Source organism: Catenibacterium mitsuokai (assembly GCF_025148785.1).
Lineage (GTDB): Bacteria > Bacillota_I > Bacilli_A > Erysipelotrichales > Coprobacillaceae > Catenibacterium > Catenibacterium mitsuoka.
Genome location: NZ_CP102271.1, coordinates 576712 through 634382, shown reverse-complemented (window position 1 = coordinate 634382; position 57671 = coordinate 576712). Strand labels below are relative to the sequence as shown.

Sequence of the window (57671 nt, the reverse complement as noted above, 5' to 3'; positions counted from 1 at the left end):
GTCCCTTGCAGTTACGTCCGCGCTTAAATAAACGCACTTCTTCTTCTGTGAAGAAATTTTGAGAAAGGGCATATTTCATAAAGCCTGCATGGGCATAAGCACTGACATACTTGATAGAAGCTCTCTGTAATTCATGAGGCTTCATAATTCCCTTCTCTGTGAGTAAATATTCACGGACATATACTTCAAAGACTGCATCACCTAAATAAGCAACAGCAAGTGCATTCATTAGTTCCGGGCGCATTAGAGAATGCCTCTTTCAGTTAATTCTTTTCTAACACGGTCTGCTTCATCAAAGTTCTTTTCCTTCTTATAAGCATTCCATTCTTCATATAAAGCGATATCTTCTTCACTTAACTTTGTACCTTCAAATAAGAAGCCTAAGACATCACCCATCTTAACAAGAGTTGCATATTCAGTCGCAATGACATCATTGTCTTTTTCTCTTACACGCATCACCTGATTCAATACTTTTACCTGATCAAGAATCTGTGTTAAAGCAAGTGAAGTATTTAAATCATCTTCTAATGCATTCACCATAGCATCCACAGTTTCCTTCTTATAATCATGAGCAGGAACATGGTTCACCTGTAAATATAAAGACGCATTCTTAGTCGCATTTTCTACTTTAGAGACTTCCTTACGTACACCTGCAATGACATCAACAGTCAAATTCAATGGATTACGATAATGAGTAGATAACATCAACCATTTAAATACATTGCATCCAAATTCTACAATTAAATCTTTAGCCCATAAGACATTACCTAAAGACTTAGACATCTTTTCACCATCAATATTGATCATCTGGTTATGCATCCAATAGTTTGCGATTGGATGACCATTATAAGCCATAGACTGAGCAATTTCATTTTCATGATGAGGGAACTTTAAATCCTGTCCTCCACCATGGATATCAATCTTACCATCCTTGAATAACTTATTGATCATGACAACACACTCAGTATGCCATCCTGGTCTACCTTTTGACCAAGGTGTATCAAACTGAATACCTTCATCTGTCTTCTTCCATAATGCGAAGTCAGTTGTACTTTCTTTCTTCTTGTCATCAACAGAAAGAGTACGATCACTTGCACCTGCAATAAGATCTTCTACTTTAATACCTGATAACATGCCGTATTCTTTCACCTTAGTGACACGGAAATAAACATCTCCATCTACTTCATAGGCATAACCCTTGTCAATAAGAGCCTGGATGAAATCAATGATTTCAGGCATAGTTTCAGTCACTCTTGGTTTATATGTAGGATCTTCAATATTTAATCCTGCTCTTACATCTTCATATGCCTTGATATATTTATCAGTGAGTTCCTTTTCTGTAATACCTTCTGCTTTAGCGGCTTTGATGATCTTATCGTCTACATCTGTATAGTTAGATACAAAAGTCACATCATTCCCTAAATATTCAAAAGTACGTCTCAATACATCAAATACGATCATTGGGCGTGTATTCCCAATATGAGCATGGTTATAAACTGTAGGACCACAAATATAGATAGAAACTTTACCTTCTTCAATTGGCTTAAATTCTTCTTTTTTGTTTGTTAATGTGTTAAATAATCTCATAACATCCTCCTCAAATAAAAAAAGCTCATGATAAAGACGATCCACCTTACCATAGCTTTTCACTCTTAACGCAAGTCAAACGTTCTTTCTTTCAAAAAGACTCAGATGGGTGCATCCTAGAACCTCCCACTAGATGCTTTCACCATCTCATCCTCGCTGTAAGCTTCTTGTTCTATTCATTCTCATCTATAATTTATTTCACTATATCAAATTATCGCCTATTCTTCAAGACAAACGCCGTTCTTATTTCTTTGTATCAGCTAATTTTTTTGAAAGCTTATCAAGTCCCTTGGATGTGAGAGAAAGACTTTTGGCCCCGAAGTCTTTTAAATCATTCATACCATCCTTGAATTCTTCTGTCTCTGTGACCTTTTTTATACCCTCTTTCGCTTTCTTATAAGTGTCTGATTCAGAAATAGTGGTTGCTGCCTCTTTCGCACGATTAACACATTTATTAAGATTCTCTTCACTTAATATTTCTTCTGTATTCTCTTTTACCTTCTGAATACCCTTTTGTACTTCTTCACTTTCAGCAAACTCTTTAACTTTATCTAATAAACTCATAATCATCATCTCCTAAAAACAAAAAGATGGAGGAAATCCTCCACCTTTGTATTAACCAAGTAATGAACCGAATACTCTTAAGTATTCATCTGCTGAACGGTCCCAGTCTAATTTTTCAGTCATAGCACGATAAATCAAACCATTCCATTGATCTTTTTCATCGTAGTAGATATGTAATGCATAATCAATAATGTCCATCATTTCATGCGCATTATAGTTAGCAAAACTGAATCCAGTACCAGTACCATCAAATTCATTGAATGGCTGTACACTGTCTTTTAATCCACCCGTTTCTCTTACAATAGGAATTGTACCATAACGTAATGACATCATCTGAGATAATCCGCATGGTTCAAATAATGAAGGCATTAAGAACATATCACATCCCGCATAAATACGACATGATAAACCAAAATCATACTTTAACTGTAATGAAATCTTTGGATTACCAAATCCAGCAATTTCTTCTAATGGTTCTTCATATTTCTTATCACCTGCACCAAGAATAACAAGCTGAACCTTTCTCTGTAAAAGTTCTTCCATACGGTTAAGGATCAAGTCTAGACCCTTCTGCCATGTTAATCTTGTAACGATACCAATAAGTGCTACATCAGGATCCTGTGGCAATCCCACTTCAGCCTGTAATGCAAGTTTATCTTTTACCTTTTCTGTATAAACGCTATTTGCGTTGAAATGGCAAGGGATATTTGGATCTGTTTCTGGATTGTTTGTATCATAGTCGATACCATTTAAAATACCATAAAGATCATCACGACGCATAGCAAGGATACTCTGTAATCCTTCACCATAAGCATCTGTTAAAATCTCCTGAGCATATGTTGGAGAAACAGTTGTAATTGCATCTGAATAAAGAATTGCTGCTTTCATCATATTCATGCAATCATCATTGCGTACATTACCATTGTAATATAAGTAATTATCTAAACCGAATAAGTCATTCAATAAGAATGGATCACATTTACCCTGATAAGCGATATTGTGGATTGTGAAAGTAACTTTCACATTTCCATAATAGTCATAATAGCAATATCTTTCTTTATAAAGAGGCGCAATCATTGCAGCCTGCCAGTCATGTAATGATAAGATATCTGGCATGATATCTAAACGAGATAAACATTCAAGAACTGCAAAGTCATAGAATGCAAATCTTTCATAATCATCATCATAGCCATATAAACCAGGTCTTCTAAAATACTGTTCATTATCTACAAAGAAATAAGTCACACCTTCATATACTGCTTTAAAGACACCACAATAGCATCTTCTCCATCCTACCCATAAATAGAAGTTAGTCACATATTCAAGTGATTCAGGGAATTTAATATCCTGATACTTTGGAAGAATGACATAACATTCATGTCCTTTTTTCACAAGTTCTTTAGGTAAAGAACCGATAACGTCAGCGAGTCCTCCAGATTTAATATAAGGAAGTGCTTCACCAGCAGCAAAGACGATTCTCATTAGACAATGTCACCTTCTTTAACATACAATGGATCAGTTGGATCACCAAGAAGTTCTTTGACATGTTTAACCTTAGAATCCTTATCCATAATGACATTTTCAAGATGAGCACCTGCTTCTACTGAAGAACCACTGAATAAGATTGAGTTCTTTACAACAGCACCTTTACCAATCTTAACATTACGTCCTAAAATACTGTTTTCTACAGCACCATCGATAAATACACCGTTTGCGATATATGAACTCTTAACTTCAGCATCTTTTAGATACTTTGAAGGTGGTGTATCGTTAGTATTTGTGAAAATTGGCCAGTTAGACTTGAATGCCTGAGTTGAGACATCAATATCAAGGAATTCAAGAGATGTCTTGAAGTAAGCTGCATATGAATCAATGCACATCGCAAATCCTTTATATTCATAAGCGTTGATCTTCATTTCATCTTTTAGATAGTTTAAAGTATCTCTTAAATCATAGAATACAGATACTTTCTGTGCTTTATTAAGCATCTTAATTAATGCTTTTCTATTAATAACATAAGTTTCAAGTGAGATTGAGCGATCCTTGCGATTACCTTTATTTAATTCAAAATCAACAACCTGCTTGTCCTTAATCTTTAAGAAATCAGAACCAATAAATGTTTCATTTGCATTCTTAATTTTCTTATAAACAACAGTCACATCACAACCAGATTTTTCATGTGCTTCTACCACATCAGAGAAATCCATTGTAGTAATAATATGTGCTGGAGAAATCACTACATAATCAGCAGTAGATTTTTCTAAGAATGCAATATTTTCTAACATATTGTTGATATCATGGTTGTACATAGTGCTGTTTGCATACTTTTCATCATATAATAATGAAATACCACCCTTTTTAGAGTTGAAGTTCCATGCATTACCAGAACCAATATGTTTTAATAATGATCTTGGTTTTTCCTTTACTAAAATACCTACTTTATCAATATTAGAATTTGAAAAGTTAGATAATACAAAGTCAATAATACCATAACGACCCAAGAAGCTTACTGAAGCAACTGGACGTCTTTCTGTTAATCCTTTCAAAGATATATCAGTATGTAAATTGATTAATCCTACTACATTTGCCATTTGCTCTTCACTCCTTATCTGCTATTGCCACTTACTAAAGCGACTTCTTCTGCTTCTTCATTCACAACTGTTCCAGCTTTGACCACAACGCCTTCATCAATAATTGCTTTCTTGACAACAGCGCCTTCTTCAATAAGAACACCAGGCATTAATACTGAATCAATAACCTTAGCTCCTTCACCAACGTTAACATTGCTGAATAGAACTGATCCTTCAACTTCACCATTTACAACACATCCCTGTGTTACAAGTGAGTTCTTAACACTTGCCTTTGCACCAATTAACTGAGGCTTACCAAGTGTATCTTCTGAATAGATCTTCCAGTCTTTCTTGATGTTATAAAGGTCAAGTTCCTTATCATCAAGAAGGTCCATATTTGCCTGCCATAAGCTTTCAACAGTTCCTACATCTTTCCAATAGCCATCAAAAGTCCAAGCATATAATTTCTTCTTATCTGCAAGCATGCTAGGGATGATATTCATACCAAAGTCGTGCTTACTATTTTCATCTGCAGCATCTGCAATAAGGTATTTACGTAATTCTTTATAATTAAAGATATAAATACCCATTGAAGCCAATGTTGATTTTGGCTTTTCTGGTTTTTCTTCGAATTCATAAATATAGCCTTTATCATCTGTATTCATGATACCGAAACGGCTTGCTTCTTTTAATGAAACATTTAATACCGCAACTGTTAAATCTGCACCTTTTTCCTTATGCACATTTAACATTTCTTCATAATCCATCTTATAGATATGGTCACCAGATAAGATTAATACATATTCTGGATCATACTGATCCAAGAAGCTAATATTCTGATAAATAGCATCAGCTGTACCTGCATACCAAGTTGCACCAACTTCGCCTCTTTCACGTGCTGGTAAAATTGCAGCAAGTGAGTTATTACCATCAAGCCCCCACTTAGAACCTGCACCAACATAAGTTCCTAATAGTACTGATTCATACTGTGTTAAAACACCTACAACATCAATACCTGAATTGGCACAGTTACTTAGTGGGAAATCGATAATACGATATTTACCACCAAAGTAGACAGCAGGTTTAGCAACTTTCGCAGTTAATTCTTTTAATCTTGTTCCACGGCCACCGGCTAGGATCATAGCAACGATTTCTTTACCCATTTCTCTATCTCCTCCTAAAAAATGTAATCGCTTTCTTTTATATAATCCATTCTATCACAATTAAAACAATTATGATAGTTATTAGATTCATTTTCTCAAATTCCTTCTTTTATTATACTACACATGTGTTACATTTTAAATAGAAAAAAGTCAGACTTACGTGTAAGTCTGACTTAATAGTTCTGTTTGAGGTACTTTCTTACTGATGAAATAAAGTGTAGTGAGCCTGTTATAACAAGCTGATCATGTTTAAGTAAGGCTACTTTGATTGCCTCCGCAAAGTGAGGCACTACTGTTACGGTACTGAAACTGCGATAATCCTCTAAATCAGACGCACGCTCATCATTAAATGAAGTGAGATATATTGGATAACCTGCTTCATCAATAAGTTCAATCATTTCATCCACATCTTTATCCTTTAAACCAGAGAAAATAAAGACAGTATCTTTAGTACGCATATACTGCATTGTTGTTAAAAGAGCTTTAACACCATCTGTATTATGTGCACCATCAAGAATTACCTGATGTCCTGCTACATTCATCATTTCGAAACGACCATACCACACTGCTTCTTCAATAGCTTTTTCAGTTGTTTTTTCATCAAGATTAATCAACTTATTCGCAATTGTGAGTGCTAAACGTGCATTTGCAACCTGGTAGACTCCTTGTTTTTCTAAGGTAAAGGCCATATCACGATAACGGAAATGGAACGGATAACGTGATACCTGATATTCCGGCACAACAACCATTGTCGCACCCATAGCATCACATTGCTCCTGTAATCTTGCAAGAACCATTCCTTCCACTTCACTTGTAATAAAATACTGTCCTTCTTTGATGATTCCCATCTTTTCATTAATGACATCATAAAGACTTGGACCAATCTGATCTAAGTGATCATTACCAATATTTGTAATTGCACTGATAATTGGCTGAATTACATTTGTCTTATCATTAGCGCCGCCAATACCGCACTCAATAATACGATAATCTAAATCATGTGAAGAGAAGTAATCAAGCATGATTAAAACATCAATTTCAAACATGGATAAGTTCTTTTCTTCAATCACTGTTTCATATTTATTAATAAGCGCAAGAAGATCTTCATCACTAATAGGCTGATCATCAATACGAATACGATCATTATGCTTAATCATATAAGGAGAAGTAAATGTTCCTACATGATATCCATGGGCATTCAAAATGCTTCTTAGATAGTTGACTGTAGATCCTTTTCCATTCGTACCGGCAACATGAATCATATTCTTCTGTTTTGTATTAATATCTAGCTCTTCTAAAATTCTCCTAAAAGATTCAATTGTATTCTTATGTCTTTTAGATTCAATATATGCGATTGCTTTATCTATATTTCTAAACATCAGTCAATCCTCCAATCTATAGGTTCAATTCCTTGACTCACAAGAAATTCATTTGTACGAGAAAATGGCCTTGAGCCAAAGAACCCACGATGGGCACTTAAAGGAGATGGATGTGCGCTTGTAATGACGCAATGCTTTGTTGTATCAATCATACTTGCTTTATTGGCAGCCTGACGTCCCCATAAAATGAAAACAAGAGGCTTTTCACGTTTATTCATTTCTTCAATAATATGATCAGTAAAGATTTCCCATCCTTTACCTTTATGAGAATTCGCACATCCTTCCTGTACTGTTAATACAGTATTCAATAAAAGAACACCCTGCTTTGCCCATGATGTTAAATCTCCATGATTGGGAATATCAATACCTACATCACTGTGAGCTTCTTTATAAATATTTACAAGTGAAGGTGGTATGCGTACACCTTTATTCACACTAAAAGCTAAACCATTGGCTTGATGAAGTTCATGGTAAGGGTCCTGTCCAATAATAACCACTTTAATATCTTCATAATCACAAAAATTAAATGCATGCAGTATATGGTTATGAGGTGGAAATATTGTTTTTGAAGCATATTCTTCTTCTACAAATTCATGTAACGCTTTGTAGTAAGGCTGCTGTGCTTCATTTTCTATAATTGATTTAAATGTCTTCATGGAAAATAAACTTCTTAATCAATTCTGCAACTACACCTTCATTATTATCTGCATGCGTTGTGTAGTCACATGCCTTCTTTACATCTTCAACTGCATTACCTGCCGCAACAGATAGACCTGCTTTTTCAAGCATAGCCATATCATTATAGTTATCTCCTACTGCAATTGTTTCTTCAATCTTAATACCTAGCTTATCTGCAAGATCCTGTAATCCCTGTCCTTTATCTACGCCTTCTCGATTGAATTCCATATAACGATTAGAAGAATAGCTTACTGCACATCCCTCGGTAATTTCTGTCATCTGAGGCTCTAAACTCATTAAATAAGGCACATCCACATTCTGATATAGAATCTTCGCAATAGTCGCATCCTTTAAGAAATCAACCGTGTTTTCTTCAGGATAAACAACTTCAAGTTTCTGATGCTTCAATCTTTCTGCTTCAGATTCACTTAAGTTATAAATATAAAGTGTATCATTTGTATAAACATGAATACAGACATCCTGCTTCAGACCAAATTCAAAGATTTCCTTCATCTTATCAAACCCTAAACCATTGAATTCAATAATACGATTTCCTTTATTTTCAGTTAATGCACCACCATTGAAGCTTAAAACATATTCTCCTTCCATATCTTTTAAACCTAACTGTGTAAGTTCAGGTAAGATTTGCATATAACCTCTTCCTGTTGCAGGTACAAACTTCACACCACGTTCCTTCACTGCCTTTTGAATCCAGTAAATGTTACTTTCTGGTACAACGTGATCATCATTTAATAAAGTTTCATCTAAATCACTTGCAATTAATTTATATTCCATCTCTTATACTCCCTTTAATACAAATTTTTCAATTACTTCCTTCACTGCACCTTCATCAAAATTCTTTTCACAGACATAATCACTGATTTCTTTAATATCATCATGAGCGCAGCTCACACAGGCTCCAAGTCCTGCTTCCTTGATCATTGATACATCATTGTAATTATCACCAATCGCAATCGTATCCTTGATATCAATATTCAAATAATCTGCAAGCCACTTTAAACCTACACCCTTATTAATGCCAATCGCATTGCATTCTAGATAACGATTCGAAGAGAAAGTGAGTTCTACCTGGTCTCCAATATCCTGATACATCTCATCACGTAATTTCTTCAAATAGTTCATATCTCTCTTTACCAAAAGAATCTTTGCGATAGATTCATTTTTTAAGAATTCCGTCTCATGATCATAGATCACCTTCATTGGTGTTTTCTGTTCAATCTTTCTATTTACTTCAAATTCATCTGGGTTATAAATATAACAACAATCTAAAGTAAATACGAGCATACAGAGATTCTTTCTACATCCATAGTCAAAGCATTTCTTTAATAAATCATATTCTAATCCTTGGAAATGGAGAATCTTGAAATTCTTATTCTCTACAACAAGGCCACCATTAAAGCAGATAGAATATTCACCTGGCATATCATATGTACCAATTTCTTTAAGAATATCCCCAATCATTCTATGAGAACGTCCAGTGGCTACTACAAAACGTAAGCCATGCTTTTTAGCTTCACGTATTGCCTCCTGATTAAATACAGGAACATGCTGACCTATAAGAAGTGTTTCATCTAAATCCGATAACATCATTTGATACATAATTATTTCCCTCCATATAAATAAGACATAAAGACTGGTACTCTATTTCTCCAGCAGGCTTCACTATGTACATCCTCTTCAAAGACACGATACATATAATGAATGCCTTTCTCTCTTATTAAATACTCAATTTCATTATTAGACCATAAATAGTCCTGACTCAATGACTCATCATCATAGCCTTCTTTACCACCTACATCAAAATAAAAGCGTTCAAGACCGCTTAAGTCACTTGTCTTCACTAACTCAACAAATTCTTTCTGATAAAGCCAATATGCTGTTGAAACTGCAGCACCTTTATGAAATACATCGGGATGCTTCATACAGGCATACGCTGTAATAATACCACCTGAAGAACTTCCTACCATCGCCGTATCATCTTTTAAAGTACGATAACGACCATCTATATATGGTTTTAGATCATGAATCAACCATTCACAATAGTCTTCTCCTGTACCTTTAATTATCTCATGAGAATCATCGCGCATTAATGTACCACTCTCAACATCCCATGGACCATATTCACTTGCACGACCATATTCACTAAAGACGCAGGGAATAGCCACTACTATGACCTTCATCCCACTTCTTTTTAAATAATCCTCCATACCCCAGCTTACTCCAATATAAGCCTGGTCATCAAAAAAGGCATTCTGGCCATCATTCATATAAAGAACAGGATATCTCTCTTCACTTTGATAATAATCATCAGGAAGATATACAATTATATTTTTATCTCTACATTTATTATAAATCTTTTGAAACATATAATCTCCTTACAAAAACAAATAAGCCTCATGCTTATTTATTTTCCGGTAGAATAATCACTTCTTCACCATTTTTAGAAAATATATAATGACTACGTGCATAACGTACTACATAATCACTATCATTCAAACTATCTACTTCTTTTGCGAGTTTTGCTTTTTCTTTCTTTAATTCATTTTCTTGTACAACAAGTTTCTGATAAGTGGCCTTCTCAGCCTGGATATGCTGTACCTTTGCGACTAATGTGTAAATTAAGAACACTGAAATCACAATAAAGACAATCCCATATATATTACCCATTTTTCTCTTCTTTTTAGCCATTCAAGTCAACTCCTTAACTACTCGCATTATACCATTATTCTGCCATTAAAAAAAGAACCTTACAAAAAGGCTCTTAGTAAATAGTTTCTTCTTCTACTTTTTCTTCTTTAATAATTTCATAAAGAGAAGATGCTTCATCTTTTAATACATGATCTTTCAACATCAATACCTTTACTGTCAAAATAGTACGTCCAAAACTGACTTCAATTTCATCACCAATTTTCACTTTAGTGGCAGGTTTAGCAACTTTACCATTCACTTTAACACGTGAAGCTTCACTGATTTCTTTAGATAATGTTCTTCTCTTAATAATACGTGATAACTTTAAAAATTTATCTAATCTCATTATTTATCCTCTTCAAATAATCCATTCGCAAATATAAAATCAATACCTTCTTTTTTAAAGAAGTCATACTGTTCTTTTTCTTTAATTGTCCAGGCACCTATTTTAATATGTCTACTTTTTAAATCTACTATTTCTTCATGCGTTAAATAAGAATAACGACTATGAATACCATCTAAATGATGATCAATCACCTGCTGCTTACACTTCTTATAACCTCTTAGTACAATTAAAGCATAATAAGAATCAGGCATTAAAGCACGCATATTTAATAATCTTTCTAGACTTGTAGAAGAAAAATAAATACGATCTGTCATATGATGTTTCATAATGATATCCCTTAGTTTCTCTTCAAGACCGACAGATACAGTATCCTTGATTTCTATATTCAATAATTTATCGGTAGAATCTAGTAATGTCAAGAGAGAATGCAATGTTGGAATCTGTTCCTCAATATCCATCTTATTATTGTAATTATACTGACGCGCTTCTTTAAAAGTCATATGTCTTAAAACACCCTTACCATCACTGGTACGATTGATCTTATCATCATGTAATAATACAAGGACCCCATCTTTAGTCATCTGTACATCTGTTTCAATACCTTCAAAAGAAGAATGCGCCGCTTTTTCAAAAGCAGACATTGTGTTTTCTGGAAATAAATCACTATAGCCTCTATGTGCTAATCTTTTCATCATAATCACCCTTTCAATAGATAAAAAAAGCCAGCGTTCAGGTCACTGGCATGAGGCAGTTGAAGAGAATCGGCAGGTGTTTGTTTCTCTTCCTATTTCATTATAACATCTTTCTGTAATAAAGATAGACATAAAAGGTTAATTCTAAATTAAAGGATTTACGAGAAAACAAATTTATCTAAAGAAACGGCAGAAACCCCCATCTCAATATAAAACATAGGTGGGTAATGAATGCCGATGATGAATTTGTTTGAGAAATTTTGGAATAGTGAGAGTATAAAATATATGGAAAGCTTTTTTTCCTAAATCTGTAGAAAGGAGGCTAAATATATGTATCTTACAGTCAAGCAGCAGGTAAAGCATCTGTCCAAGGAAGACTATCGTTCCATCAAGGAATTATGTCATATTGCAAAGAATCTTACTAATCAGGCAATCTATAACATCAGACAGTACTACTTTGCAGAAGGCAAGTATCTCAATTATGAGAAGAACTATGCACTTCTGAAGTCGTCTGATAATTATAGAACGCTTAATTCCAATATGGCACAGCAGATACTCAAGGTTGTAGGTGGTTCATTTAAATCATTCTTCGGTCTTCTTAAAAAGGCAAAGCAGGGAAAGCATGCACTTAAGGACTGCAGACTTCCACGCTATCTTCCAAAGGATGGATATACTACGCTCGTCATTGGATTTGTAAGACTTAAAGGGAATAAGCTCTTACTTCCATATTCGAATAGCTACAGAAAGACACATAAGGCTGTAGAGATTGTTATTCCACCTATACTGCTTGATAAGAAAGTGAAGGAAATACGTATCATACCAAAGGCAGATGTCAGGTTCTTTGAAATTCAGTATACCTATGAAGCTGAATGCATTCAAAGGAATCTCAATACAACAAATGCACTGGCATTAGATCTTGGTATCAATAATCTTGTCACTGGAGTATCAAGTAAGGGTGAAACATTCATCATCGATGGAAGAAGACTGAAGTCCATTAACCAACTGTTCAATAAGGAAAATGCAAGATTACAGTCCATCAAGGATAAGCAGCATTTTGGCAGGAAGCCAACCAACAGACAGAAGGCATTAGCACGCAGGCGCAACAATAGAATAAATGACTACATGAACAAGACTGCACGCAGGGTGATTGATTACTGTATCGATCATGATATCGGAACTCTTGTTGTGGGCTATAATGAAACATTTCAAAAAGGTTCCAATATAGGTAAAAGAAATAATCAGATATTTATCAATATTCCTTATGGAAAGCTAATAGATAAACTTAAGTATCTCTGTGAATTGAATGACATCATACTTGTCATGCAGGAGGAGTCCTACACTTCAAAGGCCAGCTTCTGGGATAAGGATGTCATACCAGTCTATAAGAGTGATGATACTGAAGAATATCATTTCAGTGGAAAGAGAATACATCGTGGACAGTATAGAACAGCGAGTGGACAAGTTCTGAATGCAGATGTAAATGGTGCATTAAATATCTTGCGTAAAAGTAGCGTTGTGGATGTAAACATCCTATACAGTAGAGGCGAAGTGGACACGCCTATAAGAATAAGGATTGCCTAGCAATAGGTGGAGACTTAAATATCAATCTTCTTAAACGGATGCGTAAGCATCTAAAAAACCCCGACTTAATAAAATATTAAGTCGGAGTAGTTCACTTTGGCCATTCTTTACTACATAAACGATTTGAAGCAATCATTCCAATGACTAATACTAGGAATGAGAAATCAATTCCCTTAGGGAATAAAACGTTTAATATTAATGCGAAAAGAATGCTTAATAATGTAATATTGAGTGATTTAGAAGAAATCTTTCTCTCTTTATATATCTTATACTGCATCTTGATCTGCAGGAATGCCAGAACAAGTGCAACAGCAGCAACTAAGCTATCGATATAGAAATTGATTAAATACTTCTGATTGATCAGCTCTTTTACAAACATAAGAGCGATATAGGAAGTCATGGTTCCTACCATCATAGAAACCATGAGCTTTTCTCTATCTTGTTGAAACTTCATTAGCTTTTAATTTCTAAGCTATGAGTAGATGTTTCCTGAATATGTGAATCAAATAATGCCTTCATTAATGAGATTGCATAGTAAGTATCCTTGATACCAGCAGTTTCATATGATGAATGCATTGCAAGCTGAGGTAAACCGATATCTACAGCATTCATAGAAGCCTGAGCCATAGCGATATTACCTAAAGTACTTCCTCCAGCCTTATCTGAACGGTTAGCAAAATACTGTAGAGGTACATCTGCACCAGATGCAAGAGCCTTTACAACTGCCATTGATACGCCATCACTTGTATATTTCTGGCCAGCATGTGACTTAACAACAACACCTTCATTCATATAAGTGCAGTTAGTTGCATCAGTATGTTCTGGATGGTTTGGATGTACGGCATGTGCATTATCTGAAGAAAGCATGAAGCTTGATGCAAGTGCACGGTGGTAATCTTCTTCAGTCTTACCTAAAGCACTGTTGATACGAACTAATGTATCTCTTAATAATGTAGAATCAGCCCCCTGCTTAGTTCCTGAACCTACTTCTTCGTTATCAAAGCAAGCCATGATATCGATAGATTCATCGTTATAACCAGCAAGTAATGCCTTTAATGAAGCGAAACCACACTGTAAATCATCTAAGTGACCTGCAGAAATGAATTCTTCATTAGCACCCCAGATAGATGGAGCCATACGGTTGTAAAGATATAAGTCATGTCCTAAGATATCTTCTTTCTTCACACCTAATTCATCAGCAATAATCTGTTTGAAGTCTTTCTGACGATCATCACCAGCACTTAATAATGGAAGCATATCTACCTGTAAGTTATACTTGAATCCATCATTAGCAGCACGGTTCATATGAATAGCTACGTTAGGGATCATTAATAAATCACGATCAATATTTAATAACTTAGTAACGATGCTGTTACCTTCAGATACTAATACACGACCAGCAATTGATAGAGGACGATCTAACCAAGTAGCACATAACATTCCTCCGTATCCTTCAGTATTTAACTGAGTATACTTGTTCTTCACTTCGATTTCAGCATTTTCTTTAACCTTGAAAGTTGGCGAATCTGTATGTGAAGTCACAATGTTGAAACTGTAGTTGTCTAACTTTGTACCTACTTTGAAAGCTAAGATACTTGTATTATTTCTTGTTACATAATACTTACCACCTGGTACGATATCCCAATGTTCACTTTCTAATAATTCTTTAAACCCATCAGCATTTAAGATCTGACGATAGTTTTCTACTGCATGGAAAGCAGTAGGACTTTTTGATAAGAAATCTAATAATTCTTTTGAAGTTTCCTTAAACATTTTTATTATCTCCTTAATTTATATAAAAATATCCTTCTGGCCCTGCCAAAAGGATATTTTATATCATTTATCTTTTTCCTTCACGGCGTTCTTTTTCTGCAAGTTTAGGCATGATTAATCCTAAAGCACAAAGAACTACAGGGGCAATTACGTTTAATGCGAATGTGAATGGATCTTTGTCATACATACCAAGTACACAGCAAGCACCAGTTACGATGAAGCACCAGATACCGAAGAACTTAGCAACAGCCTGATTCTTAACGAAACGATAATCTGCTGGGAACTTATCCATAGCCTGACGTAAAGCAACATAAGCAGCAAATACCCATAAGTAACGCATTGGCATACATACTGAGTTAAGCTTATTTAACTGTTTTAATACGGCAGCTGCACCAGGAACGAATGACTGGATTAAGATGATTGAACCAGAAAGTACAACAACTAACTTAATACCGTTAATATATGCACCATACTTATTCTTCTTGAATAAAGCAGATGGGATATATTCTCTAGTTTCTTCGTTGTCTAATAACATTCTAAGTGGAGCATCAATACTTAATACTAAAGTAGAGAACTGACCAACCATGTTACATAATGCGTAGATAACGAGTAATGTATCACCCATATGATAGTATTGACCTAATTTCTGGAATGACCAATAAGCACCGTTAGCAACATAGCTTTCGAATGCCTGTTCAGAAGCATTGATCATCTTAGGATCGAACATCATACCCATTGCGAATGTACCTAAGATAGCACATACACAAACCATGATAGCAAGTGCAATCATACCTTTAGGGAATCCCTTTTCAGGGTTTTCTACCTTGTTTACATATGGTGAAATCTTTTCACATCCACCAACTGCGAATACTAAGATAGATAATGATGTGAAGTACTGTACATTGAACTGTGGCACGATGTTTTTAAAACTAAAGTCCATATGTACATAGCCACCATTAGGGTTGATAGCTGGTGCTGCGAACATCATTAAGATATAAAGGATTGACATAACAAACATTGAAGTTCCTGCTAATGTAGCAAGTTTCTTTAGTGGGTTTAATCCACGGCTTGCGATATAGCAGAAAAATAAGAATACAGCAAGTGTAGCTAACTGAACATAGATAGTTGGTAAGCTATCATAAACTGTAGCGTTTCTGAAGATTACCCAGCTAAGAGCCTTTAATCCACCAGTACCTTTACTTGCGATATAAGTGATGTGACAAGCCCAATAAGTGAACCCTGCATAATATGCAAGTTTAGGACCCATTGTTTCCATGATCCATGAGCTGACACCCCCACCGGCATTTTTAAACGCTGAACCAAGTTCACCAACCATAAGGGCATATGGTACGAAGTATAAAGCGAACATTAAAATCCAACTGAATATAACCTGGATACCGTTGAAGTAAACGAAACCATTTAGTACGTTACCAAATCCCCAAACAGTAGAAAATGCCATAAAAGCCAGGGTATACCATTTCATTTTTGAGTTTTCCATACTCTCCTCCTTAAATATTTTGTGTAAAAATTAAAACAATCTTTTTATGCCTCAGTAAGTATACCAAATTTTTCACATAAATACCATACTTTTATATGTACAAAATACAAAAAACGATAAAAAAATAGCGTATTTTTCGACAAAATAAAGAAATTTTGTTACAGTCCACTATTTTATACGAGATAACAATAATAATTTATTAGCATTGTTCTAATTTTTCAACAATTACCATAATATATATTATATTTGATGCACAAAAAAAGCTATTCATTGAATTCTCAATAAATAGCTTGATGTTTGTTAAGCATTGATTGCACGTGTAATAGCTGGAACAACCTGCTTCTTACGAGAGATAACGCCTGGTAAGTTTGCTTCATGTTCAACTAACTGTACATTGAAGGCATTTTCTACATATTCTGGATGAGTACCAGCAACAAATACTTCACTTGTTGCATTGATGACATCAGTTAATAATAGAACTGCTGTATCAAATCCATTTTCAACACATAGATTTTCCATATATTCAAGCATTTCACCTTTAAGTGGTGCAAAGCCATCGATATCCATAGTATTAACCTGAGCGATACCTACTTTTGCGTCACCAATATTGAATGCCTTGTAATCCTGGTTATAGATTTCTTCAATAGTCTTACCAACTAATGAAGTACCAGCCTTAAACATTGCAAGACCGAATTCTTCGGCATCTACACCTGCGATAGAAGCTAATTCTAAGGCAATTTCCTTATCAGTCTTTGTACAAGTTGGAGATCTGAATAATAATGTATCAGAGATGATAGCTGCTAACATTAAACCAGCTACATTCTTAGGAATTTCTACACCCTGTTCCTTATACATCTTTGCAATGATTGTACAAGTACAGCCAAGTGGTTCAGCTCTAAACTGTAATGGACCAACAGTCTGGAAATCAGCCACTCTGTGGTGGTCAACTACTTCTAGGATTTCAGCTTCTTCAATACCTTCTACAGCCTGTCCTCTTTCGTTATGGTCAACAAGAATCATCTTCTTATGATCACCAGTAATAACCTGGAAACGAGAGATAGTACCTACTACCTGATCATTTAAGTCAATAACAGGATATGAATGATATCTCGTTTCACTCATAACTTCCTTTAAGTAATCTACAGTATCATCTGTAGAAAAGCATGTTAAATCACCCTTCTGCATAACATACTCAACAGGTACTGCCTGAATGATCTGCTGTGAAGTCTTGAATGTAGTGAAAGCAGTAGTCACTACGCTGACACCTGCATTCTTGCATTCTTCTAGAACTGATTCTTCTAAGTGTAATGAGTTAGTAAGGATGATTAAATCAACCTTCTTCTTCAACATTTCACGAATACCTTCAGTTCTGTCACCACCAGTGATGATAACATCATGTTCATTGACATGATCAATAACTTCCTGAGAATTCATACCAGTAATATGAAGACTACCCTTGATAGTACGTAATTCAGGGTTTAAATAAACAATCTTAGCGTCTAATGTATCTACAACGTTTTCGATTGGTGTATGTGCATTCTTTAAGATATCTTTATCCCAGTCTTCCATATAACCTTCAATAATGTTTGTAGAAGATAATAAACCAAGAAGATGAGAATGATCATCTAATACTGGTGCACTCTTTAAGTTCATCTGGCACATTAATGACCAGGCAGTTCTTAAAGTAAGTTCTTTAGAGAATAGAGTCACCTGATCATAATCAAGATCTTCTACTTTCTGCTTAACAGACTTTAATAGCTGTGGTGTATGTGCATTAAATCTTTTTAATACATACTCAGTTTCACGGCTGACTTCACCAAGTCTTACTGGGACTGCCTGTCCGTATTTATGAGTCGCATTTAATAAATATGAGTAACTGATGGCCGCACAAATTGAATCAGTATCAGGATTCTTATGACCACTTACGTAAACAATATCCATGTTTTTCCTCCTACGCTTTCTTTAAATAACGATAAATTGTTGGTTCAGAAACATCTAGCTTATCAGCAACAAGGGCAATTGCACCTTTCACCTTGAATGTTCCTTTCTCCTGCAAGTATTTAACAACTCTAATCTTTTCTTCTACTTTTAATCTTTCTGCATGAACATAAGACGGAACTCCCATATTCTGCATGCATTCATTGATGTACTTTTCTACCATCTCATCAAGTGGTGAAGATAAGATTTCGATTGGGCTGTCATATTTAAATTCTACATTTGTATTATCTTTAATACCTAGAATTCTTCTCATCGCAGTTTCAATATATTCAAAATCTGTGACGTTAACGTTAATACAGAGCATACCGACAGGATAAACATTTCCTGGTTCCTTGATCCAGTATGTTGCAGATTTCAACAGTTTACCATCAGGTCCAGCTGTTTTGTAGTTCATGACATAGTCATTTTTTTCATACTGTTTTGTTTCTAAATAATGAATAGATAAATTTGAAAGCTTAGCACCAACTTCTCTGCCAGAAATCTCACCATTTGCGATAGCAACAACTTCCTGTTCAGGAGATGTGAGATCGTGTAAAGCTACTTCAACATTATCGCCTAACGCAACACCTAAGAATGGGACAAGTGCTGCATAGGGTTCTAATAATTTATGCATTATACTTCCTCCTTTACAACAGAGTATTTTATCATAATAAAAAATATCAGTAAATTATTATTATCATAAAACAGAAATTTTTTATCAAATAGAAAAACAGGAATCAGAAGATTCTGATTCCTGAGTTTAATAATAATGCATAAGTTGCAATAAAATTCAATACAAAACTAACGATTCCTGTAATCAAGCATGCCTTTGCCTTCTTAGGCGTCATTCTTCTTTTCATAAAGAAGAAGATAACACCCATAAAAGGGAATAGGAATGAAATGATACATAATCCAATTGAAGCACGGTCTTCTTCATGATAAGGACTTGTATATCCATTACTAGAAGCATAGTCTTCCATAGTTGTATAGTCAGTTCTATTTTCTAATCTAACAGGTTCTCCACAATTAGGGCAGAACTTTGTACCTGCCTCTAATTCTTTACCACATCGCGTACAATACATTTATTCACCACTTAATTTTTCATCAATAGCCTTAGCTGCTTTTTTACCAGCACCCATAGCAAGAATTACAGTAGCAGCACCAGTAACAACGTCACCACCAGCCCATACGCCTTCTTTAGATGTATGGTTAGTTTCTTCTTCTACAATGATACCGCCCCACTTCTGGCAGTCAAGGCCAGGAGTAGTCTGTCTGATTAATGGGTTTGGAGACTGACCGATTGCGATAACAACTGTACCACAATCAATTGTGAAGTTAGTACCTTCTTTTACAACTGGTCTTCTTCTACCAGATGCATCTGGTTCTCCTAATTCCATTTCTACACATTCAAGTGATTTAACTGCACCATTATCACCATGAACAGCAACTGGATTAGTTAATAACTTAAAGATAATACCTTCTTCCTTAGCATGATGTACTTCTTCAGCACGTGCAGGAATTTCAGCATCACTACGACGATATACGATATATACGTTCTTAGCACCTAGTCTCTTAGCAGTTCTTGCAGCATCCATAGCTACGTTACCAGCACCTACAACACATACTGTATCAGCTACTTTTACTGGAGTAGGATGGTTAGGGAATTCATAACCCTTCATTAAGTTAACACGAGTTAAGAATTCATTGGCAGCATAAACACCATCAAGGTTTTCACCTGGGATACCCTGGAAACGAGGTAAACCAGCACCAGCACCTACGAATACAGCATCATAGCCGCTTTCCTGTAACTCGTCAATTGTAATAGAACGACCTACTACAACGTTTGTTTCAAACTTAACACCTAAGTCTGCAACACCATCAATTTCAGCCTGTACTAAATCTTTTGGCAAACGGAATTCTGGGATACCATAAGATAATACACCACCAGTTTTATGTAATGCTTCAAATACAGTTACATCATAACCACGTTTAGCAAGTTCACCTGCACAAGAAATACCTGAAGGTCCTGAACCTACAATAGCAACTTTCTTGCCGTTCTTTTCAATCTTAGTTTCAGTTGGTTTACCATATTCTCTATGATAATCAGCAACAAATCTTTCAAGTCTACCAATACCTACTGATTCACCCTTGATACCTCTAATACATTTACCTTCACACTGATTTTCCTGTGGACATACACGACCACAGATTGCAGGTAAAGCATTTTCTGTAGTGATGATTTCATAAGCTTTTTCAAAATCACCATTTACTACTTCCTGAATAAACTGAGGAATAGGAACATTAACTGGACATCCATCTACACAACGAGGCTTTTTACAGTTTAAGCAGCGAGCTGCTTCTTCCTGAGCCATTTCTTTAGTATATCCTAAAGCAACTTCCTTAAAGTTAGTTGCACGAATTTCTGGTTCCTGAGAAGGCATTTCTACCTTTTTATTTGACATATTAGGCATATTATTTAACCCCCTTCATTAAGTTACACATACGGTCTGCATTGCTGTCAACAAGATGTTCTTCTTCCTTGAACATTCTCTGTCTTGCCATTAATTCATCAAAATCAACATTTAAACCATCGAAGTCTGGCCCATCAACGCAGGCAAACTTGATCTTACCATCAACAGTTACACGGCAGCATCCGCACATACCAGTACCATCAATCATGATTGGGTTAAGTGAAACCATTGTCTTAATGTCTCTAGGCTTAGTTACTCCAACAACTGCCTTCATCATTACGACTGGTCCGATTGCAATAACTTCATCATACTTTTCACCCTTATCAAGTAAATCAGTTAAAACATCAGTTACAAAACCTTTTGTACCTACAGAACCATCATTAGTTGCGATATAAACATGATCACAGAATTCTTTAAAACGATCTGCCCATAATACATACTGTTCTTCACGTCCACCGATAATTACATCAACCTTAGTACCAAGTTCAGCTAACTTTCTTAACTGTGGGAATAATGGTGCACTACCAACACCACCAGCGACACCGATGACATGATCTTTCTTTTCTAGATGAGTTGGTACTCCAAGAGGACCTACGAAGTCAGTGATATAATCGCCTTCTTCTAATTTTGCAAGCTGTTTAGTAGAGTAACCTACAATCTGATAAATTATTGTGATTGTTTCCTTTTCTCTATCATAATCAGCAATTGTAAGAGGGATTCTTTCTCCATCTTCTCCTACACGTAAAATAATAAACTGCCCTGGTTCACATTTTCTTGAAACCATTGGCGCATGTACTTCCATTAACTGTACAACGTCATTAAGTACTTCTTTCTTTACAATCTTATACATATTCTCAATCCTTTCTGAATCTTATTTAATCTTATCACATATTAGGCTTCTATTCAATGTCGCTTCATAGTAAATTAATGCGCTATCATGTGGTATTTTCAAGAATTGAGAGGATGTTGACAGATGTAATTATTTGTGTTTTAGTTTATGAGACAAGGAGAATATTTATGAGTAGAAGAGTTATATTTTTTGATATCGATGGTACTTTATCTACAGAAACAGACTTTACTGTTCCTGAAAGTACAAAGAAAGCAATCAAACTAGCTCAGGATAATGGACATATCCTGATGGTGAATACTGGGCGTACTATTTGTATTATAGAAGATATAATTAAGGAATTAGGATTAGATGGTTATATCTGTGGATGTGGGACTAATATCTACTATCATGATAAAGAAATCTATCATGCTACACTTCCTTCAGAATTAAAGAAAGGAATTGTGAATAAGGCTGTTGAATTAGATATTGATGCAGTATTAGAAGGTCCTGAATGTGTTTATTTCCCTGAAACAATTAAGACAAAGACAGTCCAGGAAATCAAAGAACGTTATAAAGATATTAAGGTAAATGTACCTGTATATCATAAAGATGAAGAACCTAAATTTGATAAGTTCACTGCATGGTATACACCAGAAGATGATATTGAAGCATTTAAGGATGCATTTAAGAACGATTTAGAATATATCCAGCGTGCTGAAGACTTCATTGAAGTTGTTCCTAAAGCTTGTTCTAAAGCCACAGGTATTCAGACATTTATTGATCTCATTGGTGCTTCTATTGATGATTGTATTTCTATTGGTGATTCTACCAACGATCTACCAATGTTGACTTATACTAAGGAATCAGTAGCGATGGGTAATTCTAATCCAGTTCTATTTGATTATGTAACCTATATTACAACTGATATTGAAGATGATGGCATCTATAATGCCTTAAAACATTTTAACGTCATCTAATCAAAAAGCAGCCCATTTAACTTAGGCTGCTTTTTGAAATGATACGATTCTTTCTCCATGGAATGAGACTTGTCCCTTTTGTCCTTCTAGATATTCATGAGGCTTTGTTACTTTAAGTATAATTTCTTTTCCTAGCTCAGATTCAAATATAATTTTATCATCAAGGACTTGTTTTACAATCACATCTTCAGTGATGTAGTATCTTGTAAGGAACAAATATAAAAACAACAATAGTAGAAAAATAAAAAGCACAAGATTCACCTCTTTCATATACAATTATTGTAACAGAAAAGATGTGTAATACTTGTGATTTTTTGACTTTAAAATAATTTTTTTATGAATGGGATTTTCAATACAATATATAGGATCAGTACGCCGCTCATATTCAGAATGATATCATCTATATCTGCTGATCCAACCTTCCAAATGTATTGAATAACCTCTACTCCTACAATCATAAATAAGAAAAAGAAGAAATAAGGTTGAAATGAACGCATTGATTTAAATAAGACATATACAAAATAACCAAAAGGCATGAACAACATGACATTCCCAATCATATTCAAAATAATATTCTTAATAGGTAATGTATGTCTTTCATAAGCTGTGTAATAAAGAAGTATTGTCTTTAATGGACTGATATTCACACTACTAACCGCTTTGACATGTCTTAATGCTGGGTTAAGGAACAATTGATAAGTAAGATTTATAAGGTAGATGATGAATGCGATACTATGAAGTATAGTAAACATTCTTCTTTTATTTTTTACTACATTTCTTGCATCATAGGCATAACCTACTAAACCAATCATCTGAATAATAACAAGTACAAATGTCTGTGTAATAGAAAACTTGATTGTATAAGAAATGATATCGATTAATTGAATAATGAAAGCGACAGCTGCAGTAAGTAAGAATAAAAAACGTTTATGTTTCATGACAGTGTCCTCCGACAGACCATTTTAGTCATTTTATTATAATGAGTCAACAACCGTTTTTATTTAACATAATTTAACATAAAAAGAGAAGCCTAAGCTTCTCTCATCTCAAATGAAAATCAAGATTTTTGGCATTTAGTCACTTGACTTAAGCTCCACTATCTTTAAATATTCTTTTTACATTATTTCAACAATAGTCCTTTTAACATTCACTTTTTTTGCTTCATTTTCATCAAAGTCTGCTAATATACCCTTACCATCGCCTACTTTTTCTAATAGATCATGCCCTTTATATATTTCAATTTCCTGCGAGAACCAGCAATCCTGCTTTGCAAAACAAATTTCATGATTTTCAAAGCAAAAAATAATAGCCTTAGTGTCCCACATATCGTATTCTACATTCTGCTCAAACATTAAAGTTGTATGATCATTAACTAATATTATTTTGTGAATTATTTCGTTAACATTTGTTTCGTTGATAACGTTATTAATTCTAGGTTCAATAGCATCCCATTTTGAATTAGCGATACGGAATACTGTAGCTTCATTATCTAACGCAAGAAAATCCATTGCCTCATATTCATTAGTCAATTCAAACACTTTACCGTCTATTTCAAGTCCTAAGATAGCAGTCACAGAATTTGTATAAAAAAATTCTGCATGTTTATACTTAGTTAAGTTTTTCCCAATGAACGATTTTATTAATGCTGTATCAAATCTGAAATCATATTGCTTCATTTCTTCTCATCTTCCTTTCCAAAATGAATTTTTTGTGTTTTTATACCACCAGAATCTGTACTTCTCGAAATATTTATATTCACAGCAGGATAGTTATCAGATTTTGTAATAGGTCTGAAAGTTATAATACTTCCATCAGCCATATATGTTATTTTACCTTTTCCATTATCTAAATCCATTTCTATACCACCAAACGAAATCTTTTTATAGAAATCTTTTCCTATGTTCACCGGATCATTTCCATAAATAACTCGAACTCGACTACTAGTCCCTTTATCACCAAAATATCCATTCTGATATTTAAACGAACTTTTAAGACCATTAAGATTATCAATAATACCGTGATAACTTTGCGCTCCACCCTTATAACTAACCCCCATATGTTAAACCTCTTTCATATGAGTCATTTCAAATTCACTAGGAAATCTGTGAAATTTTGTAAGACCTTCAAATTCTTTAAATATTGATTTTGGCATGCACCCATGAACTATAACATCAGTAGGTTCCAAAACTTCTATCATTTTAGATAGCCCATTTTTAAAATTTTCTTTTTGCTGTTTGGACTTACAACATCCGTGCGTACTAACAGATACTATATACCTCTTTGGTATGCCTAAAAAACAGAATTCATAGCTTTTTTCATTTGTCCATCTAACATTTGGTATTACAGGAATACCTTTCTTAGCAAAGAAAAAAGCAATTGCTCGATTCATATATGTGCTAGTTTCTAATAAACATTTAGAATTATCAATAAACATAGTTGGATCTGGTGAAATTATCCCATCATATGTCTTAAATAACTCAACGTATTTCTCAGGGTGAGTTAATATACTTTTAAAATATTTATCATGCACATAAAAATGAACATATTTATTTCTGTCAATGTTCTTTCTTGATTTAGTAAATGGGACCAACTCTTTTGGCACTTGAAGGTTATTCATATTTTGTAACACTGGAATACCTGCTTCTCCAATAAAAGTAGCTCCTTCCACTAAAAAATTGTTAAAATCATCATCGTATATTAGTTTTTTCATTCTATAAACACTTCCTTCCTATATAAATATACTTTGACATAACTTACTCGGAAGTGTTATTATACATGTGTAATTTCTTGGAAACATTTCCGAGTATGAATTCATTATTTGCTGCAACAAATAATGAATTCTTTTTTTTATTCTCATAATTTCATCACCTCCTCAATAAAAGGGTTTGTTTTCAATCTAGTTACTGCAATAACCAAATTAGTGAAAACCACTACAAACGCCCTTTTTCTCTCTCTGAGATAGCATGTTCAAGTTGAATTTTCGCAGCTTTTTTAGATACATTACATGCATTTACAATCTCATCAATTGACATGTCTATAACTAAATGAGATCCCATCAGCATTTCTGCTGCAAAGTAATTTGCTTGCCATTCAGCACTTTTGTACGCAGGAAATCTTTCATTCGTTCTAGCAAAAACCAGCGCTTCACCATCATGCAAAAATAAATGTCCTATTTCATGAGCAATAGTAAATAAATCTTTAGATGATCCTTCTAATGCTTTTAAATACACACTAGTCTTAACTTTCACAATTTTTAAGTTATGATCAGTATAAGCTTCAACACCATTAAGTTCATCGTCTTCAACATATAAAAATCTATAATCATGAAAAATTTTAGGAATTATTTGTTCCCAAAAAAACATAATCGGAAATTGCAAACGATCGTAAAAGTCACAGTGTTTTTTGATTGTATTTACAATTTCCCTTATATCCATCATGCTTCTAGCTTTTACAATGTGATCGATCATTTATTTTCCTCCAATAGTTTCTTTATTTTTAATAGTGTATCATCATCGATATTTTCAATTCTACGGGCAAATCGATATGTAAGCTCTGTCTGACTTTTATTTAGTTTATCTAAATATATAGTTGTCTCCTTATTGGCTTCCATACTTGCTATTCGTAATTCCTCCTCCTGTTCTTTTGTTAAATGATAATTTTCAATTATTTTTTCTATCAATGAATCAGTCATTTTTTTCGTTTCATTTTCAACAGCAGATAAAAAAGAAATTGATACCCCTGTCTTTGAAGCCATATCTTTTAAATACTCATCGTTTTCAAGTCTCAATCTTCTTAAAAACTTCGCTAATCTTCCTTTCATCTTTCATCCTCCATCTTTGCACAATCATAATTCTAACATATGTCACTTAATAATTCAACCATTATGGTTGAATTATTATTCTTTTTTGTGTAACCAATAAATTGATTATACAAGAATATATCTCCTCTTATGAAAAAGATACAAGATGAATGATAAGAGTTTACTATCATTTACTTTCTTAAGGAAGTGATCCTCTATTTGAAATGATGAAAAAATATCGTGATATAGTTAAGAATATCGATTATGTATTTGATAGAACTAATGATTCGTAATACCTTACAGAGTAATTAATTATATATTGCATAGAATAAATTGAGTAAGCCAATCTATTTTTTATGCACAAAAAAGAGGAGAGCCGTAAGGCTTTCCTCTAAGTGGTTTTAAGAATTATTTCTTAGCGAATGGAGATTCGTAATCGTAGATTGTTTCTAGGATAGTTTCCATATCTTTAACCATAGGCATTCTTGGGTTAGCAGGAGTACACTGGTCTTCGTATGCGTTCATAGCGATTCTATGTACTGATTCTTCCCAATCAGCTTTGCTGATGTTCTGTGACTTAACGTTTACAGCACCACCAACTTTTACCCATAACTTTTCAACAGCCTGTGCGAACATTTCAACACCTTCTGCATCAGTCTTTGGATGTAAGCCGATTAATTCAGCTAATTCTCTATATTTCTTATCTGCCTTATAGTCTTCAATCTTTGGCCAGATGTTTAACTTAGTTGGAACTGTACCATTGTATCTGATTACATGTGGTAATAACATACCGTTAGTACGTCCATGAGGAATATGCCATTCTCCACCGATCTTATGAGCTAATGAGTGGTTCATTCCTAAGAATGCGTTAGCGAATGCCATACCTGCAATTGATGCAGCGTTATGCATCTTGATTCTAGCATCAGGATCACCTTCAAGTACTGACTTTTCAAGGTTTTCGAATACTAACTTAACAGCCTGTTTAGCCCAACCATCAGTGAAGTCAGAAGCTAAGATTGAAACATATGCTTCAATAGCATGAGTTAATACGTCGATACCAGTATCAGCAGCGATTCTTGGTGGCATAGACATAGCGAATTCAGGGTCAACAATTGCGATTGTTGGAGTTAAAGCGTAGTCAGTTAATGGATATTTCTTGTTTTCCTTAGTATCAGTGATAACTGCGAATGGAGTTACTTCTGAACCTGTACCTGAAGTAGTTGGGATACATACTAACTTAGCTTTCTTACCAAGTTCTGGGAACTTGAATGCTCTCTTTCTGATATCCATGAATTTCTGCTTGATGTCATCGAAGTTAACTTCTGGATGTTCATACATTAACCACATAACTTTAGCAGCATCCATTGAAGATCCACCACCGATAGCAATGATTGTATCAGGCTGGAAGCTCTTCATGATTTCAAGACCCTTAAGAGTCATATCTAAAGATGGATCTGGTTCAACGTCGATGAATAAGTCAACGTCTACTTTGTTACGTCTTCTTCTGATAACGTCTTCGATCTTTCCTACATAACCAAGGTCATACATACCTCTGTCTGTAACGATCATTGCTTTCTTCATTTCCTTCATATCTCTAAGATATCTGATTGAATTTCTTTCGAAATAAATCTTTGGAGGAAGTTTAACCCATTGCATATTGTTGTTACGTCTCCCTATTCTCTTAATGTTTAGTAAGTTAATAGCACTTACGTTGTTTGATACTGAGTTATGACCATAAGAACCACAACCAAGTGTTAATGAAGGTAAGAATGCGTTGTATACTGAACCGATACCACCGAATGTAGATGGAGCGTTTTCAATAATACGGATAGCTTTGATTCTCTTACCGAATGCTTTAGAAATTTCATGATTAGTAGTATGGATTGCAGCTGAATGTCCTAAACCGTTGAATTCAACAGTCTGAGCAGCCTTTTCAATACCATCTTCAGTAGAGTTTGCTTTGATCATACCTAATACTGGAGAAAGTTTTTCTCTAGTCATTGGTTCGTTAGGACCGATTTCCTTAACTTCACAAACTAAGATCTGAATATCATCAGATACTTTGAAACCAGCCTGTTCAGCGATCCAAGTAGCGTTCTTACCTGGAACGATGCTGTTTAATCGAGCTTCATTTACGTTTTCACTGTATGCTGTTGCACCGAACATGAACTGTTCAAGTTTCTTCTTTTCTTCAGCATTACAGAAATGTACATGATAACGACCAAGTTCTTTCTTGAATTCATCATAGATTTCGTGGTCTACAACAACTACCTGTTCAGATGCACAAATCATACCGTTATCGAATGATTTTGATAAATAAATATCGTTTGCTGCCATTTTGATTTTACAAGACTTTTCTACGTATGCAGGAACGTTACCAGCACCTACACCTAAAGCAGGTTTACCACAAGAGTAAGCAGCCTTAACCATTGCGTTACCACCAGTAGCTAAGATAGTAGCAACACCTGGATGATTCATTAATGCACTAGTTGCATACATAGTTTTCATTGGTAACCACTGGATTACGTTCTTAGGAGCACCAGCTTTTACAGCAGCATCTAACATTACCTTAGCAGCCATAACTGAACAGTCATGAGCACCTGGGTGGAATGAGAAGATGATTGGGTTTCTAGTCTTCATAGCGATTAAAGACTTAAAGATAACTGTAGAAGTTGGGTTTGTTACTGGAACGATACCACAAACAACACCAACTGGTTCAGCGATTTCAGTGATACCAGTAAGTGGATCTTCATTAATAATACCTACAGTCTTTGTATGACGCATGTTGTTAGTAACATATTCACAAGCGAATAAGTTCTTAACAGCTTTGTCTTCAAATACACCACGGCCAGTTTCTTTTACTGCAGCTTCTGCAAGAACACCGTGTTTATCAAGACCAGCAACTGACATCTTTGCTACGATGTAGTCAACAGTTTCCTGATCAAAACCTTCGAATTCGTCTAATGCTGTTAATGCGTTATTAACTAACTCATCAATGCAAGCATCAGTCTTTTCTTCTGTCCATTCTTCAACTTTCTTTTCGACTTTCTTATCAGCCATTTTTATATCCTCCATTGACCAAAATATTTCTTCTTCATATTTTGTAAGTTCACTATACATGACTTCTTGTGAAAAAACAAGCATACTTTTGTGAAAATTTACACAATTTGTACATAGCATTTACTGAAAACGTTTGCAGTTTAGGGATATCCGATTAGCTATTTTTATGCTTAGTTTTTATCAAAAATTTAAATTATAAATATTTTTTATAGTGATAGAATACTCTCAAAAATGTGAACGTTTTCTTCTAGCATCTTTCGCTGAATGTATCTACTGTCTTTAAAATCTCTCTCGCAACATTCATCTTATCCTTAAATAAGGCACTCATACTACCAATTGACTTGAAAGGATCTTGTAATAAGACCTTCTTGTCTTCAATGAAACCATTCTTCACAATATAATCTACTAATAACTCTACAAAGTGAATCTGTCTAGAATTCAAACTCTGATCATCTAAGAAACGTGAGAACTCAGCCATAGCGGCTTGTCTGTCTAATCCTACAATCTTTCTAATTAATCTAGTGATAGGTGTATCACCAAAGTGTAATCGATAATCGTCTTTGCTTCCTAAGTCTATCCATAATAAGTTTTCTAGATGTTTCATCTCATCTGGAGTAATGACTTGATTATGTCTGAGCTTATAGATAGCCTCATCATCTTCATGTGCTTTTAAATAATGCTGGACTTTCTCTTTATAGTTTTCTAATCCTTCATCATTATAGAAAGCATCATTCATCTTTGTTTCAATGATTTCATCTTCAAAGTGTGTATCTATAGGATCTCTCTTTGGGCCAACATCTAAGTATTTAACTAGATTTCTAATTTTCTCACGTAGTACTTCTAGATCAAAATAGTTGGCCGTCTTCCAGTAATCAGGATCTTTGGCACATTTCAAATATTCCGCATTATCCGCAATATCAGGTATAGTTTGTTTTTTATACAATTCATCAGTAATCATAATAACCTTATTGATGACCTGACTTGCATCATAATGATTGAGATATGCCATTTCAATCATATACAACTGTCTATCAAAAAACTTTGCTCGTTTATCTTCATCATGAATCACAACAAGAGAAGATAATTCATCTTTAATATAGTGTGTATCCATCTCATTGAGATTATTCCAGTTATCTGGATTTTTATATTGATGTACATATTTTAAATGAAGCTTTACATTAAAACTGTCTTCATTAAGTCCTTGAATATAACCTGACATCTCTTTGATCTGTTTATTGATTTCATCTACATAATCCTGATTGGATGCATTTTGTTCGAGTGCATAAAGAATATCAACACGTAACTTATAGATACGCTGAGAGAGTGATTCTATAATGCCTGATTTCTCAGGGCGTTGGTCTACTCTGAAGTAATCCATATTTCCTAGGTAATCAAATATCAAGAATCCTTTCTTGTCATCTCCTGGACCAAACAAGTCTTTTCTTAGTCTTGTTCCTCTTCCAATCATCTGCCAGAATTTTGCTTTACTTCTTACTTTCTTAAAGAACACAAGATTCACAATATCTGGTACGTCTATTCCTGTATCTAGCATATCTACACTGATAGCTATTTGGGGATAACTGTCTGTTTTGCTGAATCGATCTATCGCATTTTGTACAAATTTTGTATTAAATGTAATCACTTCAGCAATCTTCCCCTTATATTCAGGATAGAGTATATCGAATCTCTCTTTAATTTTATTGGCATGATTTTGATTGGCAGCGAAGATGATGCTTTTTCCTATCTTATCTCCTCCTTCAATTTTAATACCATGTTCCATTAAATCTCTGATCACAGTATCAATAGTATTAATATTAAAGACAAACTTATTCATATCACTTGATGTAATTTTATCTTCATCAGGGAAGTGTTCTTCAAACTCCTTCTTCTCTTCTTCTGATAAATCATCATAGTAAATACCTTCTTCTAAGAACTTCATTTTAGTTTCATATGAATGGTAGCTGACTAAGTATTTGTCTTTGACAGCTGTTTCATATTCATAAGCATATGTAGGGACACCTGTTTCTAAATCAAATATAGAATACGTGTTAGCTCCTATACTATCTTTAGGTGTAGCTGTTAAACCTATAAGTAATGCATCAAAGTAATCAAATATATCTTTATATTTGTTGTAAACACTACGATGGCTTTCATCAAGAATAATCAAATCAAAATGTCCTGGGGTGAATAAACGATTACCATCTTTACTTCTTGTTTCATCAATCGCATTCATCATTGTAGGATATGTACTAAAGATCATTCTTGATACTTCTGGGTCTTCTTTGTTTTCACATAGATTACAAGTAGTCAGGGAAGGAAGAAGGTTTACAAAGTTCTTCTTTGCCTGATTCACTAATGCAGTACGATCAGCAAGGAATAGTATATTTTTTGCCCAATCTGCTTTAGTCAGTACATCTACTAAACTAATCGCAACACGTGTTTTACCACTCCCTGTTGCCATGACAAGTAATGCTTTACGACTTCCTTTTTCAAAATCTTCACAAGTTCTTACAATGGCTTCTTTCTGGTAATAACGGTTTGTGATGGCATCCTGTATAACAGGTTTAGAAATACTTCTACGAGTATCTCTTCTATCTATGAGCAACTGTGTTTCATCTTGCGAAAAGATGGAAGAAATCTTTCTGTCAGGATACATCATGTCATCCCAGATAAATGTTTCAAAACCATTTGTATAAAATATAACAGGTCTTAATCCATATTCTTGTTCAATACAGTCTGCATAAAGTTTTGCCTGGTTACGTCCAACACGAGGATCTACACTTGTTTTCTTCGCTTCTATAACAGCAATGATCTTTCCTGTTTTTCCACGTAATATATAATCTACAAAGCCATCTTGAGATTCTGTTGGCATATGATGAACAGGATATTCTTCTTCTACATTTGTATCAAAATCCCATCCTGCTTCCTTCAACATTAAATCAATATAGAGTTTTCTTGTCCTCCATTCAGGAATCTTATTCACATCAACATATTCAACAGCTTTATCTTCTTTTCTCTTAGCTGCCCCTTGTTTTCTTAATTCCTCATTTTCAGCAACTAATCTAGCAAGTTCTTCTTTTTGTTTTTCTTCTTTTTCTTTCTGTTTATTAAGAATATCTCTTACCTGTTCCTTAAGATCCTTATTCACAAACATATGTGTTTGATCTGGTAACTTAGTAGGATCAAATTCAGGTAATTGTTCTTGATAGTCTATTCCATAAGAATAGTTCATCCAGTTAACAAGTCTATAGAGATTATTTAAAGCAAGAACTGCTTCTTCTCTTTTTACTTTTCTACTTGTATGTACTGCAAAATTCCCTAAAGTAATAACGTATCTAATTCCTTCATAGATTTCTGTTGGAATAATTTGTTTAAATGTATATTCATTGACTAAAGCACTTAGATTATCTCTATAAGGCATCTGTAAGTCTATGTCATTCTTATACATGTAATGTACTGCTTGTTCTAATGCACGTCTTGTAAGTATTGCACAGTTAGCAGGTGATACCATTAATCCTTTTTCTGCTTCTATACATGTAGAAGCAAAATCCTGGAATTCTGTTTTGTTTTTTAAAAAAGTAAAGTTCAACAGTACCATCTCCTTTATATTTCTATTATATCCTAAAAAAGAACTTTATTGGGAATAAAAGATGAATGAGTTATTGGAATTACTTGAAAAGTCTAAAGAGGATATTAGAAATGGTAGAGTAGCACCTATAGAGGATACTTGTGAACTACCCCGACTTACGCTTCGCTTAGAAGTCAGGGCTTCTTGCTTCAACCACCACTGCCTGGCTGATAACCTTACGGTACTGTCAGGACTAAATGATGTCTACAAGCGTTATATTCGGCTAATTCCTAGCCTATATGTTTTATACTGATTTCAGTATACGTAAGCCTTCAAGCTTTATGTTGATGGCTGCATTCTGATCTCTGCTCATTATAAGACCACATTCACAGCTCATTGTTCTGATGCGCAGATCCTTCATCTCTCTGTGGACTTTGCCACAGCAGTGACAGATCTGACTTGATGGAAACCACTTATCTACATTGACAAGATATTTCCCTCTATCATCAAGCTTATAGGCCAGCATGTTTATGAATAATCCATAGCCATTGTCCATAGTAGCCTTGCCATTTCCAAAGCCCCTGTTAGACATAGCCTTCATATCAAGACTTTCAACACATACGACATCATACTGATTGGCGATCTCAGTAGATAACTTGTGTAGCTTGTCAAGTCTCTGGTTGGCTATATGTCTATGAATCTTGTTCACCTTGCGGAGCTGCTTAAGATAGTTGTTGGATTTCTTCTCACCTTTCTTAGCACCCTGCATACGTGAAAGCTTTCTCTGCGCCTTTGCAAGCTTCTTCTGGCTTTCACGATAATAATTATGGTTATTGCCGATATTGCCTTTATCGTCTACATAGAGCCCATTAGAGGCATAATCTAAACCTATGGCATTATCAGACTTTCTAACCTTTACGACATTCTTCTCATACTCGAATAATACAGAAGCATAGTATGTGCCATCACCTTCCTGGGATATCGTAACAGACTTGATAACCCATTCAGCCTCAGGCTGTCTATGGATGACTGCCTTCACTCTTCCTATCTTAGGAAGTTTTATACTATTTCCAATGATAGCGACAGTACCCTTCTGATTATTTGTAGTATATGATTTTCTACTGCGCTTTGCAGACTTGAATCTAGGAAATCCAGTCTGCTTCTTACGCAGCTTATCAAAATGATTTCTAAATGCAGCCTGCAGATTCAATTGAACATTGGCAAGTGCAAGACTATCCACTTCCTTAAGGAAGGGATAATCCTTCTTATACTTGGCAGGTGTCACAGCAACAAACTTGCCAGTCTCCTTGTAGCTTTCAATCTTATCGTTAAGCATGAGATTATAGACCTTACGACAGCAGCCGAAGGTCTTTGCAAACATAATTCTCTGATCAGCGTTTGGATACAGTCTGTACCTTATTGCCTTGTTTGCCATCCTTACCTCCCTGGGATTGTATGAACTGGTGGATGATGTCTACTGTTGCATTACCTGTAGTCAGTAGACAGAAACTTGGTGACCAGAACATCTCCTTCCAGAGGGATTTGCGTATCTCTGGAAACTCCTTCTTGATGAGCCTGCTGCTTGCAGATTTATAAGCGTTGATGAACTTGCTTATCTCTGAATTAGGCTGTCCTCGAAAGAGGATATGAACATGGTCGGCATCGTGATTCCACTCATCCAATGAGATATTATATCTGACAGATAGATTCTCAAACATCTCCCTGAGACGATTTGAGATCACATCATCTATCACCTTATTGCGATGTTTAGTGCATATTATAAGCTGATAATTCAGTAAGAATACTGAATGGTTATTATTATCTAATTTCATAGTATTTATGGCCTTTTTTCGATTTATTTCTGATTACATATATATTATACTACTAGCTGACAATAAAGGCAAAACAAAACGCCGTGTTTACCGCAATTCATCCAGCCACCTATAGAGGTGGGGGAATTCTTGCTCGCGGCGTGTTAAAGAATTGAGAGATATGTTAGGTAGTGGTGATTAGCAGCTAAGGCTGCTTTTTTATTATATAAAAGGCAGGATTGGTCCTGTCTAAGATAAATTTCAATGATGATATCTAAATCCTATATTGTCTTTTGAATCTTTTAGCACCGGTATTATAAATAGATTCAAGTGTTGATTTGTCATCATTTATTTCAGCAATGACTATTTCAACCTTCTCTTTTGGAATAAAAATAGTAAATGGAAGTTTGATAGCTGAGATTTCTTTTAACAAATTTGAAATCAATTCTTTTTCACTCCATCCAAAGTCATCACTCATATTTTTTATTCTTTTTGTGATTGCCGGTGCCATTGTTACAATTGATTTTTCGTAAGGAAAAAAGGTTTCACTATATATAGATAAATAATCCATACTAAAACCATTGCATAATCCACTTAAATCATATGCAATTACCTCACAAAACAATTTAAAGGCGCCTTTTTCATTATGTTCTTCAACAAGAAAATTTCCCATTTCTAATTTAACATTTCTATAAAGTCCAAAATCTCTACTCTCAATATACTTGATACATTCTTCATTGAAATATTGCCAGATTTTATCACGATAGTTTCTATAGGGAGGTGTTTGTACTTTTTCTGTAAGAGTCCATATATCCAGACCTTTAATTTTATGATTATGTATATAAGGAATCCATTCATATTTTTTCAACAACGCTTCCCCTTTTGATGTATATTTATATGGTTTTTCAGGAAATAAGATATCTAGTTCTTCTTCTGAAATATTTTCTAGAATACGTTCAATCATTTCTGACTTTTTTCCTGACGCTTTTAATCCATGAGACTGAAGAACGGGTTTTAACTCAGATATCTTTTTCTTTGTAAGTCTGTTTGCTGAAAAATCTATTTCTATAAAACCATCCTTTTCAAGTTTTGAAAGAATTGATTGAACATCCTTAATTCCATATTCATAAGACCAGAATTTTGGAAACTTGTTACCAAATGTACAATAATAACTTGCATAGCTTAGAACAAGAACTTCATGTGGATATAAGGAATCACAAGTAGGCATTTTACCACTTATTCCCTTTTCAATAGGAAACGCATTATCTTGAATTTTATTTAATAAATCAGAACCATCTGATTTCGCTTTACTTACTTCTTTTTTCTTAAAAAAATCGCTAAGTTTATGAAAAATGTTGCTACTAGATCATTAAATTTAACTTAACGCCTATTTTTCTACTTTATAGCCACCTAACTCAAATCATCATTTCTCGAACAGTTGTAAAATGATCTTAAAAGGTCAGGTGAGTGCTATGATAACTGAAAACCAGGTAAAAAACTATTTAAGATCTAAGGATAAGGATTATGTAAATAAACTTATCGAATCATTATATGAACAGGATGATGAAGACATTGATCCATCTCATAAGGCATGCCCTATATGTGGTTCAGTCCATTTCAAGAAGAATGGAAAAGATAAGAACAGACATCAGAGATATATCTGTCTTGACTGTCACAAGTCTTTTAGTGATAGAACCAACACCTTATTCTACTGGTCTCATTTTACTTTGGACCAGTGGCTTCACTTCATTGAACTGGAACTATATAAAATGCCTCTAGAGGGTGAGGCTCAAGTCTTAGAGACAAGCAAGACGACCTGCTTCTATATGCGTCATAAACTTTATCATGCAGCATCTGAAATCATGGGTCATCAGAAATTATCTGGTGAAGTTGAAATAGATACACAGTATAAAAGTATAAACCTAAAGGGAACACGTCCTCAAAATATGCCTAGATACTCAAAGAAAAGAGGTAAACAGGCTGCATATAGAGGAATATCTCATCACAAGGTTGCCATTGTCTGTGCTACAGATGAAAATGATCATATGATGATGCAGGTATCAGGTCTTGGAAGTGAGTCATTCGATAAATATAAAGCGAATAAAGACTACTTTAAGGATGTGGAAGAGTTCATATCAGATTCAAAGGCAAGCATACAGCAGTTTGCCAACTATCTTGAAGCAGTAAACAATAAGATAAAGACATCTCCTTTAGAGAAGAGATATCTTACTGATGATGGTAAATCATTAGGAGCTGTCAATGAGATGATGACAGAAGTAAGCTCAATGATACAGACAACAAGAGGCGTTGGCACCAGATACATACAAGGTTATCTAGATTTCCTGCTTCTTAAGAAGCAGGCTAAGTATACATTCAAGAGAAAGGAAATGGCATCTGAGATTCTAAGAATGATGATGGATACTGAGGCTTTCAGTAATGAAATGGTAAGAGCTACACCTATGCCTATTTCACTTAAGGAAGCATATTACGAATATCGTTATGGTATATTCGCTGAATAAGATTACTCAAAGCAACAATTTTCTTAAATTGAGCGAAAAAAATTAAATAAACTCATTGCAACCACCTTTCTCACGTTCATTCTATAAAATCACTTATTCATTTCTCATAATGAATAACCAACTACTATTAAATAACTCTGATTAAGCATCTATTACATCAAACTCATCAAATGATTTTCTTGAACTTGGATTACATAACGCCGTGTCCTGTAATGACTTTTTCAAATTATCACAGCAAGGTTTAAATGATAAATAAGTTATTCCTCCACCAACAACACCACCAACTACAGGAATTGCTTTTCTAAAGAAACCAGCAAAAACCTGTTTAGTCATACACACACTAAACCATCTTGAGATTTTCTTTACAATAGGATAGAAAGTGCCTTTTGTTAGTGCTTTTTGTAATAGTTTTTTCTCTACTCCTTTTCCTAACGCATTAGAAAGTATCTTAATGCTTGCAACTGAGCCCTCTACTCCATACATTACACCCAAACATAAAGTAATAAGATTCATAGTCTCGTCATCAATATTCACACCATTTTCAACATTTATTTCAGGAAAACCATACAGATATAACAATTTCTGTATAGCTCTTAGCATATACCCATAATATTGAGCAATATCTGTTGGCAATGTAGCAAACATAGCGACTCCACCAGGAGCACCCAATGCTAAGGAAATACCACTTACACAATTTCTTTCATATTGGATTACTTGATCTGCTATATTATCAATTTCTTCAACTGTTATACCTGCATGTGCTGGATTGAACTTTACTGCGTCTTGAATAACATCATTTGCATAGTTTTTCATAAATTGCTTTCTCAAAAAGTCTTCTCGATCAATACGAACACCCGGTATTCTTAGCCCAAGAATAATTATATCTTCAGTATCCACTCTTCCATCTTTATTAATATCTAAAGCATCAAATACTTTATCCTTAGAATCAAAAACAATATCTTTGCCTTTTGAAACAGCCTTTTTAACTTCATTTCCTGTATTTTCAATAACATCTTCCAATTTAATTTTATTCATTAGAAATACCCCCACTAATAATATTCATACAATAATTTTAGCACGTTATGCTTATGAATTGAGATTTTATTGATATATTGACATATAATCACAACTAATAAAATAAAAACCATAAATCGTTCAATAGTAACTTAATTTGTTTTATTGCTAATAGTTCACGTAACCTTGATTTATCGACTTCTTCTACGAATGATGCGAACTGATTTTGGAGTTCAATTGGTGCCATTATAAGTTCTACATTTTTGAGCATGCCTGCATTCACTACATTCATAGTCGAATGTCCAGATGCTGAATTCAGTATTTTTTGTAAATCATCACTTCCAAAAAAATATTTGAAATATATTGGAATAATAAATTCTGCATCAAATGCTATTTTCAACAGACGTGGATTGATTATCCCAGGTTCAAAATTCTCTGGCATAATCATTGTTTTTCCGCATGTACCTACCAAACTTATCAGTATATCTCCTGCATGAACCTCGCAACTTTTTAAACTGTTAAATCTATCTTCATTAATATAATAATCTCCAAAAGTAGGATCATTTTTTATCACTTGTTCTTGTCCATATATTTTAAAGCCCTTTTTTACATAAAATTCTTTTTTTAAAGATGAGCCGAAAGGTCCTGCTTTAATTGAAGCTTTTCCTTCTTTTATCAAATTACCTATTTTGACTTTTGGATATCTTGTTATCTTATCCGTTGGACGACCAAACATCTCCACAAATCGGGCTTTGACCAATTCATCTAATAGTGCTAGTTCTCTTTCATAATTATTTATAGTACTAGAAACGTTATCTAACACTTCGATGATTTTCTTTTGCTGACGCAAAGGAATCACTGGAATTTTAAATTTTCGAAGTAAAGATAAGTTAATATTATTCTGAGCAACTCCTCTACCTAGATTGTTTACATCTTTCTTTTTTGATTTCAAATAATAATATAAATACTCTTTTAAAATATTCGAATCTTCTTTTAAAGATAATCCTGCTATTGCTTGGTTTGTACATGCATCGATTTTTAAAATTCCAACTTCTCCTAATGTTGCAAATATCGAATATAAAATAGTATCACGTTTTAACATTTTTGTAGAAGAGTTATTTAAACCTTCTTCTGTTATAAATTCTTCAGCAGAATCTATATACTTCGATTTCATATCTTTAATTTTTATCCAAGGTATATTTCCATTATTCCAATAATTAGGCTTTGATCTAGAAGGAGTTCCCCCAGATACAATTGTACATATTTCTTCAAGTTTTACATATTCCACCCTAACTCTACAAATGCAGATTTGCATTTAATCATAAAATCAGGATTTATAGAGACCTTCCCCTCTCAATTTCTCACCCTATTAAGCCACAAACTTTCTATGTGACTCTTTTACATTATTCTGATTAACCATAGCATAATGCATAGTCGTATCTATCTGTGAATGACCTAATAAACTCTGTACCTGTTCAATAGGCATTCCCTTATCTATAGCTCTAGTAGCTACTGTTCTTCTAAACTTATGTGGATGTACTCTATGAATACCTAAACGTCTACCTAAATTCCTTAATCTTATCTCTACACCACTGATCTGTAATCTATTAAAAGGTTTATCTAAAGAGACGAATAATGCTGGATTATCGTCTGTTCGGCTCTTTAGATAATTCTTTAAGTGTATTTTTGTTCTTGCATCAAAGTATACAGGTCTTTCCTTATTTCCCTTACCAAACACAACACATTCTCTATTCTCAAAATCTATATCTTCTATATTAATATTCACTAGTTCTCCTACTCTCATACCTGTAGAAGCCAACAAATCAATAATAGCTAAGTCTCTTAAATTATCACAACTATCTCTTAAACACTCTAAAGACTCATCAGATAAAGTTTCTTTAATCACTTTATCTGTCTTTATCTTATGAATTCTTTTCATAGGACTCTTAAGAATATAGTTTTCTTCTTCTAGCCAAGAAAAGAAACTACTTAGATTTCTTCTTATATTATCAATACTTACCTTAGAACAATTGTTTATCTTCTGATAATCAGTGAGATATGTTCTTAAATGATCTGTAGTCATATGTGTGAAATGTATATCTGTTCTATTCTCCAACATTACTAAAGTAGACTTATAGTATTGAGTTGTTCTTTTTGAACATCCTTCTATCTCTTTAGATGCAATAAACTTATCTATGAGTTCCATATTAGAATATTCAAAAATATCCTGAATACTATCTTCCTGCATAATAAAAGTTACGTTATCCAGACAAGACTTTAATGTTCTATGTAACATTTCCATCTGTGCATTGTCTAGATAACGTAACAATTTCTGTTCAATTTCTTTAATAATAGTTTCTTTCATGTTGATAACCTCCGTTACCAACATCATCTACACCCTTATTAAACAAATTTATTCAATTATATTAACCAAAATACTCTTGCATTAAACTATCAAATAGTTCTTGTGATGCTTCTAATGACTTCTGTATACGAGACCTTGATTTATCGATTTCTTGTACGAATGATGCGAACTGGTTCTGGAGTTCTAGAGGAGGAACAGGAATTGATATTTCTCCTATTTTTTTAGCGGATGGCAAATGTACTAAACAGGCATTACGAGCTTCTTTCTTCATAAGTCCTAGCATATAAAAATCCCAAATATTTTCAAAATATTTATCATTGATTTTATCATTTTGCAATGTCAGTCTTAATAAAGAAGGAGAAATTACACCCTTTTCCATATTCTCATCAAGTTTTAAATACTTACCTAAAGTTCCATCACAAGTAATAATATAATCATTTGGAAATAATTCAAATCTTGATACTTTTCTATCAAAGTATTCTTTTGATATATAATACTCTCCAAGTGATTGATTTTTTTGAATAGCATTTATTTGAATATACACTTTATATGTATCTTCTCCTTTTGGAACAAACAAATCTTTTTTCATGTCACTTCCGAAAGGACCTTTTGTCATTCTTGCAACCAAATCATTAAACTTTACAGAACTATATTTAAACTCAATATTAGGATCCCCAAACATCTCCACAAATCGGGCTTTGATAAGCTCATCTAATAAATCTAATTGTTCTTGATACTTCTCGATTATTCCCTTCAAACTAGTAAGTCTATATGAAATTTCTTTTTGATAATCTAAATCAGGATACGGAATAACAACATTATCAAAGTCTTTCTTTGTAATGTGTTTCATTGTGGCTCCATGTGTCTTTAAAGACATCTTATCTAAACTGTATTCAACAGCGTACATGAAATATAATTTGTCAATTTCAACTTTATCAAATACAACTTTAAAGATATGTTGATTTAATAATGCTTTACCACGATTCCAAAGATATACACCTAAACTGGCAGACCAAGAAATTAATACATCTCCATCATTTAACTCTATTTTCTTAGGGTAATCTCCATTGTAATATCCCAAGTCATAAGCATTACCAGTGAGATCTTGTATTCTGATTATAGGTAATCCTTCACTACCTCTCTGTTCTGGCTTAAATGCATAACCATTTATATAAGTAGCTATATCACCAAGTTTTTTATACTCCACGCTTCCCTACAAATGCAGATTTATCATCTACATTTAACTCCTTTCTAGTCCTTCAATAAAGACTTTAATTCCTCAATACTCTCTTCTATCTCTTTATTAAGTGCTTCAATATCACCTAATATCTCATGAGTAGGACGATACTCAACCTTCTCATAAACAATCTCTTTATATTTATTAATAGAAAGATCATAATCATTCTCTGCAATCTCTTCCTTAGGTACAAAGAAACTTTGTTCTGTTCTCTTTCTATCTTTTTCTTCATCTAAATGTTCATATCTATGAATAATATCAGGAATATCATTCTCTTCTACTGGTGAACGCTTATCATCTAATGAAAGACCATCAGCTTTCATATCATAGAACCAGACATTATCAGTACCACCTGTAGTTGTCTTAGTAAATACCAATATAGCTGTAGATACACCTGCATAAGGTTTAAATACACCACTAGGCATAGAAATAACTGCATGTAACTGGTTATTCTCTACTAGTTCTTTTCTAATACTCTTATGGGCTTTACTAGAACCAAATAATACACCATCAGGTACGATACATGCACATCTACCACCAACCTGTAATGAACGTAAGAATAACGCAATAAATAACAATTCTGTCTTCTTAGTCTTACATACAGATAATAAGTTTTCTGCAACTACCTCATAGTCTAATGACCCTTTGAACGGTGGATTAGCTAAAATAAGAGAGTACTTATTTTCATCAATATTCTGTTGTGAAAGGCTATCTCTATATTCTATTTGTGGATTATCTACATAATGAGAAATAAGGTTCATAGCCCCAATTCTAAGCATTGTAGAATCCATATCAAAACCATTAAACATCTTATTATTAAAATGTTCTTTAAGTTTATCATCTAAGAATAATTCTTCATGTTTTTCTCTTAAGTATTCTTCAGCACCAATAAGGAATCCTGCAGTACCCATTGCTGGATCACATATTGTATCTGTAGGTACGGGTTTTACAAGATTAACCATCATATTAATGATATGTCTAGGTGTTCTAAACTGTCCATTTGTACCTGAATTATTAAGCTTATTTAATAGGTATTCGTATAAATCACCTTTTATATCTGCTTCTTCTGTATTCAGTCCTTCTATTCCTGTCACTACTTTCTGAAGTAAGTTTGGTGTAGGAATCTTAAAAATGGCATCTCTCATAAATCTTGCATAAGAAGATTCACCATCACCTTTTAAATTCTTAATGAATGGGAATAATTCATCATTCATAATTTGATACATCTTATCAGCACTACCAATATCCTTGAAATGATGCCATCTCAAATATGGTTTATCTTTAGGAAATAAACCATCATATTCCAGTCCATATAATAAACAATCTGCTTCTTCTTTTGTTTCTGCTTCATCTAATTGTTTCATATACATAAGATAAGTGAATTGTTCAATGACATCTAAAGGGTTAGTAATCCCTCCTGTCCAGAACGACTCCCATATCTTATCTACCTTATTCTTTAATTCTCCTGTTAACATAATTATCTCCTTATCATTTGTCATTATAACATAGTTCACTTAAGTAAAAAAAGAACAACTCATATCCGAGCTGTTCTTAACATTTTGACTTCATGTTAATCATCTATTTACCCAATATTACTTAAGCCAATTTTCTTTATAATATTTCGTAACTTTGTTTATTATTGAACAATAAAGATTAAAATTAATCAGATAACTGCCTTTAGGAGAAGAAAACTCTACTCCATCATAAATACCTACCCCACACCAAGATATTTCCATTGTATCGTTGATTTTTCTATACATAACATCAGGAATGTACAAACCATCCCTAGCATGCGTCCAAGAGTGACTAAATGCCCAATCATTCAATTGTGTATAATATGCATCAAACTCATCCTCATTGTTAGAATCATAATCTCTTGCATTAATATCCAATTCAATTGCAGAATCACCTTTCACGTTAAATGGGAAAGGTATTTCCATTAGTGTTGGATTGATTGTCTCATCTAGATATAAAATCAGTTCATCAATGTTACCCGTCAATGAATATACTTTACCATCAAATGAATATTCTAATATATTTACATTTTGAATATATAATTTCATCAACATATATCTTTCTGTTGTATCAACATTTTCTAATTCAATTGCAAATTCATTCTTATTTCCAAATAACATTTTATCTCTTTCCTTTCATTATTTTCTTATATTCTGAATAAGTAATTTTATTATCATTCAACATCTTTTTTAGTATACTAGTTGGAATATCTCTAAAAGTAGAAACGCCATAACAATGGTATCCATTATTGGGAGTATTATCAGGTTGAAATTTCACAATATCACCATTATCAGTAATATTATATATTTGTTTTCCATCTTTGTATCCTGTGTCAAGAAGTTTTTGACCTTCTTTTTGTGTCTTAACAGGATTAGGAGAACCAAATCCACCTACATCATGTTTTTTTGTAGGTACATATTTAGGAGTTACTTTTAATTCATTAACTTTTTGTTCTAAAGCACTGTTGTCAATGGTAGTTTGTGGAGAACCACTTGTACCATGTGCTAAACCAGAATCATGCGTATTCATTTGTGTTTTGTTGGCTACAAATAATATTTCTGTTCTTAAGCATATTATTAGGAATAATCACATTAATTCCTTTTGATTTAGCATAAGAGAATATTAGATTTGATTGTTTATTGTTAACAGTAACGTCGTATACTATGATTGCTTTTAGTTTTGGTAAATCATCAACTACTTTTTTAACAGCTTTTGTTAATAGATCATAGTCGATTTTATCATTAATTTTACCTTTTGTACTAAATGCAACAATCGAAACATTCTTTAAACCATCTGTAATATAAATCAAATCACGCTCATTTGCATATGATATATTAGGAATAGTCATTGCATTACATTCTGTTGTTAACCAGATTGCTACTTCTCTAGCCCTGCCTAATCGATGATAATTGCGATAGTTATGAACATCACCACAAACAGAATAATCTGGTGATATAAAATATTTTACATCTTTAAATCTATCCTTAAATTCATTTAATCGTTTCACATCGTTATAATAAATTGCTTGATATAGCCCCTTAGGACCATCAAATTTGTTATCATAATCATAAAACGATACTGCTGTATTCATTGTCTTGTGATAATCACTAGGTTGACTATAAAGCGCAATATAGTCAGGATATTCATGAATATCACAATACAGTACAGGAAGATCTAATAAGCCCTCCGTTACGGTTTGATTAGTTAAATCTAAAATATTTAAATTTAACTTTTTCATTAAATCTTGTTTAAATCTCATTTATCATACCTCATTTCTTTTGATTTTGTTTGCCGTCCAGGCATTTACATTTTTATGAGTGTATGATAATATAACTTTGCTAATTAATTGTGTATTTAACCATACACTCAATTGATCACAAAGACTATCTACCAAATAGCTTTGTGATTTTTTTATGCTCATAAGCACCACCTCCTTCAAGCCAGTATACTATTGTATTACCAATTATTTCTAACATTTTGCATTTCTTCTTCCTCATCGTAATCATAATAATTAAAACTTTTTGGAGCAATTGAATCAATAAATGTTTTATATTTAGTAACTATCATTTCATCCATGTCTTTTTCATCATAGTTTCTTTTTGAAAAATCAATTTTTCTTAATGTATCTAATCTTTTAATTGCTGCTTGTTCAGAAACTCCAAACCATAAAATTAGATTCTCTTTAGAAATTCTTTTGCCTCTTTTAATTAATTCATTGATAATTTGTTCTGGCATCAATAATTGGGCAGCAAAAAAATTAGCTTCAATTTCTTGAATTTGATAATTAGATGAATCATTTAATTTATGATGCATTTGGTCATGCCCAAACTCATGTGCAATACTGAATCTTATTCTACTTTTAGAGCTAATCGACTCATTATAGAAGATAATTTTATTGCCATTGTTAAAATCCATAATAATAGCATCATTCGATCCAAAACATTTCATATCAACACCATACATTCCTGCTTTTAAATATGTTTTACAAGGTATATTTGAACTTCCTTTTACCACTTTTTTTACAAGAAATGGAAATCCGCTAATCTCTCTAGAAGAAAGTAATATCATATTAGCTTTCTCTAGGCACTTTTTAAAATCAGGTTGAATTCTATTAGATATCATCGTCATCATCACCTTCTTCATCATCAAATATATCATCGAATACTAGTTTAAGCATATTTTCAGCCTTTTTTAACTGTTCTTCATCCATTTGTCCAAGACCTCTTTGAAGATACGAAAGTTTTGCATCGCTTGTATCATCATTCTCTTCAATATTATTTCCTAGAAGCTTATCAATAGATATACTATATTTTTTCGATATACTCATTAGTATATCTTCTCTAGGAACAACTCCTTTATTTTCCCACATACTAACAGCACTTTTAGTTACACCAAGTTGTTCTGCTAAGTCTTGCATTGTGAGATTGTTATTTCTTCTTAACATACTGATTGACTTACTAAAATTTTTATTCGCCATATCTCATCTCTCCTTTTTATACAATTTAATTGTACTCGTAAACTAAACGCTTGTCAATAATAGTCTTGTACTTGTTAAGCAAAATTGTACTTTTCAATGATAAATCATTATGTTCTAAAAAGAGCATTAATTATATGGGCTAATCAATGCTCTTAATTATGGAGTAATTAAATAGACTTGGGGTTAACTCAAGCTTTAAAAATCCCAGGGGTGTGAGCTCCTGGGATTGCTTTTGGGCTGTTAACTTTTTAAGGGTAGTTTTCTGATGTCTATTTTATTTATTTTATAAATTGTCTATTATGTTCTTAAGGTCAATAATTCTGTTATGAAATGACGATTGTCAAGTGGAAATATCACATTCCTTTGATTTTCGTTTTTTTCGTTTTTTCCTCGTTTTTTCGTTTTTTTTCAATCAAGAACACAGGACAAGAAACTTCTATACAGATTTATTGTCGGTTGGCCACTCTGTTATTCGTGGATTGGTTACCTCAGGTCAATGGTTTCGTCGCAAGTTTCTTTGTCTATAGTCGTGAATCAAATCTTTGGAATAAGAAGTGTCTACATAGATTTGTCTTGAATAACTTTAACCATCTTCTTATAGAGAAAAAAGTCCGCCTTTTACTATTTCTGAAGCTATAATGAGTTATTTACCCGTTACAGCCCCTCTATAGCTTCTTTAATGTTTCTTCTACATCATCTAGAATCTGACTAAATTTAGTCAATGCTCTAGAAACAGGTTCTGGTGTACTAAAATCAACACCTGCATGCTTTAACTCATCTAGTGGATAAGCACTACCACCCATTGATAAGAACTCTAAGTATCTCTTTACTGCACCTTCTTCATTATTAAGAATTGCTTCACTTAGTGCAACAGCTGCACAATAACTTGTTGCATACTTATATACATAGAATGGTCTGTAGAAATGAGGGATTCTAGCCCATTCATACTGTACTTCATCATCAATCACAAGATCTTCACCAAAATAATCCTTGATTAAGTTCTTATATAATTCATTCATGCTTGCTGCAGTGATGGCTTCTCCTCTTTCAGCCATGGCATGCGCATCTCTTTCAAATTCCGCAAACATTGTCTGACGATAAACAGTGCCCTTGAAACCATCTAGATAATGGTTTAATAAAGCAAGACGTTCTTTAGGTTCTGTAGTCTTCTGTAATAACTGTTCTACAAGTAAGTTTTCATTCACTGTAGAAGCCACTTCAGCTACAAAGAGTGTATAGTCTGCATTCTGTGGTGTCTGAGTATGATTAGAAAGCCATGTATGCTGTGAATGACCCATTTCATGGGCAATTGTACTAACACTATCTAATGTGCCTGTAAAGCTAGTAAGAATGTATGGGTTAGAATCATAAGTACCACTAGAGAAAGCACCACCACGCTTCCCATTATTAGGATAAACATCAATCCATCTATCCTTATATGCCTGTTTTACTCTATTCACATAATCTTCACCAAGTGGTGTGACTGCATCTAGGACCATCTGCTGTGCTTCTTCATAAGTATATGACTTAGATGATCCAGCAACTAAAGGTGTATAAACATCATAATAATGGAGTTCATCTAAACCAAGCATCTGTTTTCTTAAGCGTACATAACGATACATTTCAGGCATGAACTTTCTCACTGTATCAACTAGACTATCATAAACAACACCTGGCACATGTTCATAAGCCATGCTCATAGCTCTTGAAGAATCATAGTGTCTCACCTGTGCTTCTGCTACTGCTTCTTTAATACATGCATTGTATGTAGAGGCAAAGGTATTAATATGTTCCTTGAATCCTTTATAGAAAGATTTAAAGGCATTTAATCTAAGTGTACGGTCTTCACTCATCTGTAAAAGAATATAGTTAGACTGGTTAAGTTCATGTACTTCTCCATTTGAATCAGTCACAGATTCAAAAGTCATATCAGCATCCTGTAAGCTTTCAGAAATCTTACTAGGAGCGCCTAATGTTTCTGTAAAAGCAGCAAGAAGTGCTTCTTCTTTTGCACTTAATACATGAGGTTTCTGATCTAATAACTTCTGCATATTAAATGCATACGGTTTTAAATCATCTGAATGTACAATTGCTTTTAAAACCTCTTCATCAAGTGATAGGATTTCTGGTTCAGCAAAGCTGATTGCCGTTGCGTAAGCTGTATAGACCTGATACGCTTTTGCTTCCATTGCCTGTGCATCACTATCTCTTGTATCTTCACAATTTCTAAGTGATGCATAACAATAGAAATCAGATAACTTTCTACCTAGATGTGTATCAAAATCAAAGAATTCTCTGATTGTTTTCGCATTATTGAGTTTACCCTGGTATTCAGGTAATTTCTTAATCATTTCATCAAGTTCAGGTAATGCATTATTCCATTCTTCATCGTTTTTAAAAAGTGTTGAGAGATCCCACATATATTGTGGATCCATATCTTTACGTTCTTTCATTGTTTCTGACATAATAGTACTCCTTTCAATGAGTTAGTTATAGTATACCACTCATTTGTGTTTCATACACAAAAAAAGATGATTCCAAAGGAATCATCTCTTAAATAATTAGTCGTTTAAAGCTTCGATCATAGCTACGTATGATTCAACCTGTAATGATGCTCCACCAACTAAAGCACCATCGATGTTTGGCTGTTCAAGTAATGCTTTTAATGTAGCAGGCTTTACAGATCCTCCGTACTGAATTCTTACTTTTTCAGCAACGTCCTGACCATAAAGTTCAGCAACTACACCTCTAATGTAACCACAAACGTCTTCTGCGATTTCATTAGTTGCAGTCTTACCAGTTCCGATAGCCCAGATTGGTTCATAAGCGATAACTACTCTTTCAGCAGCTTCAGCTGTAACATCCTTGAATGCAGCAACAACCTGAGTCTTAACTACATCATGAGTCTTTCCAGCTTCATATTCTTCTAAAGATTCACCAACACAAACGATTGGAGTCATACCGTTGTTTAATACCTGAAGCATCTTTAAGTTAACAGTTTCATCAGTTTCACCGAAGTACTGTCTTCTTTCAGAATGTCCTAAGATAACCCATTCAACACCGATTTCTTTTAACATTCCAACGCTTACTTCACCAGTATAAGCACCATTGTCTTTGAAATGGCAGTTTTCAGCAGCAACGATTAAGTTCTTTGCGCCTTCTTTAGCAGTTGCTAAATCTAAGAAAGGAGTAGCAATACCCCAATCAGCTTTATCAGTTACTTTACCATCAACAGCAGCAACAAATTCCTTTGTTTCTGCGATGCCATGGTTCATTTTCCAGTTTCCTACAATAATTGGTTTTCTCATTTTAAATTATATCTCCTCGAAAAATTATTTATCGTTGATAGCAGCGATACCTGGTAATACTTTACCTTCCATATATTCTAATGATGCTCCTCCACCAGTAGAAATATGAGATACCTTATCAGCGAATCCTAACTGCTTAACAGCAGCTGCAGAGTCACCACCACCGATGATAGTGTTAGCACCCTTAAGGTTAGCTAACATGCTACATACAGCTTTAGTACCTTCTGCGAACTTAGGCATTTCGAATACACCCATAGGGCCATTCCAGATAACTGTCTTAGCACCTTCAAGTTCTTTAGCAAATAATTCAACAGTCTTAGGACCAATATCAAGACCCATGTATCCATCAGGTACATCTTCACCAACAACCTTGATATCTCCGTCTTCACCAAACTTACTGCTTACTACAGAGTCGATTGGAAGGATTAACTTATCTCCACCCTTTTCGATGAATGACTTAGCTAATTCTACCTTATCTTCTTCAACTAATGAAGAACCAACTGTATGTCCCTGAGCTTTAGCGAAAGTATAGCACATACCACCACCGATAATAATCTTATCAGCAACGTTTAATAAGTTTTCGATTACACCGATCTTAGAAGATACTTTAGAACCACCTAAGATAGCTACTAAAGGTCTTTCTGGGTCAGATACAGCCTTACCAATATAAGCGATTTCCTTTTCTACTAAGAAACCTGCAACTGCTGGTAAGTGAGAAGCGATTCCTACAGTTGAAGCATGAGCTCTATGAACTGAACCGAATGCATCTTCTACGAATACATCACCAAGTGATGCCCAATAAGCACCTAATTCTGGATCATTCTTAGTTTCACCAGCTTCATAACGAGTGTTCTGAACTAAGATAACCTGTCCGTTTTCAGCGTTCTTAACTGCTTCTTCAAGTTCAGCACCGCGAGTAGCGTTTACGAACTTAACATCTCTTCCTAATAATTCTGCAAGTTTAGGAGCAACAACAGCCATATCGTTCTTAGCTTTGTCTTCTTCCTTCTTGATTTTTCCTAAGTGAGAGAAAAGTACAACTGCTTTAGGGTTGTGATCTAATAAGTAGTTGATTGTTGGTAATGCAGCAACAACTCTGTTATCGTCTGTAATTTCTCCTGTGTTTTTGTCTCTTGGTACATTGAAATCTACACGTACAAGAACTGTCTTGCCTGCGACATCAATATCTCTAATTGTTAATTTATCCATTAATTATCATCCTCCTACGACGAATTATAGCACAATTGAATATTTATATACAATCAAAAATACTATTCTTACCAATTATCTATTTACAGATGAAGCAATTTTATGATATGTCCATCTCTTACCACGAATGGCAACGCTTAACGTCATAATATTTTCAGGTAAAGCCATACCACACCAGCCTGCATCACCGATATGCGGGACTTTGACAGTTGCAGAGCCTCTGATTTGAAAAAACGTTGATTACAACGTTATTTTTTTGTCAAATTTTTGATTTTATTATGTTGTATGGTGCTGTATAATATGATATAATTGTCTTAGGAGCTGATTTCTATGAAACTTTACTATGACAGACGTTCTAAAAACCCTACATATTTCATCCAGCAGGGAATAAGGAACGGCAAAAAGACCACAACTAGAAATATAAAGAAAATCGGCAGGCACAATGACCTGCTCAGAATAACAGACGATCCTCTCGAATATGCAAAACAGGAGGTCGCAAAATATAATGAGGAATATAAAGCCGGAAAAGTATCACTTGATGTAAATATTGACTTTTCCAAGAAGCTTGCCTCTTCAGATGATCATGTTGCACATTCAAGGAATCTCAATATCGGCTACTTCTTTATCCAGTCCATCTATAATGACCTGAAAATAAAGAAGTTTCTTGATGAGATCATGGAGAATACAAAAGCAGAATATGACGCAAATCTTATAAACAGATTTCTCACTATATCAAGAATTCTTGATCCGCGATCAAAGCTGGGCATTTATGATCACCTTCATACATACTATGAACAGCCACATTATCTTTATGAATCATCGCTCAGATTCATGAGCCTCCTCGCAGGACATTTTGATGACTATATCACCCACCTCTATGAGGCAAGCAACAGTATTATCAGAAGAGATACCTCTGTGTGCTACTTTGACTGCACCAACTACTATTTCGAGATAGAAACAGCCGATAACGATTATGTGGATGAGGTAACCGGAGAGGTATCTTCCGCATTAAGAAAATACGGAATATCCAAGCAGCATCAGCCCAGCCCTATCGTGCAGATGGGATTGTTCATCGACGCTCAGGGAGTCCCTCTTTCCATGTGCATCAATCCTGGAAATCAGAACGAGCAGCTATGTGCCACATCCACTGAGAAAAAGATGATAAGATCCTTCAGAAGCAAGAAGCTTATATACTGTGCTGATGCCGGTCTTGGATCGATGGACATCAGAAGATTCAACTCCTTCGGAAGCAGAGCCTTCATCGTCACACAGTCCATAAAGAAACTGTCACAGCCACTTCAGAAAGCCGTGTTCAATGATGATGGCTATAGACTATTATCAAATAATATGCCGAAGACTCTGAAAGAGATGCATGAATTTGACAGAATGGATGAATCGAACAGATCACTTTATAATGATGTGGTATATAAGGTCATTCCTGCCGATAAGGCCATAGATCTTGGATTTGCAGAGGAATATGAAACATCCTGCGGAAATACAAAAGAGAAGAAGTCAAAAGGAAAGCTGAAGCAGTATGTGATCGTCACATTCTCAAGAAAAGCCATGGAGTATCAGAGATATGTTAGAAACAGACAGATAGAGCGTGCAAGAAGACTGATAAGTACCAACAAGATTGATGATCTGAAAAAGAATCCCAACGATCCGAAGAGATTTATAAAAAGAGACAAAAATGATAAGGATAGATACTATATCGATGAGGAGAAGATAAAAAAAGAAGAGATGTTCGACGGATTCTATGCAGTAGCTACCAATCTTGATGCAGAAGATAACGCTAAAGAAATCATCAGAATCAACTCACAGAGATATAAAATAGAAGACTGCTTCAGAGTCCTCAAGACAAATTTCAAGGCCAGACCAGTAAATCACAGAAGGGACGACAGAATAATCGCTCACTTCATGACACGCTATACCGCGCTTCTTATCCAGAGGATAATGGAGGTCAAGCTCAATAGAAATGGCAGACACTTCACCACCGATGAGATAATAGAGAACCTGAAGAATATGAACGTGGTGAACAACCATGATCTGTACTATCAGGCAACATATACAAGCAGTGCGATATGTGATGCATTAAATGAGACATTCAGGTTGGATCTCGACAAAGAATACTATCAGCCCAAGGATATCAATAAAAAAATCAAAAAAATTTCATAAGAAGCTTCCCATACAACAATTTTTAAAGGGAGAAAAACGCCCTTAAACAGGCGTTTTTCTCCCTTTTTTATATACCCAACTGTCAAAAACGGGATTATAGCACAATTGAATATTTATATACAATCAAAAATACTATTCTTACCAATTATCTATTTACAGATGAAGCAATTTTATGATATGTCCATCTCTTACCACGAATGGCAACGCTTAACGTCATAATATTTTCAGGTAAAGCCATACCACACCAGCCTGCATCACCGATATGCTGAATATCTACACCGCATCTCTTGTTCACAATTGCGATTTCTCTAACAGTTTCAGTATCTGCACCTTCCTGGCTTGTACCAATTGCAGATAATGCTAATGCATTATGTGCATGAATATATTCGCATGCTTCTGTGACTGTTGCTTCTGATAATCCTGGAACAGTATTCACAGCTGGCATTAAGATGACATCAGCCCCTGCATCGATGAATTCCTTAATAGCTTCTAAATCTACAACTGGTTCATTTACACCAGCCCCATGCATCTTACCTGCAATAATTAAGCCTTTGAAATATTTCTTAGCTTCCTTAATTGCAAGTGCAATAGAATGATTAGATACACCAACACCTGGGTTACCAGTTAAACAGATGAAGTTGAATCCTAATTCCTGAGCTTTCTTAAATGTTTCAGCAGTTGCCTGTCTACCAGATGCAATTGTCTGTCTTTCTTCAAGCATATCAGCATCTAAGTCTACAGGTTCAAGGTTACAGCCTACTGGTCTACCAATAAGTTCCTGTAACTTCTTAACAGGTTCATCACATTCTGGTAAACCATTGATCACTGGATTATTGCAATCAAATACATTTAAAAGAACCATATCACTACCAAAAGAAACAGCGAGTTCCGCATTTGTTAAATCTCCTAATAATGGTGGAATAGCCACTACTGTTTCAGTCATGACAGTTCTTCCTTCACATGCAAGAATAGACTGTTTTAATTCTTCTCCATTCATTGCAAGCATTTCACTTGTTGTACAATTCAATAATCTTTTCATTTTTTCCATACCTCCGTAATTGCTTACATTATACTACAACTTACCGGAGATTTCTTCTATATAATATGTAATTTTTGTAAAGCATTGAAAATGCCATCCTGATTATTGGTACTTGTTACGTCTCTTGCGATGTTTTTAATATCATCAGGTGCATTTCCCATCGCAATACCCATTCCTACACTCTCTAGCATCTCTTTATCATTATAGTTATCACCAAAAGCCACAATATCTTTCTTATCAATAGAATAATAGTCACATAGATGATTAATGGCATCTGCTTTAGTCACACCTTCATTCATGATTTCTATTAAGATGTCTGAAGAACATGCTATAGAACAATGAGGAAATCTTTCTTTTAAACTTTTTTCTATCTCTTTTGTATAAAGAGGATTACACATACATAATAGCTTATGTATTTTTCTAGAAGAATCCAAAGAAGAAAGTGTACCTTTTTGTGCTTCTGCTTTTACAATACGTTCTTCTCTTAATACACGTGGGTCTTCTTTATCCTCTACTAACCAATCATGTAGTGAATAAATATTTATAGTACAATCAAACTTCTTTTCTTTAATAAACGTAATGACTTCTTCTGTCTGCTTATAGTTCATCCCATTTTCATATAATACATTCCCTTTTTCATCCAAGATAAGTCCTCCACTAAAACAGATCATTGGACAAACAATATCATTCTCTTTCAGTATTGGATATATACCTTCTGGACTTCTTGCAGAGACAGGTAAAAAAGGAATATCTAAAGATTTAATAGCGTCTCGTGTTTTAGGACTCATATGATGGTCATCTGTAAGTAATGTGCCATCAATATCACTTAATATACATTGATACATATAGTTACCTCCAAAAAAAAATGAGCATCACAATCAGTGATGCTCATATAACTAAATTTATAAGTTGATAGGATTATTGAATTAAATCTAATATCTTATTGACGTTGTTTCTACCATTTCTAATTCCAAGCCCAATGATCACAGATATGATTACACAAAGTATCATACCAACAATACCTACAATTCTTGTTATAAGAGATGTAGGTCCAAATAAAATGAACGCAAGGAATAATGAGGAAAAAATGATTGAACACTTTAGCCATCTCTTTAAGTTGTTAAGCATCTTAGTTTGATATTTTACTTCTTCTACATAATGTGATTTAAGCTCTTTATTCATGATAGAACGCTCCTTTATATTAGTATTTTAATCCAGGGTTGAAGAATCCAACGACTACACCTACAAAAGCAATGACTACAAGTAATAACATTACTTTGATAGGAGACATTTTCTTCTTAGATAATAGATACCAGCAAAGAATAACGAATACTGCTGTTAAGAATCCAGGATAAACACCATCTAATGTTTTCTGTAATTCTAAGAAAGGTTTAGTTGCACCAGCTGCAGTCATTGTGAATGAAGTTTTGATACTTACCCAAGTAGCTGCAACAGCACCAATAACGATACCACCTAACATTGTGATAGATTCTCTTAGTGCTTCACCCTGAGGACCTACTAAGAAGTCTACGGCTTTACCACCAAGTTCATAACCTTTGAAATATAAGAATTTCATACCAAAGTATGCGAATAAGTTCCATACGATGATATAGAAGATAGCACCAAGAGGAGAACCTCCAGTACTCATACCTAAAGCGATACCTAATAAGATAGGAATAACAGTACCTACAACTAATGAGTCACCAATACCAGCGATTGGACCCATTAAACCAGCACGTAAACCATTGATTGTTTCATCATCTACGTCTTCAGCACCGTTTGCACGTGCTTCTTCAAGACCAGCAGTTACACCAACGATAACAGTACCTAACTGAGGTTCAGTGTTAAAGAAAGCTGTATATGTTTTTAAAGCTTTTGCCTGATCTTCTTTTTTGTCATATAACTCTTCGATAATTGGTAACATTGATGTTAAATAACCAAAAGTCTGCATATGTTCCTGTGAGAAACATGTAAGGTTACCATAATACCAATGATGGAATGATTTTGATAGAGTTTTCTTTGAAATCTTCTTTTCCATTTTAGATATCCTCCTCGTCATCATCATCTAAATCATCTGCAGCAACAACAGCTGTTTTTGATAAAGAAAGCATTTTAATCTTGTAATTGATTAAAGCGAATAATGCAGCAATTAATGTTGCAGATACTAAGTTAATGCCAAGTGAAGCAGCTAAAGTGAAACCAAAGAAGAATGGGATGAAATCTACTGCTTTAGTAACAATCTGTTTTAATAAGATAGCAATTCCGACACATGGTAATAATGAACCAACAGTGAATAATGTCTTCATAGCAAGACCATCCATTGGTAAGTAGTTCTTGATTAATTCAACCATTGGTGCACCCATTTTACACATGATTAATGTTGGAATGAATGAACAAATGATATGTGAGATCCAAGGAAGTACCCAGTCAACTGTATATAATTTCTTGAAATCACCTTTTTCAACTGCAGTCCAGCCAATATGCTGCCATGCTAAGTTGATAGTCGCTGTTCCATAGAATAATACTGTACCTAATGTACCAACCATTGTACCAAATGAAGTAGCAAGACCCTGAGCTTTAACTGAAGAAGGATCTAAACCATAAGAATGAATCGCAATCATTGCAAGTGGAATACCAATGTAGCTGACAGCACGAACGTCTGCAGATACTGTTCCACCAGGAGTAACTAATGCGATATAAACTAACTGCATAGCGATACCAACAAGAATACCTGTCTTTAAATCGCCTAAGATAATACCACAAACTAAACCACCAACTAAAGGTCTACCTAATGTATAGTTACCAATAGAAGTACCACCTAGACCTGGCATACTTGATAAACAAGCAAATAAACCAAGTAGGGCAGCTTGAAACCAACTAATTTCCATAATTTCTTTCTCCCTTAAATATAATATTTGTTAATAACCGAATTTACCTTTGAAGTCATCCCATGTACCAATTGATACATCTGGTAATAAGGCAAATTTGATTTTATAACCTGCTTTAGAAATTCTTTCGAATGCATCTGCTTCTTCCTGAGTAATAGACTGGTTATTACCAAGCTTTACAGCGCCTTCACGGTCATTACAAGGACCAACAATAACTGTATCAATACCACACTTGAATCCCTGATCTACTAGGATTGTAGCCATATCAACAGGATTCTTAGTGATTAAGAAATACTGAGTATCAGAGTCTAATACCTTCTGAGATTTTTTAGCAAAAGCATCTACTGACCATACAAATGTTTTCTTACCACTTGCAGCTTTATAAGCAGCCTT

General features: G+C 34.2%; 58 protein-coding genes (2 of these 58 only partly in view). 4 read left to right on the top strand and 54 right to left on the bottom strand.

Going from position 1 to position 57671, the window contains the following annotated elements:
* The 14 genes from NQ499_RS03105 to NQ499_RS03040 all read right to left on the bottom strand — a co-directional run.
* Nucleotides 1-244 carry the 5' portion of a Mini-ribonuclease 3 gene (locus NQ499_RS03105; protein ID WP_006505737.1) on the bottom strand. 155 nt of this gene lie to the left of the window's left edge, so only the first 244 of its 399 coding nucleotides appear in the window; it begins with the start codon at nt 242-244; its stop codon lies off the left edge, out of view.
* The gene (gene cysS / locus NQ499_RS03100; protein ID WP_040389882.1) at nt 244-1587 is read right to left on the bottom strand and encodes a cysteine--tRNA ligase; all 1344 of its coding nucleotides are present in this window, start codon (nt 1585-1587) and stop codon (nt 244-246) included. The genes NQ499_RS03105 and cysS overlap by 1 nt, the downstream gene beginning before the upstream one ends.
* A gap of 243 nt (nt 1588-1830) precedes the next feature.
* Entirely contained in the window at nt 1831-2151 is a 321-nt protein-coding gene (locus NQ499_RS03095; RefSeq protein WP_040389883.1) for a hypothetical protein, read from the bottom strand.
* A 51-nt stretch (nt 2152-2202) separates the two neighbouring features.
* Nucleotides 2203-3633 carry a glycogen synthase GlgA gene (glgA, locus tag NQ499_RS03090; protein WP_006505740.1) on the bottom strand — a complete coding sequence of 477 codons (1431 nt, stop codon included), beginning with the start codon at nt 3631-3633 and terminating at the stop codon, nt 2203-2205.
* On the bottom strand, nt 3633-4742 hold the full coding sequence (gene glgD / locus NQ499_RS03085) for a glucose-1-phosphate adenylyltransferase subunit GlgD (RefSeq protein ID WP_006505741.1): 1110 nt from the start codon (nt 4740-4742) through the stop codon (nt 3633-3635). The genes glgA and glgD overlap by 1 nt, the downstream gene beginning before the upstream one ends.
* Nucleotides 4743-4756: 14 nt before the next feature.
* The gene (locus NQ499_RS03080; protein ID WP_006505742.1) at nt 4757-5884 is read right to left on the bottom strand and encodes a glucose-1-phosphate adenylyltransferase; all 1128 of its coding nucleotides are present in this window, start codon (nt 5882-5884) and stop codon (nt 4757-4759) included.
* Nucleotides 5885-6057: 173 nt separating this feature from the next.
* A complete protein-coding gene (locus NQ499_RS03075; RefSeq protein WP_006505743.1) occupies nt 6058-7263 on the bottom strand; it encodes a bifunctional folylpolyglutamate synthase/dihydrofolate synthase in 1206 nt (401 codons plus the stop codon).
* Nucleotides 7263-7919 (bottom strand): uracil-DNA glycosylase, encoded by a 657-nt coding sequence (locus NQ499_RS03070; protein WP_006505744.1) that lies wholly within the window; start codon nt 7917-7919, stop codon nt 7263-7265. The genes NQ499_RS03075 and NQ499_RS03070 overlap by 1 nt, the downstream gene beginning before the upstream one ends.
* A complete protein-coding gene (locus tag NQ499_RS03065) occupies nt 7906-8736 on the bottom strand; it encodes a Cof-type HAD-IIB family hydrolase (protein ID WP_006505745.1) in 831 nt (276 codons plus the stop codon). Before NQ499_RS03065 ends, NQ499_RS03070 begins: the two co-directional genes overlap by 14 nt.
* A gap of 3 nt (nt 8737-8739) precedes the next feature.
* Entirely contained in the window at nt 8740-9561 is an 822-nt protein-coding gene (locus NQ499_RS03060) for an HAD family hydrolase (RefSeq protein WP_006505746.1), read from the bottom strand.
* A gap of 2 nt (nt 9562-9563) precedes the next feature.
* Nucleotides 9564-10328: an alpha/beta hydrolase gene (locus NQ499_RS03055; RefSeq protein WP_006505747.1), complete on the bottom strand. Its 765-nt coding sequence runs from the start codon at nt 10326-10328 to the stop codon at nt 9564-9566.
* 34 nt (nt 10329-10362) lie between these two features.
* A complete protein-coding gene (locus tag NQ499_RS03050) occupies nt 10363-10650 on the bottom strand; it encodes a septum formation initiator family protein (RefSeq protein WP_006505748.1) in 288 nt (95 codons plus the stop codon).
* 73 nt (nt 10651-10723) lie between these two features.
* Entirely contained in the window at nt 10724-10996 is a 273-nt protein-coding gene (locus NQ499_RS03045; RefSeq protein WP_006505749.1) for an RNA-binding S4 domain-containing protein, read from the bottom strand.
* On the bottom strand, nt 10996-11688 hold the full coding sequence (locus NQ499_RS03040; protein WP_040389884.1) for a glycerophosphodiester phosphodiesterase: 693 nt from the start codon (nt 11686-11688) through the stop codon (nt 10996-10998). Before NQ499_RS03040 ends, NQ499_RS03045 begins: the two co-directional genes overlap by 1 nt.
* Nucleotides 11689-12018: 330 nt before the next feature.
* On the opposite strand from NQ499_RS03040, the gene NQ499_RS03035 reads away from it, so the two are divergent.
* Nucleotides 12019-13269 carry an RNA-guided endonuclease InsQ/TnpB family protein gene (locus tag NQ499_RS03035; RefSeq protein WP_259848597.1) on the top strand — a complete coding sequence of 417 codons (1251 nt, stop codon included), beginning with the start codon at nt 12019-12021 and terminating at the stop codon, nt 13267-13269.
* 91 nt (nt 13270-13360) lie between these two features.
* Here NQ499_RS03035 and NQ499_RS03030 read toward each other — a convergent pair whose 3' ends face one another.
* From NQ499_RS03030 to NQ499_RS02995, 8 genes are all read right to left on the bottom strand, one after another.
* A complete protein-coding gene (locus NQ499_RS03030; RefSeq protein ID WP_006504481.1) occupies nt 13361-13723 on the bottom strand; it encodes a hypothetical protein in 363 nt (120 codons plus the stop codon).
* A complete protein-coding gene (locus NQ499_RS03025) occupies nt 13723-15042 on the bottom strand; it encodes a M18 family aminopeptidase (protein ID WP_006504482.1) in 1320 nt (439 codons plus the stop codon). The genes NQ499_RS03030 and NQ499_RS03025 overlap by 1 nt, the downstream gene beginning before the upstream one ends.
* Nucleotides 15043-15109: 67 nt before the next feature.
* A complete protein-coding gene (locus NQ499_RS03020) occupies nt 15110-16540 on the bottom strand; it encodes an amino acid permease (RefSeq protein ID WP_006504483.1) in 1431 nt (476 codons plus the stop codon).
* Between the two features lie 300 nt (nt 16541-16840).
* Nucleotides 16841-18481 (bottom strand): putative manganese-dependent inorganic diphosphatase, encoded by a 1641-nt coding sequence (locus NQ499_RS03015; protein ID WP_006504484.1) that lies wholly within the window; start codon nt 18479-18481, stop codon nt 16841-16843.
* Between the two features lie 10 nt (nt 18482-18491).
* Entirely contained in the window at nt 18492-19151 is a 660-nt protein-coding gene (locus NQ499_RS03010) for a helix-turn-helix transcriptional regulator (protein WP_006504485.1), read from the bottom strand.
* Nucleotides 19152-19254: 103 nt separating this feature from the next.
* On the bottom strand, nt 19255-19599 hold the full coding sequence (locus NQ499_RS03005; RefSeq protein ID WP_006504486.1) for a zinc-ribbon domain-containing protein: 345 nt from the start codon (nt 19597-19599) through the stop codon (nt 19255-19257).
* Complete coding sequence (gene gltA / locus NQ499_RS03000; protein ID WP_006504487.1) at nt 19600-20988, bottom strand: NADPH-dependent glutamate synthase; 1389 nt, start codon at nt 20986-20988, stop codon at nt 19600-19602.
* A 1-nt stretch (nt 20989) separates the two neighbouring features.
* Entirely contained in the window at nt 20990-21838 is an 849-nt protein-coding gene (locus NQ499_RS02995) for a sulfide/dihydroorotate dehydrogenase-like FAD/NAD-binding protein (protein ID WP_006504488.1), read from the bottom strand.
* Between the two features lie 167 nt (nt 21839-22005).
* Between NQ499_RS02995 and NQ499_RS02990 the strand changes: the two genes are divergently transcribed.
* Complete coding sequence (locus NQ499_RS02990) at nt 22006-22794, top strand: HAD family hydrolase (RefSeq protein WP_040389562.1); 789 nt, start codon at nt 22006-22008, stop codon at nt 22792-22794.
* A gap of 21 nt (nt 22795-22815) precedes the next feature.
* Here NQ499_RS02990 and NQ499_RS02985 read toward each other — a convergent pair whose 3' ends face one another.
* From NQ499_RS02985 to NQ499_RS02930, 12 genes are all read right to left on the bottom strand, one after another.
* On the bottom strand, nt 22816-23046 hold the full coding sequence (locus NQ499_RS02985; protein ID WP_259848596.1) for a hypothetical protein: 231 nt from the start codon (nt 23044-23046) through the stop codon (nt 22816-22818).
* Nucleotides 23047-23114: 68 nt separating this feature from the next.
* Nucleotides 23115-23732 (bottom strand): VanZ family protein, encoded by a 618-nt coding sequence (locus NQ499_RS02980; protein ID WP_259848595.1) that lies wholly within the window; start codon nt 23730-23732, stop codon nt 23115-23117.
* Nucleotides 23733-23909: 177 nt separating this feature from the next.
* The gene (locus tag NQ499_RS02975; RefSeq protein ID WP_006504492.1) at nt 23910-24470 is read right to left on the bottom strand and encodes a hypothetical protein; all 561 of its coding nucleotides are present in this window, start codon (nt 24468-24470) and stop codon (nt 23910-23912) included.
* Nucleotides 24467-24850, bottom strand: coding sequence for a hypothetical protein (locus tag NQ499_RS02970; RefSeq protein ID WP_006504493.1), 384 nt, complete (start codon nt 24848-24850; stop codon nt 24467-24469). Before NQ499_RS02970 ends, NQ499_RS02975 begins: the two co-directional genes overlap by 4 nt.
* A gap of 3 nt (nt 24851-24853) precedes the next feature.
* Entirely contained in the window at nt 24854-25504 is a 651-nt protein-coding gene (locus tag NQ499_RS02965; protein WP_006504494.1) for a DUF4417 domain-containing protein, read from the bottom strand.
* Between the two features lie 220 nt (nt 25505-25724).
* Nucleotides 25725-26261, bottom strand: a complete 537-nt coding sequence (locus NQ499_RS02960) for an ImmA/IrrE family metallo-endopeptidase (RefSeq protein WP_006504495.1) — start codon at nt 26259-26261, stop codon at nt 25725-25727.
* The gene (locus tag NQ499_RS02955) at nt 26258-26614 is read right to left on the bottom strand and encodes a helix-turn-helix domain-containing protein (protein WP_006504496.1); all 357 of its coding nucleotides are present in this window, start codon (nt 26612-26614) and stop codon (nt 26258-26260) included. Before NQ499_RS02955 ends, NQ499_RS02960 begins: the two co-directional genes overlap by 4 nt.
* A 387-nt stretch (nt 26615-27001) precedes the next feature.
* Nucleotides 27002-29653 (bottom strand): bifunctional acetaldehyde-CoA/alcohol dehydrogenase, encoded by a 2652-nt coding sequence (adhE, locus tag NQ499_RS02950; protein WP_040389564.1) that lies wholly within the window; start codon nt 29651-29653, stop codon nt 27002-27004.
* Between the two features lie 247 nt (nt 29654-29900).
* Entirely contained in the window at nt 29901-33251 is a 3351-nt protein-coding gene (locus NQ499_RS02945) for a DEAD/DEAH box helicase family protein (protein ID WP_006504498.1), read from the bottom strand.
* Between the two features lie 274 nt (nt 33252-33525).
* Nucleotides 33526-34656 carry an RNA-guided endonuclease TnpB family protein gene (locus NQ499_RS02940; RefSeq protein WP_040389565.1) on the bottom strand — a complete coding sequence of 377 codons (1131 nt, stop codon included), beginning with the start codon at nt 34654-34656 and terminating at the stop codon, nt 33526-33528.
* Complete coding sequence (gene tnpA, locus NQ499_RS02935; RefSeq protein WP_006504500.1) at nt 34613-35053, bottom strand: IS200/IS605 family transposase; 441 nt, start codon at nt 35051-35053, stop codon at nt 34613-34615. Before tnpA ends, NQ499_RS02940 begins: the two co-directional genes overlap by 44 nt.
* Before the next feature lie 253 nt (nt 35054-35306).
* Nucleotides 35307-36260, bottom strand: coding sequence for an SAP domain-containing protein (locus NQ499_RS02930; protein WP_259848594.1), 954 nt, complete (start codon nt 36258-36260; stop codon nt 35307-35309).
* A 244-nt stretch (nt 36261-36504) separates the two neighbouring features.
* Here NQ499_RS02930 and NQ499_RS02925 point away from each other — a divergent pair, with 244 nt between their 5' ends.
* Entirely contained in the window at nt 36505-37551 is a 1047-nt protein-coding gene (locus tag NQ499_RS02925) for an IS1/IS1595 family N-terminal zinc-binding domain-containing protein (protein ID WP_040389582.1), read from the top strand.
* Nucleotides 37552-37692: 141 nt separating this feature from the next.
* Here the strand turns inward: NQ499_RS02925 and NQ499_RS02920 are convergent, their stop codons facing one another.
* From NQ499_RS02920 to NQ499_RS13730, 14 genes are all read right to left on the bottom strand, one after another.
* Nucleotides 37693-38586, bottom strand: coding sequence for an EcsC family protein (locus NQ499_RS02920; RefSeq protein WP_006507001.1), 894 nt, complete (start codon nt 38584-38586; stop codon nt 37693-37695).
* Nucleotides 38587-38680: 94 nt separating this feature from the next.
* Nucleotides 38681-39853 (bottom strand): restriction endonuclease subunit S, encoded by a 1173-nt coding sequence (locus NQ499_RS02915; protein WP_006507002.1) that lies wholly within the window; start codon nt 39851-39853, stop codon nt 38681-38683.
* A gap of 81 nt (nt 39854-39934) precedes the next feature.
* Complete coding sequence (gene xerA, locus NQ499_RS02910) at nt 39935-40930, bottom strand: site-specific tyrosine recombinase/integron integrase (RefSeq protein WP_040390233.1); 996 nt, start codon at nt 40928-40930, stop codon at nt 39935-39937.
* 61 nt (nt 40931-40991) lie between these two features.
* On the bottom strand, nt 40992-42137 hold the full coding sequence (locus NQ499_RS02905; RefSeq protein ID WP_006507004.1) for a restriction endonuclease subunit S: 1146 nt from the start codon (nt 42135-42137) through the stop codon (nt 40992-40994).
* 44 nt (nt 42138-42181) lie between these two features.
* Nucleotides 42182-43642, bottom strand: coding sequence for a type I restriction-modification system subunit M (locus NQ499_RS02900; protein ID WP_040390234.1), 1461 nt, complete (start codon nt 43640-43642; stop codon nt 42182-42184).
* 117 nt (nt 43643-43759) lie between these two features.
* Entirely contained in the window at nt 43760-44302 is a 543-nt protein-coding gene (locus NQ499_RS02895) for a hypothetical protein (RefSeq protein ID WP_006507006.1), read from the bottom strand.
* 1 nt (nt 44303) lies between these two features.
* The gene (locus tag NQ499_RS02890) at nt 44304-44711 is read right to left on the bottom strand and encodes a hypothetical protein (RefSeq protein WP_006507007.1); all 408 of its coding nucleotides are present in this window, start codon (nt 44709-44711) and stop codon (nt 44304-44306) included.
* On the bottom strand, nt 44698-45441 hold the full coding sequence (locus tag NQ499_RS02885; protein ID WP_006507008.1) for a DUF4417 domain-containing protein: 744 nt from the start codon (nt 45439-45441) through the stop codon (nt 44698-44700). The genes NQ499_RS02890 and NQ499_RS02885 overlap by 14 nt, the downstream gene beginning before the upstream one ends.
* 197 nt (nt 45442-45638) lie before the next feature.
* Complete coding sequence (locus NQ499_RS02880; RefSeq protein WP_006507009.1) at nt 45639-46304, bottom strand: ImmA/IrrE family metallo-endopeptidase; 666 nt, start codon at nt 46302-46304, stop codon at nt 45639-45641.
* Entirely contained in the window at nt 46294-46659 is a 366-nt protein-coding gene (locus tag NQ499_RS02875; protein ID WP_006507010.1) for a helix-turn-helix domain-containing protein, read from the bottom strand. Before NQ499_RS02875 ends, NQ499_RS02880 begins: the two co-directional genes overlap by 11 nt.
* A gap of 665 nt (nt 46660-47324) precedes the next feature.
* Nucleotides 47325-49124, bottom strand: coding sequence for an oligoendopeptidase F (gene pepF, locus NQ499_RS02870; protein WP_006507011.1), 1800 nt, complete (start codon nt 49122-49124; stop codon nt 47325-47327).
* A 96-nt stretch (nt 49125-49220) separates the two neighbouring features.
* Nucleotides 49221-49967: a triose-phosphate isomerase gene (gene tpiA / locus NQ499_RS02865; protein WP_006507012.1), complete on the bottom strand. Its 747-nt coding sequence runs from the start codon at nt 49965-49967 to the stop codon at nt 49221-49223.
* A gap of 24 nt (nt 49968-49991) precedes the next feature.
* Entirely contained in the window at nt 49992-51176 is a 1185-nt protein-coding gene (locus tag NQ499_RS02860; protein ID WP_006507013.1) for a phosphoglycerate kinase, read from the bottom strand.
* A gap of 75 nt (nt 51177-51251) precedes the next feature.
* Nucleotides 51252-51368: a DUF7916 family protein gene (locus NQ499_RS13730; protein ID WP_456301146.1), complete on the bottom strand. Its 117-nt coding sequence runs from the start codon at nt 51366-51368 to the stop codon at nt 51252-51254.
* A gap of 138 nt (nt 51369-51506) precedes the next feature.
* On the opposite strand from NQ499_RS13730, the gene NQ499_RS02850 reads away from it, so the two are divergent.
* Nucleotides 51507-53351, top strand: coding sequence for an IS1634 family transposase (locus NQ499_RS02850; protein WP_259848593.1), 1845 nt, complete (start codon nt 51507-51509; stop codon nt 53349-53351).
* Nucleotides 53352-53496: 145 nt separating this feature from the next.
* On the opposite strand, the gene NQ499_RS02845 is transcribed toward NQ499_RS02850, so the two are convergent.
* The 6 genes from NQ499_RS02845 to NQ499_RS02820 all read right to left on the bottom strand — a co-directional run.
* The gene (locus NQ499_RS02845) at nt 53497-54390 is read right to left on the bottom strand and encodes a DUF7916 family protein (RefSeq protein WP_040390235.1); all 894 of its coding nucleotides are present in this window, start codon (nt 54388-54390) and stop codon (nt 53497-53499) included.
* Between the two features lie 56 nt (nt 54391-54446).
* On the bottom strand, nt 54447-55235 hold the full coding sequence (locus NQ499_RS02840) for a Cof-type HAD-IIB family hydrolase (RefSeq protein ID WP_006507017.1): 789 nt from the start codon (nt 55233-55235) through the stop codon (nt 54447-54449).
* Nucleotides 55236-55308: 73 nt separating this feature from the next.
* Nucleotides 55309-55572: a hypothetical protein gene (locus tag NQ499_RS02835; RefSeq protein WP_006507018.1), complete on the bottom strand. Its 264-nt coding sequence runs from the start codon at nt 55570-55572 to the stop codon at nt 55309-55311.
* A 19-nt stretch (nt 55573-55591) separates the two neighbouring features.
* Nucleotides 55592-56428: a PTS system mannose/fructose/sorbose family transporter subunit IID gene (locus tag NQ499_RS02830; protein WP_040390236.1), complete on the bottom strand. Its 837-nt coding sequence runs from the start codon at nt 56426-56428 to the stop codon at nt 55592-55594.
* 1 nt (nt 56429) lies between these two features.
* The gene (locus tag NQ499_RS02825; protein ID WP_006507020.1) at nt 56430-57278 is read right to left on the bottom strand and encodes a PTS mannose/fructose/sorbose/N-acetylgalactosamine transporter subunit IIC; all 849 of its coding nucleotides are present in this window, start codon (nt 57276-57278) and stop codon (nt 56430-56432) included.
* A 30-nt stretch (nt 57279-57308) separates the two neighbouring features.
* Nucleotides 57309-57671 carry the 3' portion of a PTS system mannose/fructose/N-acetylgalactosamine-transporter subunit IIB gene (locus tag NQ499_RS02820; protein ID WP_006507021.1) on the bottom strand. Its footprint extends 129 nt past the window's final position, so only the last 363 of its 492 coding nucleotides appear in the window; its start codon lies off the right edge, out of view; the stop codon is at nt 57309-57311.

Excerpts from the sequence above, each read along its gene's own strand:
- cysS (WP_040389882.1), bottom strand. The coding sequence starts at position 1,587 with ATGAGATTATTTAACACATTAACAAACAAAAAAGAAGAATTTAAGCCA.
- NQ499_RS03095 (WP_040389883.1), bottom strand. The coding sequence starts at position 2,151 with ATGAGTTTATTAGATAAAGTTAAAGAGTTTGCTGAAAGTGAAGAAGTA.
- glgA (WP_006505740.1), bottom strand. The coding sequence starts at position 3,633 with ATGAGAATCGTCTTTGCTGCTGGTGAAGCACTTCCTTATATTAAATCT.
- glgD (WP_006505741.1), bottom strand. The coding sequence starts at position 4,742 with ATGGCAAATGTAGTAGGATTAATCAATTTACATACTGATATATCTTTG.
- NQ499_RS03080 (WP_006505742.1), bottom strand. The coding sequence starts at position 5,884 with ATGGGTAAAGAAATCGTTGCTATGATCCTAGCCGGTGGCCGTGGAACA.
- NQ499_RS03075 (WP_006505743.1), bottom strand. The coding sequence starts at position 7,263 with ATGTTTAGAAATATAGATAAAGCAATCGCATATATTGAATCTAAAAGA.
- NQ499_RS03070 (WP_006505744.1), bottom strand. The coding sequence starts at position 7,919 with ATGAAGACATTTAAATCAATTATAGAAAATGAAGCACAGCAGCCTTAC.
- NQ499_RS03065 (WP_006505745.1), bottom strand. The coding sequence starts at position 8,736 with ATGGAATATAAATTAATTGCAAGTGATTTAGATGAAACTTTATTAAAT.
- NQ499_RS03060 (WP_006505746.1), bottom strand. The coding sequence starts at position 9,561 with ATGTATCAAATGATGTTATCGGATTTAGATGAAACACTTCTTATAGGT.
- NQ499_RS03055 (WP_006505747.1), bottom strand. The coding sequence starts at position 10,328 with ATGTTTCAAAAGATTTATAATAAATGTAGAGATAAAAATATAATTGTA.
- NQ499_RS03050 (WP_006505748.1), bottom strand. The coding sequence starts at position 10,650 with ATGGCTAAAAAGAAGAGAAAAATGGGTAATATATATGGGATTGTCTTT.
- NQ499_RS03045 (WP_006505749.1), bottom strand. The coding sequence starts at position 10,996 with ATGAGATTAGATAAATTTTTAAAGTTATCACGTATTATTAAGAGAAGA.
- NQ499_RS03040 (WP_040389884.1), bottom strand. The coding sequence starts at position 11,688 with ATGAAAAGATTAGCACATAGAGGCTATAGTGATTTATTTCCAGAAAAC.
- NQ499_RS03035 (WP_259848597.1), top strand. The coding sequence starts at position 12,019 with ATGTATCTTACAGTCAAGCAGCAGGTAAAGCATCTGTCCAAGGAAGAC.
- NQ499_RS03030 (WP_006504481.1), bottom strand. The coding sequence starts at position 13,723 with ATGAAGTTTCAACAAGATAGAGAAAAGCTCATGGTTTCTATGATGGTA.
- NQ499_RS03025 (WP_006504482.1), bottom strand. The coding sequence starts at position 15,042 with ATGTTTAAGGAAACTTCAAAAGAATTATTAGATTTCTTATCAAAAAGT.
- NQ499_RS03020 (WP_006504483.1), bottom strand. The coding sequence starts at position 16,540 with ATGGAAAACTCAAAAATGAAATGGTATACCCTGGCTTTTATGGCATTT.
- NQ499_RS03015 (WP_006504484.1), bottom strand. The coding sequence starts at position 18,481 with ATGGATATTGTTTACGTAAGTGGTCATAAGAATCCTGATACTGATTCA.
- NQ499_RS03010 (WP_006504485.1), bottom strand. The coding sequence starts at position 19,151 with ATGCATAAATTATTAGAACCCTATGCAGCACTTGTCCCATTCTTAGGT.
- NQ499_RS03005 (WP_006504486.1), bottom strand. The coding sequence starts at position 19,599 with ATGTATTGTACGCGATGTGGTAAAGAATTAGAGGCAGGTACAAAGTTC.
- gltA (WP_006504487.1), bottom strand. The coding sequence starts at position 20,988 with ATGCCTAATATGTCAAATAAAAAGGTAGAAATGCCTTCTCAGGAACCA.
- NQ499_RS02995 (WP_006504488.1), bottom strand. The coding sequence starts at position 21,838 with ATGTATAAGATTGTAAAGAAAGAAGTACTTAATGACGTTGTACAGTTA.
- NQ499_RS02990 (WP_040389562.1), top strand. The coding sequence starts at position 22,006 with ATGAGTAGAAGAGTTATATTTTTTGATATCGATGGTACTTTATCTACA.
- NQ499_RS02980 (WP_259848595.1), bottom strand. The coding sequence starts at position 23,732 with ATGAAACATAAACGTTTTTTATTCTTACTTACTGCAGCTGTCGCTTTC.
- NQ499_RS02975 (WP_006504492.1), bottom strand. The coding sequence starts at position 24,470 with ATGAAGCAATATGATTTCAGATTTGATACAGCATTAATAAAATCGTTC.
- NQ499_RS02970 (WP_006504493.1), bottom strand. The coding sequence starts at position 24,850 with ATGGGGGTTAGTTATAAGGGTGGAGCGCAAAGTTATCACGGTATTATT.
- NQ499_RS02965 (WP_006504494.1), bottom strand. The coding sequence starts at position 25,504 with ATGAAAAAACTAATATACGATGATGATTTTAACAATTTTTTAGTGGAA.
- NQ499_RS02960 (WP_006504495.1), bottom strand. The coding sequence starts at position 26,261 with ATGATCGATCACATTGTAAAAGCTAGAAGCATGATGGATATAAGGGAA.
- NQ499_RS02955 (WP_006504496.1), bottom strand. The coding sequence starts at position 26,614 with ATGAAAGGAAGATTAGCGAAGTTTTTAAGAAGATTGAGACTTGAAAAC.
- adhE (WP_040389564.1), bottom strand. The coding sequence starts at position 29,653 with ATGGCTGATAAGAAAGTCGAAAAGAAAGTTGAAGAATGGACAGAAGAA.
- NQ499_RS02945 (WP_006504498.1), bottom strand. The coding sequence starts at position 33,251 with ATGGTACTGTTGAACTTTACTTTTTTAAAAAACAAAACAGAATTCCAG.
- NQ499_RS02940 (WP_040389565.1), bottom strand. The coding sequence starts at position 34,656 with ATGGCAAACAAGGCAATAAGGTACAGACTGTATCCAAACGCTGATCAG.
- tnpA (WP_006504500.1), bottom strand. The coding sequence starts at position 35,053 with ATGAAATTAGATAATAATAACCATTCAGTATTCTTACTGAATTATCAG.
- NQ499_RS02930 (WP_259848594.1), bottom strand. The coding sequence starts at position 36,260 with ATGCCTACTTGTGATTCCTTATATCCACATGAAGTTCTTGTTCTAAGC.
- NQ499_RS02925 (WP_040389582.1), top strand. The coding sequence starts at position 36,505 with ATGATAACTGAAAACCAGGTAAAAAACTATTTAAGATCTAAGGATAAG.
- NQ499_RS02920 (WP_006507001.1), bottom strand. The coding sequence starts at position 38,586 with ATGAATAAAATTAAATTGGAAGATGTTATTGAAAATACAGGAAATGAA.
- xerA (WP_040390233.1), bottom strand. The coding sequence starts at position 40,930 with ATGAAAGAAACTATTATTAAAGAAATTGAACAGAAATTGTTACGTTAT.
- NQ499_RS02900 (WP_040390234.1), bottom strand. The coding sequence starts at position 43,642 with ATGTTAACAGGAGAATTAAAGAATAAGGTAGATAAGATATGGGAGTCG.
- NQ499_RS02895 (WP_006507006.1), bottom strand. The coding sequence starts at position 44,302 with ATGTTATTTGGAAATAAGAATGAATTTGCAATTGAATTAGAAAATGTT.
- NQ499_RS02890 (WP_006507007.1), bottom strand. The coding sequence starts at position 44,711 with ATGAATACGCATGATTCTGGTTTAGCACATGGTACAAGTGGTTCTCCA.
- NQ499_RS02885 (WP_006507008.1), bottom strand. The coding sequence starts at position 45,441 with ATGAGATTTAAACAAGATTTAATGAAAAAGTTAAATTTAAATATTTTA.
- NQ499_RS02880 (WP_006507009.1), bottom strand. The coding sequence starts at position 46,304 with ATGATATCTAATAGAATTCAACCTGATTTTAAAAAGTGCCTAGAGAAA.
- NQ499_RS02875 (WP_006507010.1), bottom strand. The coding sequence starts at position 46,659 with ATGGCGAATAAAAATTTTAGTAAGTCAATCAGTATGTTAAGAAGAAAT.
- pepF (WP_006507011.1), bottom strand. The coding sequence starts at position 49,124 with ATGTCAGAAACAATGAAAGAACGTAAAGATATGGATCCACAATATATG.
- tpiA (WP_006507012.1), bottom strand. The coding sequence starts at position 49,967 with ATGAGAAAACCAATTATTGTAGGAAACTGGAAAATGAACCATGGCATC.
- NQ499_RS02860 (WP_006507013.1), bottom strand. The coding sequence starts at position 51,176 with ATGGATAAATTAACAATTAGAGATATTGATGTCGCAGGCAAGACAGTT.
- NQ499_RS02850 (WP_259848593.1), top strand. The coding sequence starts at position 51,507 with ATGAAACTTTACTATGACAGACGTTCTAAAAACCCTACATATTTCATC.
- NQ499_RS02845 (WP_040390235.1), bottom strand. The coding sequence starts at position 54,390 with ATGAAAAGATTATTGAATTGTACAACAAGTGAAATGCTTGCAATGAAT.
- NQ499_RS02840 (WP_006507017.1), bottom strand. The coding sequence starts at position 55,235 with ATGTATCAATGTATATTAAGTGATATTGATGGCACATTACTTACAGAT.
- NQ499_RS02835 (WP_006507018.1), bottom strand. The coding sequence starts at position 55,572 with ATGAATAAAGAGCTTAAATCACATTATGTAGAAGAAGTAAAATATCAA.
- NQ499_RS02830 (WP_040390236.1), bottom strand. The coding sequence starts at position 56,428 with ATGGAAAAGAAGATTTCAAAGAAAACTCTATCAAAATCATTCCATCAT.
- NQ499_RS02825 (WP_006507020.1), bottom strand. The coding sequence starts at position 57,278 with ATGGAAATTAGTTGGTTTCAAGCTGCCCTACTTGGTTTATTTGCTTGT.